The organism is Streptomyces aurantiacus, assembly GCF_027107535.1.
Lineage (GTDB): Bacteria > Actinomycetota > Actinomycetes > Streptomycetales > Streptomycetaceae > Streptomyces.
The window spans coordinates 1429908-1487578 of the sequence record NZ_CP114283.1 but is presented as its reverse complement, the minus strand read 5'-3'; the positions used below and the strand labels follow the sequence as shown (position 1 = coordinate 1487578).

The following is a 57671-nucleotide window of genomic DNA, read 5'->3' as shown; positions in this document are numbered from 1 at the left end:
CGGCGAGAGACGAGTACACGGCCCCCACGCCCTCGTGGTCGGAGAGGAAAGCGACCCTCTCCCCCACCCACAGCGGGTACTCCAGGTTCCCGTCCAGGTCCGCGTGGAGCCGTACGAACTCCCCGTCGCCCTCGTGGTCGATCCACAGCTTTCCGGCCGTGCCGCCCCGGTAGCGCTTCCACCAGGCGGCCTCGCGTCCCATGGGCGCGGACAGCAGTACGGTCGCGGGTCCGAAGGCCACATCGCCGACGGGCCCGTACGGAAGGGTGGTCGCGGGGCCGCCGTCGAGCGGGACGGCCCGGGCCCAGCTGCGGCGCAGGCTGGCCTCGCCGTGCGTGCTGAGCGCGAGCACCTGCCCCTGCGGGGTCCAGCCCCGCACCTGGGTCTTCCAACTGCCCCAGTGCGTGAGGCGCTTGGCGGGTCCGCCGTCCACGGAGGCGACATGCACCTCGGGGGCGCCGTCGCGGGTCGACGTCCAGGCGACGGCCGTCCCGTCCGGGGAGATCCGTGGATGGTTCACCGGGACGTTGTCGGCACTGACCCGCCAGGCACGGCCGCCGTCGAGGGGCGCGACCCAGACGTCGTCCTCGGCGGTGAAGGCGATCAAGTCGCCGTGCAGGTGCGGGTACCGGAGATACGCGGAAGATGCGGCGGATGCAGGCTGTGTCACCCGATCACCCTATGCAGCCGTCTCTCCCGCGACCAGAGCTTTCGATCACTTCGCCGGGTTGGTCACGTTCCCCGGGCCGTTCGTCCGCGGGCCGGTCACTTCCCCTGGAAGCAGGAGCACGAGGGGTGCGGGTACTCGGTCACGGTCCTGGTGACGGTGACGGTCGCCCCCGGCTTCCGGGGCGGCGCAGTCGTCCGCTGGCCGGCGGGCGGCGTGCCGGCCCTGCAGTTGCCGAGCACGTCCGCGCGGAACCACTCCTTGCCGCCGACCTCGGCGGTGAGATCACCCCGCACGCAGGTGCCGTTGACCTCCTGGGTCACCTTGCCCTTGATGGTGATGTCCCGCCCGTCCCCGGTCTCGCCCAGGCAGTCGACGACCGCGACGCTCCGCACGCTCGGCGAGGCACCCACCGTCGCGCCCTTCTCCCCGTACGAGGCCGTGCAGGTGAGCCACTGCACGTCGACGCCCTGTCTCTCCAGCTCCCGGGTGCCCGCCTGGTCGGTGGTGATCGCCACGGCGGCGGTGCTCATGCCGTTTCCCGGTTCACACGCGACCAGCGCGAACACGGCCGCCGTCGCGGCCGCGGCCATCACCGGTCCGCGGTGCCCTACACGCCTGCGCCTCATTGCCCCCATGGACGGCAGCGTGCCACCGGTCGCCGACCGGCGATAGACCGCATGCGGCCACGCTCAGCCGCGCAGCAGCAGCCACTCCTGCAGTTCCACCAGGTTCCCCTCGGGATCCTTGAGGTACGCCACACGCATACGGTCGGTCAGCTGGGCGGGCTCCCGCTGGAGGACCGCTCCGCGCGCGAGCACCGCCGCGCAGTACGCGTCGAGGTCGTCGACCCGCAGGACCACCAGAGAGCGGTGCCCCGTCGCCGAGTCCCCCAGCTCTCCCAGGACTTCGGCCATCGCCGCCCGGTCCTGGAGGGCGATGCCCGCCGCCCCCGTCGCGGGACTGAACTTCTCGTACGGGCCGTCCGCCGCCCCCGACTGGGCCTTGAGCCCCAGCACTTCGGCGTAGAAGCGGTAACACGCGCGGAAGTCCGATACGAGCAGCCGTACTTGTGCGAGTTCCATGGCATCCCCTCAGGTTCAGGACCAGCGGCCCGTGCGGCCCAGCAGCAGTGCCACCGCCGCCGTCCCCGCGGTCGATGTGCGCAGCACGCTGCGGCCCAGCCGGCAGGTCCGCGCCCCGGCCGCCGCGAACATCTCCAACTCCTCGGGGGACACGCCGCCTTCGGGGCCGACGACGAGCACGATCTCGCCGGTGGAGGGGAGTTCGACCGTCGCGAGCGGCTCGCCCGGGTACTCCCTGTCCTCGTGCAGCACCGCCGCGAAGTCCGCTGTGGCGAGAAACGCGGCAACCTGTCCGGTCGTCATCGCGTCCGCGACCCGCGGGAAACGCACGCGCCGTGACTGCTTGCCGGCCTCGCGGGCGGTGGCCCGCCACTTCCCGAGCGCCTTCAGGCCCCGCTCGCCCCTCCACTGCGTGATGCAGCGGGACGCCGACCAGGGGACGATCCCGTCGACGCCGGTCTCCGTCATGGTCTCGACGGCGAGTTCGCCGCGGTCGCCCTTGGGCAGGGCCTGCACGACGGTGATACGGGGCGCCGGGACGGGCTCCGCGTGCACCCGGAGGTCCGTCACGACGAGCCGGTCCTTGCCCTCGGCCGCCTTGACGACGCCCTCCGCCCAGTGGCCGTCCCCGTCGGTGAGCACCACGTCCTCGCCGGACCGCAGCCGCTTCACGGACACGGCGTGCCGTCCCTCGGGGCCGTCGAGCACGAACTCGGGCCCGCCGGGCACCACGTCGACCACGAACACCGGGGCGGTCATCGGGCCACACCCCCGCCCGGCCGGGAAGACAACGCTGTCTTGGCGGCGGCGAGTTCGGCCGCCAGCACCTCCACCAGCTGCCCCGCGGGCAGCTCGCGGGCCAGCCGGTGCCCCTGCCCGGCCCACAGCGCCATCCCCTGCGCGTCCCCCGCCTTGGCCGCCGCCTTGCGCAGCTCGGAGGTGAGGTGGTGGATCTCGGGATAGGCGGCGGGCGCGTACGGCCCGTGCTCGCGCATGAAACGGTTCATCAGCCCCCGCGCCGGCCGGCCGGAGAACGCGCGCGTCAGCTGCGTGCGTACGAAGAGGGGGTTGGTCAGTGCCTGCTTGTGCACGGCGTGGGCGCCGGACTCGGGTGTGGCGAGGAAGGCGGTGCCCAGCTGGGCGAGGTTCGCGCCGGCGGCGAGCGCGGCGGCGATCTGGCTGCCGCGCATGATGCCGCCGGCGGCGACGATCGGGATCTGCACGGTCTCGCGGACCTGCGCGACGAGCGAGAGCAGTCCGATGCCGGAGCCGTCGGTCTCCGCGTTGTCGCGGTGGGTGCCCTGGTGGCCCCCGGCCTCGACGCCCTGCACGATCACCGCGTCGGCGCCCGCCCACTGCACGGCCTGCGCCTCCTCGGCGGTGGTCGCCGTGACCAGGGTCAGCGTGCCGGCCCGGCTCAGGGAGTCCAGGACGTCGCGCGTGGGGCAGCCGAAGTGGAAGGAGACGACCGGCACCGGGTTGTCGAGGAGGACGGCGAGCTTGGCGTCGTAGCCGTCGTCGCGTCCGCTGTCGGGGTCGCCCAGCTCGGTCTGGTACCAGGAGGCCTCACCGGCGAGCTGGTGGGCGTACACCTCGACGGCGGCCGGGTCGGCATACTCGGGCTGCGGCATGAACAGGTTCACGCCGAACGGGCGGCTCGTGATGCCCCGCAGCTGCTTGATGTCCTGGTACATGCCATCGGCCGTCTTGTACCCGGCGGCGAGAAAACCGAGCCCCCCGGCCTCGGACACCGCCGCGGCGAGGTGCGGCACGGAGACGCCGCCCGCCATGGGGGCCTGCACGATCGGGTGAGGGAAAAGACCGGTCAGCGCGGAGGACATGACGGCATGTTGTCACGTCCTCCGTACAAGTCCGAATCCGGCCTTCCGCCGGGCATAAGCCACAGGAATCATCCCGCGGCGAGCCCGGCGGTCACCGCTCAGGTACGGCCGTTGAAGGCGTCCTTCAGCCGGGAGAACAATCCCTGCTGCCCCGGCTGGAACTGCCCCGTGGGCCGCTCCTCGCCCCGCAGGATGGCCAGCTCCCGCAGGACGCGCTCCTGCTCGGGGTCGAGCTTCGTCGGCGTCATGACCTCGACGTGGACGATGAGGTCGCCCCGCCCGCCGCCGCGCAGGTGCGTGACCCCGCGCCCGTGCAGGGGGATCGACTGCCCGGACTGGGTTCCCGGACGGATGTCGACCTCTTCGAGCCCGTCGAGCGTCTCCAGCGGGACCTTCGTCCCCAGCGCCGCCGCGGTCATCGGGATGGTGACCGTGCAGTGCAGGTCGTCGCCGCGCCGCTGGAACATGTTGTGCGGCAGCTCGTGGATCTCCACGTACAGGTCACCGGCGGGGCCGCCACCGGGGCCGACCTCGCCCTCGCCCGCGAGCTGGATCCGGGTGCCGTTGTCGACACCCGCGGGGATCTTCACGGTCAGGGTCCGGCGCGAGCGGACGCGCCCGTCGCCCGCGCACTCGGGGCACGGCGTCGGGACGACCGTCCCGAACCCCTGGCACTGCGGACACGGCCGGGACGTCATGACCTGGCCCAGGAAGGACCGCGTGACCTGGGACACCTCGCCGCGACCGCGGCACATGTCACAGGTCTGCGCGGACGTGCCGGGAGCCGCGCCCTCACCACTGCAGGTGGTGCAGACGACGGCCGTGTCGACCTGGATGTCCTTCGTCGTGCCGAAGGCCGCCTCGTCGAGCTCGACCTCCAGCCGGATCATCGCGTCCTGGCCGCGCCGCGTGCGCGACCGCGGGCCCCGCTGCGACGCCGTACCGAAGAACGCGTCCATGATGTCCGAGAAGTTCCCGAAGCCGCCGGCGCCGAAGCCGCCCGCGCCTTGGCCGCCCGCCTGGGACAGCGGGTCGCCGCCGAGGTCGTAGACCTGCTTCTTCTGCGGGTCCGACAACACCTCGTACGCGGCGTTGATCTCCTTGAAGCGCTCCTGCGTCTTCGGATCGGGGTTGACGTCCGGGTGCAGCTCGCGTGCGAGCCGCCGGAATGCCTTCTTGATCTCGTCCTGGGACGCGTCGCGGCGCACGCCGAGTACGGCGTAGTAGTCCGTGGCCACTTACGACTCCGCCAGGATCTGTCCTACGTACCGTGCCACCGCTCGTACCGCTCCCATCGTTCCGGGGTAATCCATGCGCGTCGGTCCGACCACGCCGAGTTTTGCCACTGCTTCGCCGCCCGAACCGTAGCCGACGGAGACCACCGAAGTGGAGTTGAGTCCCTCATGGGCGTTCTCGTGACCGATCCGTACGGCCATGCCCGAATCATTGACCTCACCCAGGAGTTTGAGGAGCACGACCTGCTCCTCCAACGCCTCCAGCACCGGACGGATGGTGAGGGGAAAATCATGTCCGAAGCGGGTCAGATTGGCGGTGCCGCCGATCATCAGCCGCTCCTCGGTCTCCTCGACGAGTGTCTCCAGGAGAGTGGAGAGCACCGTCGCGACCGTACCCCGGTCCTCCGCCTCGAAAGCATCGGGGAGATCCTGCACCAGTTGCGGGACGTCCGCGAAACGGCGGCCCGCGACCCGGCTGTTGAGCCGCGCGCGCAGGTCCGCCAGAGAGGCCTCCCCGAAGGGGGCCGGGCAGTCCACCATGCGCTGCTCGACGCGGCCGGTGTCCGTGATCAGTACGAGCATGACGCGGGCCGGGGCCAGCGACAGCAGCTCCACATGACGCACGGTCGAGCGCGTGAGCGAGGGGTACTGGACGACGGCGACCTGCCGGGTGAGCTGCGCGAGGAGCCGCACGGTCCGCCCCACGACGTCGTCGAGGTCGACGGCGCCGTCCAGGAAGTGGTGGATCGCCCGCCGCTCCGGCGCGGTCATCGGCTTGACGCCCGCGAGCTTGTCGACGAAGAGCCGGTAGCCCTTGTCCGTGGGGATGCGGCCGGCGCTGGTGTGCGGCTGGGCGATGTAGCCCTCGTCCTCCAGGACCGCCATGTCGTTGCGGACGGTCGCCGGTGAGACACCCAGCCGGTGACGCTCCGTGAGCGCCTTGGAGCCGACCGGCTCCTCCGTGCCCACGTAGTCCTGGACGATGGCGCGCAGCACTTCGAGCCTGCGTTCACTGAGCATCGCGCACACCTCCAGCTGATTTCCCCGCGGTCGTCGACCGGCCTTCGATCGCCTTCGCCTGGCACTCAGCGCGCGCGAGTGCCAGCATCCCCGGCCAAGTGTACGGCCGGTTGGTGCGACCCGGGCAAGGGCGGGCCTGCGATGTCGCGACGACGGGCGCTGCGGGCGCGGCGACGTGTACGGGGCTGTCCCGCTCTGTCGGGAACATGGGGTTAGCGTCGGCGCATGACGGTGACTTGGGAAGAGGCCGGGCGGGAAGAGTCCGGATGGGAAGAGCTGTCCGCCTACGCGGGCCGGTGCCGGCTGCCGGTCTGGGACTGCACGGTCGGGCTCGTGGTGGGCGAGGACGCGGCGCTCATGATCGACGCGGGATCGAGTGTGCGGGAGGGTGCGCGGCTGCGGGCGCGGGCGCGACGGCTGCTCGGCGGCGGACGGATCACGCATCTCGCGCTCACGCACCCGCACTTCGACCATGTCTTCGGGGCGTCGGCGTTCGCGGGGGTCGAGGTGTTCGGGGCGGTGGGTCTCGAGCGGGTGCTCGCCGACGGCCGGGACGAGTTGTACGCGGACGCGGTGCGCAACGGCGCCGATCCGGACGAGGCGGCCGGGGCGGCGGACCTCCTCGTCCGGCCGAGGCACCTCGTCTCCGGCGAGTGGACGCTCGACCTGGGCGGGGGCCGGCAGGTGCTGCTGGCGAACGTCGGTCCGGGGCACACGGCCCATGACCTGGTCGTACTGGTGTCCGCGGGGCCCGGCACGGACTCCCCCGAGATCGTCTTCTGCGGTGACCTGGTCGAGGAGTCGGGCGAGCCCCAGGCCGGCCCCGACGCGGTGCCTTCGCACTGGCCCGCGGCCCTGGACCGGCTGCTCGACCTCGGGGGCGAGGACGCGGTGTACGTGCCCGGGCACGGGGCGGTGGTGGACGCGGCGTTCGTCCGGGCCCAACGGGACGCGCTGGCACGGCGTTTCGGCGTGTCGTAGGCGACCTTCCGGCGTGTCGCGAGGGGGGTCGGCGCACCTGGCCGGGGCCTTCTCCTATCGTCATCCGAATGCGCCAGTACTCACCGGACCTGACCCCTCCGTGGAAGAAGCCCAAGCCCGTGCCCGAGGTCGCGGCCGAGCCGGGACTCGTGGTCGAGGAGCCCGGGACCGGGTTCTGCGGTGCCGTGATCCGCTGCGAGGCGGGCACGGTCACACTGGAGGACCGCTTCGGCAAGCACCGGGTGTTCCCGCTGGAGCCGCGAGGGTTCCTGCTGGAGGGGCGTGTGGTGACGCTCGTACGCCCGTCCGCCGGGCCGGTACGCCCCACGCGTACGGCATCGGGGTCCGTCGCCGTGCCGGGGGCGCGGGCCCGGGTGGCCCGGGCGGGGCGCATCTACGTCGAGGGCCGCCACGACGCCGAGCTGGTGGAGCGGGTGTGGGGTGACGACCTGCGCATCGAGGGGGTCGTCGTGGAGTATCTGGAGGGCATCGACGACCTGCCCGCCATCGTCGAGGAGTTCGGTCCGGGGCCGGACGCGCGGCTGGGGGTCCTCGTGGACCACCTGGTCCCCGGCTCGAAGGAGTCGCGGATCGCGGAGGCCGTGACGAGCGAGCACGCGCTGGTCGTGGGCCATCCGTACATCGACGTCTGGGAGGCCGTGAAGCCCGCGTCAGTGGGCATCCCCGGGTGGCCCCGGGTGCCGCGCGGGCAGGACTGGAAGACGGGCGTCTGCCGGGCTCTGCGCTGGCCGGAGAACACGGGTGCGGCGTGGGAGCGGATCCTCGGGTCCGTCCGTTCCTACCGAGACCTGGAGCCGGAACTCCTGGGCCGGGTGGAGGAGTTGATCGACTTCGTGACGGCTCCGGAGTAGTTCGTGACCGCCCCGGGGCACGCTGTCGCGAGGGGCTGAATCCAGCCCGTCCGGCGTTCACGGACGAGGCCGTTCAGGCCGACGAGGGGGACTGGGGTGCAGTCCCCAAGGGTCCGGGAGGGCAGGAGCGGCGGAGGCGGGGGCAGCCCTTCAGTCCACCAGGTCCCGCACCACCGCGTCCGCGAGCAGCCGCCCCCGCAGGGTGAGCACCGCGCTCCCGGCCGCGTACGGCTCCGGCTGGAGCAGGCCGTCGGACAGCGCCCGCCGCGAAGCCGCGAGACCGTCCGCGTGGAGCAGCGACAGCGGAGCCCCTTCACGGAGCCGGAGCTCCAGCAGGATGCGCTCCACCCGCCGGTCCTCGTCCGACAGGAGTTCCCGCCCGGCCCCGGGCGAGCGTCCCGCCGCGAGGGCCGCCGCGTACGCCCCCGGATGCTTGACGTTCCACCACCGCACTCCGCCCACATGGCTGTGGGCGCCGGGTCCGGCCCCCCACCAGTCGGCCCCGCGCCAGTACAGCTCGTTGTGGAGGCAGCGGCCGCTCTGCGACGTGGCCCAGTTGGAGACCTCGTACCAGGAGAAACCCGCCGCGGAGAGGCGGTCCTCCGCGATCAGGTACCGGTCCGCGTGGACGTCGTCGTCCGTCATCGGAACCTCGCCGCGCCGGATGCGGCGCGCGAGCTGCGTGCCCTCCTCGACGATCAGCGCGTACGCCGAGACATGGTCGGGCCCGGCACCGATCGCCGCGTCGAGCGAGGCCCGCCAGTCGTCGTCGCTCTCCCCGGGGGTGCCGTAGATGAGGTCGAGGTTGACGTGGTCGAAGCCTGCCGCGCGGGCCTCGGCGACGCAGGCCTCGGGCCGGCCGGGGGTGTGGGTGCGGTCCAGCACCTTCAGCACGTGCTGCCGCGCGCTCTGCATGCCGAAGGAGATCCGGTTGAAGCCGCCGGCCCTCAGGGTGGCCAGGTAGGCCGGGTCCACGGACTCGGGGTTCGCCTCGGTCGTGATCTCCGCGTCGTCCGCGAGCCCGAACTCGTCCCGGATCGCCCCCAGCATCCGTACGAGATCGTCGGCGGCCAGCAGCGTGGGTGTACCGCCGCCGACGAAGACCGTGCGGACGGGCCGCGGATCGTCGCCGAGGGTCTTGCGGGCCAGCCGGACCTCGTCGGTCAGCATCGAGGCGTAGTTGTCGCGGGAGGCCAGCACGCCCCCCGAGCTCCGCAGCTCCGTCGCCGTGTACGTGTTGAAATCGCAGTAGCCGCAGCGGGTCGCGCAGTACGGGACGTGGAGGTAGAACCCGAGCGGACGGTCGGCCGCGCCGGCCAGGGCGTGCGCGGGCAGCGCCCCGTCGTCGGGGACGGGCTCGCCGTCGGGAAGTGCGGAAGGCATGTCTTCCATTGTCCCGTACGGACGGCTGTGCCTACTCCGCCTGCAGCACCAGCAGGGCCAGGTCGTCCTCGGGCGGCTTCCCGCCGAACTCGTGGACCAGCCGTCGGATGCGCTCGGCGATCAGCTCGGCGCTCAGGCCCGCGCATCCGGCGAGGGCGGCCGCGAGTCCCTCGTCGTCGTCGAACTGCCGGTGTCCGTTGCGCCGCTCCGTCACGCCGTCCGTGACGCAGAGGAGGCTGTCGCCCCGCCGCAGCTCGAAGGTCCCGCAGCGGTAGCCGGCGTCCTCGAAGACGCCGAGGAGCGTCTGCGGCTGGGCCATCTCGGCGACCTTCCCGCAGGGCTCCAGGAGCAGGGGCAGCGGGTGCCCCGCGGAGGCCACCGTGCACAGCACCCCGCCGCCCTCGACGGGTACGAGCTCGCCGTAGAGGAGGGAGAGGAAGCGGGTCTGCGGTCCCTCGCCCGCAAGCCCCCGGCCGCCCGCCGCGACCAGGGCGCGGGCCGCCGCGTCCGCGGTCTCGGTGGCGTCGTCGAGGAGGAGCTGGTTGAGCCGGTCGAGGACCTCGGGCACCTCGTAGCCCTCGCGGGCCAGCAGCCGCAGCCAGGGCCGGGCGAGGCCGATGACGACGGCCGCCTCGGGCCCCTTGCCCTGTACGTCGCCGAGGGCGAAGCACCAGCGTCCGTCACCGGCGGGGAAGAGGTCGTAGAAGTCCCCGCTCGGTCCGCCCTTGTCGCACGGCTCGTAGACGAGGGCGCTGCGCACACCGGGGATCTCGGCGACCGCGCCGGGCAGCAGCCCGCGCTGCAGTACGCGGCTGATGGTGGCCTGGCGCGCGTACTGCCGGGCCGCTCCGATGGCGAGCGCGACACGGCGGCTGAGGTCCTCGACGAGCCCCGTGATCTCGTCGGGGAAGCGGACCAGGCCCGCCCGCCCGATGACGAGGGTGCCCAGCGGTCTGCCGCCCGCGACCAGCCGGTAGGCGAGGGCCGATCCGTCGTCCGCCCCCACGCCCAGCGCCTCGGCGGGCCACGGCACGGGTACGGGCCCGGAGCTCGCCGATTCGGGCAGCTCGGGCGGGTCCTTCTCCAGGAACCGGCGCAGTTCCTCCATGCGGTTCTCGCTGCCGTGCCAGACACGGGCGAGCCGCGGCGCTCCGGCGGCGCCCCCGTCGGAGCGGCCCGGCGTCTCGTCCTCCAGCCACACCGCGCACCAGTCGGCGAGCCGCGGCACGAGCAGCTGCCCGGTGAGCGCGGCGACCAGGTCCTCGTCGAGCTGCCCGCCGAGCAGGTCGGAGGCCTCGGCGAGGAAGGACAGGGCGCCGCGGTTGAGCCACTCCTGGTCCTGCACGCTGCGCCGGGGCGCGGGGGCGAGGATCTCGGAGGCCCGCTGCCCGCGCCGCAGGGCGTGCTCGCCCGCGTAGGCCTCCGCCTCCTCGGCGGCCGCGACCCCCTCGACGGACAGCCGCGCCCACACCGTCTTGACGCCGGTGCGGTAGGTGATGCCCCAGGCGTCGGCGAGCGCGGAGACGAGGCGCAGGCCGCGACCGTACTCGACGGTGTCGTGCGGCTGCTCGGCGCCGTCGTCGCGGACGACGCGTGCGGGGTGGTGGTCGGATACCTCTATGACGAGGGCGCCCGCGCCGGGCCCGCCCTCGGAAACCGGCATGTGCCGGGGGCCTGCGGGGTGTGTGGGACCGGCCCCGTTCGCGGTGCCCCTCCCGTTCGCGGTGCCCGTACCGTCCGCGCCGCCTGCTCCGTTGCGGGAGGCTGCCGTTCGGGCCGCCGGGACGGCCGCCGGTCCCGGAGAGGCGGGGGCCGTGCCTCCCGGGACAGCCACCGGGCAGCCCTCCGTGCAGTTGTCGAGCCGGCACAGCAGCTCCACGTCCGTGCCGGCGTGCACGACGGCGTTCGTCACGAGTTCACTGACGACCACCATGGCGTCACCGACGAGCCGATCGGTGAGCAACTCAGCGCCAGGCAGAGCCAGTTCGGTCCAGTCCGCGAGCGCGGCGCGGACGAACCTGCGGGCCGCGCCCGGCGCGAGAGGATTGCCCGGTAACGACGTGCGCGCCGCCGTGTGCGGGCGCATCGCGGCTCCAGGAGCACGGGGCAGGAACTCCCGTTGCGTCGGTATGGCGCCCACTGTGCGGCTCCCTGAGCAGTTCGGACGATTACGCCTCAGGCGATGCGGACAGAGTGACAGACTGGCCGCGCCCATAAGCACCGAGTTACCGAAGTGGGCCACCATGAGTGAGAACAGTGCTACGCATGTGCCCGGAGACGGACGGATCCGGGCATCGGATCTGCGTCAGCTGCTCGCCGCCATGACCGCCGCCCGGGACGGTGACTTCAGCAAGGTGCCCGAGACGGGGCACGGCATGGTGGCCGAGCTGAGCACGGTGTTCAACCAGATCCTGGACCGGAGTCTGCACTTCAACGCGGAGGCCCAGCGGGTCCGCCGGGAGATCGTGCGCCACGGCCGGCTGGACGAGCGGCTCTCCGCGAGCCCGGGCCAGGGCCACTGGACGACCCGGATCAACGACGTGAACCAGCTGCTCGACGCGCTGGTGGCGCCCGCCGCCAACGCGACGCGCGTTCTGGACGCGGTGGCGGGCGGCGACCTGACGCAGCGGGTCGACCTGCACGACGGGAACCGTCAACTCCGGGGTGATCTGCGCCGGTTGGGCCGGGCCGTCAACAAGATGGTCGACCAGCTGTCCCTGTTCACGGGCGAGGTGACCCGGGTGGCGCGCGAGGTCGGCACGGAGGGCCGCCTCGGCGGCCGTGCCAAGGTGACGGGCCTGTCGGGAAGCTGGCGGGACGTGACCGAGGCGGTCAACACGATGGCGTCCCGGCTGACCGCCCAGGTCCGTGACATCGCCCTGGTCACCACGGCGGTGGCGCGCGGCGACCTGACCCGCACGGTGACGGTCGAGGCGACCGGCGAGCTGCTCGAACTGAAGCTGACCGTGAACACGATGGTCGACCAGCTCTCCGCCTTCGCCGACGAGGTGACGCGGGTGGCCCGCGAGGTCGGCACCGAGGGCCGCCTCGGCGGCCGGGCCCAGGTGCGTGGCGTGTCCGGGGTCTGGAAGGACCTCACCGACAACGTCAACTTCATGGCGTCGAACCTGACCTCGCAGGTCCGCAACATCGCCCAGGTGACGACGGCCGTCGCGAACGGCGACCTGAGCCAGAAGATCACCGTCGACGCCCAGGGTGAGATCCTGGAGCTGAAGTCGACGATCAACACCATGGTCGACCAGCTCTCCGCCTTCGCCGACGAGGTCACCCGCGTGGCCCGCGAGGTCGGCACCGAGGGAAACCTCGGCGGCCGGGCCCAGGTCCGCGGCGTCTCCGGCGTCTGGAAGGACCTCACCGACAACGTCAACTTCATGGCGGACAACCTGACTTCACAGGTCCGCAACATCGCTCTGGTCTCCACCGCCGTGGCCCAGGGCGACCTCGGCAAGAAGATCACCGTGGAGGCGAAGGGGGAGATCCTGGAGCTGAAGTCGACGATCAACACCATGGTCGACCAGCTCTCCGCCTTCGCCGACGAGGTCACCCGCGTGGCCCGCGAGGTCGGCACCGAGGGAAACCTCGGCGGTCAGGCCCAGGTCCGCGGCGTCTCCGGCGTCTGGAAGGACCTCATCGACAACGTCAACTTCATGGCCCTGAACCTGACCTCGCAGGTGCGCAACATCGCCCAGGTGACGACGGCCGTCGCCAACGGCAACCTCTCCAAGAAGATCACCGTCGACGCGCGCGGCGAGATCCTGGAACTGAAGGACACCGTCAACACCATGGTGGAGCAGCTGCGCGCCTTCGCCGACGAGGTGACACGGGTGGCCCGCGAGGTCGGCACGGACGGCCGCCTCGGCGGCCGGGCCCAGGTGCTGGGTGTCTCCGGGGTGTGGCGGGATCTCACCGACAACGTCAACTACATGGCGGACAACCTGACTTCACAGGTCCGCAACATCGCACAGGTCGCCACCGCGGTGGCCCAGGGCGACCTGTCGAAGAAGATCGACGTGGACGCGCGCGGCGAGATCCTGGAGTTGAAGACCACCATCAACACCATGGTGGACACCCTGTCGTCCTTCTCGTCCGAGGTCACCCGGGTGGCCCGTGAGGTGGGTTCCGAAGGCCAACTGGGCGGCCAGGCGCAGGTCGAGGGCGTGTACGGCACCTGGAAGCGCCTGACGACGAACGTCAACGAGCTGGCGTCCAACCTCACCACCCAGGTCCGCGCGATCGCCGAGGTGGCATCCGCGGTGGCCCAGGGCGACATGTCCCGCTCCATCACGGTGGAGACCCAGGGTGAGGTCGACGAGCTCAAGGACAACATCAACCTGATGGTGGCCAACCTCCGCGAGACCACCCGCGCCAAGGACTGGCTGGAGTCGAACCTCGCCCGCCTCGCGGCCCTCATGCAGGGCCACCGGGACCTGATGGAGGTCGCGGACCTGATCCTGCGCGAGCTGACCCCGCTGGTGAACGCGCAGTACGGCGCCTTCTTCCTCGCCGACCCGGAAATGGACAAGGCCACTCTGCAAACAGCCCTTCCCATCAGGGGACTCGCCTTCATCGCCGGGTACGGTTCGGCACAGAGCGCGACGGTCGACACGGTCAGCATGCCGGTGCACGGGCTCGTACGGCAGGCCGCGCGCGAGAAGAAGCGGATCCTGGTGGAGGAGGCCCCGCCGGACTACATCAAGATCAACAGCGGTCTGGGCGAGGCGGCTCCCGCGAGCGTCGTCATCATCCCGATCCTTTTCGAGGACAAGCTGCTCGGGGTGATCGAGCTCGCCTCGTTCTCCCGCTTCTCCGACGTCCACCTGGCGTTCTTCGACCAGTTCGTGAACACCATCGGCGTCGCGATCAACACCATCATCGCCAACTCCCGTACGGAGTCCCTGCTCGGCGAGTCCCAGCGGCTGGCCATCCAGCTCCAGGACCGCTCCGACGAACTCCAGTCGCAGCAGGCGGAGTTGCAGCGCTCGAACGCCGAACTGGAGGAGAAAGCAGCACTGCTGGCGACCTCGTCGCAGTACAAGTCGGAGTTCCTGGCGAACATGTCGCACGAGCTGCGCACACCGCTCAACTCGCTGCTGATCCTCGCCCGGCTGCTCTCCGACAACCCGGACGGCCATCTGTCGGACCAGGAGGTGCAGTTCGCGTCGACGATCCACCGGTCGGGGTCGGACCTCCTCCAGCTCATCAACGACATCCTCGACCTGTCGAAGATCGAGGCCGGCCGGATGGACGTACGCCCCAAGAAGCTGCCGCTGATCAAGCTGCTCGACTACGTGCACGCCACGTTCCGGCCGCTCACCATCGACCGGGGGCTGGCCTTCGAGGTGACGGTCGGCGAGGACGTACCGCGCGAGATGTACTCGGACGAGCAGCGGCTCCAGCAGATCCTGCGCAACCTGCTCTCCAACGCGATCAAGTTCACCGCGTCGGGCCGGGTGGAGCTGCGCGTCAACCGGGTCAGGGATCCCGGGTCCCGGTTCACGCCGGAGCTCGGCGACGACGTGATCGCCTTCGCGGTCTCCGACACCGGCATCGGCATCGCCCCGGAGAAGCTCCCGGTGATCTTCGAGGCGTTCCAGCAGGCCGACGGCACGACGAACCGCAAGTACGGCGGCACGGGCCTCGGCCTGTCCATCAGCCGGGAGATCGCGGGCCTGCTGGGCGGCCGGATCATCGCCGAGAGCGTGCCGGGCCAGGGTTCCGCCTTCACGCTGTACGTGCCTGTCGTCAGCCCCGGGCACTCGCCGACCGCACCGGGCGCCGAGGACCGGTCCCTGTCCGTGCCCGGACAGTTGTCCACCGAGCCGTTCACCGTCCACGACCAGGACGACAGCTGGCCCGCGCCCACCAAACTGGAGGCGTGGACGTCGGGTCGTGCGGGCCAGGTCCTGCCCGGGCGGCGGGTGCTGATCGTGGACGACGACATCCGTAACGTCTTCGCGCTCACCCACGTGCTGGGCCGGGTCGGGATGCCCGTCCTGTACGCGGAGAACGGCCGCGAGGGCATCGAGACCCTGGAGCGCAATCCGGACGTCGAGCTCGTCCTGATGGACATCATGATGCCGGAGATGGATGGTTACGAGACCATCTCCGCCATCCGCCGCACCCCGCGCTGGACCGGACTTCCCATCGTCGCCCTCACCGCCAAGGCGATGCCGGGCGACCGTGAGAAGTCCATCGCGCGCGGTGCGAACGACTACGTACCCAAGCCGGTGGACGTCGACCAGCTGCTGACCGTCGTCTGCGCACTCCTGGACCCCGGGCGCGCGGACGGCACGGAGCGGGAGGATTCCGCCGGATCCGTCATCGCGGGGGCCGGCCCCTCGGAGGAGCCGGCTCCCGCCGACGAACGAATGAGGCAGGCAAGCGATCACCATGAGCACTGAGGCATCGACCGACGAGCGCGCCAGCATCCTCCTCGTGGACGACATGGAGGACAACCTGATCGCGCTGGAGGCCGTCCTGGGGTCCCTCAACGAGCCGCTCGTACGGGCCCGTTCCGGCGAGGAGGCGATGAAGGCCCTGCTGCGGCAGCGGTTCGCGGTCGTCCTGCTCGACATCCGGATGCCGGGCATGGACGGTTTCGAAACCGCCGCGAACATCAAGCGGCTCGACCAGACCAAGGACGTACCGATCATCTTCCTGACCGGCACGGACTCCGACGCCGGGTACGCGTTCCGCGGGTACGCCACCGGAGCCGCCGACTATCTCACCAAGCCGTTCGACCCCTGGGTGCTGCGCGCCAAGGTGAGCGTCTTCCTCGATCTGCACCGCAAGAACCGGCAGTTGGAGCGGATGCTCGCCCACGAGCAGGCGCAGTTCGACGAACTCGCCGACCGTCTGCACGCGATGGAGACCCACATATCGGCCGACGGCCTCGACGACACCCTCGAACTGCGCCACCACATACGTCACATGGAGGACCAGCTGCGCGACATGCGGAGGGGGCGAGGTCTGTGACCCCGCCCCCGTTCACGCCGCCGCGGGAGCGCCCCGCGGATACGGCTACGCCTCGCGCGAACCCGCGTACATCTCGTCGATCAGGTACTTGTACTCCCGCTCCACGACCGGGCGCTTCAGCTTGAGGCTCGGGGTGAGCTCGCCGTGCTCGATGTCGAGGTCACGCGGGAGCAGCTTGAACTTCTTGATGGTCTGCCAGCGCTGGAGACCCTCGTTGAGCGTTTTGACGTGACCGTCGATCAGCTCGACCGTCGCGGGGGCGGCGACGACCTCGGCGTACGACCTGCCCGACAGGCCGTTGTCCGCGGCCCAGCCGAGGATGGACGGCTCGTCGAGGGCGATGAGCGCGGTGCAGAAGTTCCGGTCGGCGCCGTGCACGAGGATGTTGGAGACGTACGGGCAGACGGCCTTGAACTGGCCCTCGACCTCGGCGGGCGAGATGTACTTGCCGCCCGACGTCTTGATCAGGTCCTTCTTGCGGTCGGTGATGCGCAGGTAGCCGTCCGGGGACAGCTCACCGATGTCGCCGGTGTGGAACCAGCCGTCGGACTCCAGGACCTCCGCGGTCTTCTCGGGCAGACCGTGGTAGCCCTCCATGATCCCGGGACCGCGCAGCAGGATCTCGCCGTCGTCCGCGATACGCACCTCGGTGCCGGGCACCGGCTTGCCGACCGTGCCCGTGCGGTACGCCTCACCCGGGTTCACGAAGGAGGCCGCGGACGACTCCGTGAGTCCGTACCCCTCCAGGATGTGGATGCCGGCGCCCGCGAAGAAGTAGCCGATGTCGGGCGCGAGCGCGGCGCTGCCGGAGACACAGGCGCGGAGGTTGCCGCCGAAGGCCTCGCGGATCTTGGAGAAGACGAGCGCGTCCGCGACCTTGTGCTTGGCGGAGAGACCGAAGGGCGCCGAGGCGACACCGGTACGGCGGAAGTTGTCCTGCGTGGTCTTCGCGTACTCGCGGGAGACCCCGGCCGCCCACTGGAAGATCTTGTACTTGGCGCCGCCGGCGGCGCGGGCCTTGGCCGCGACCCCGTTGTAGACCTTCTCGAAGATGCGCGGCACCGCGGCCATGTACGTCGGCTGCACGACCGGCAGGTTCTCGATGATCTTGTCCACGCGGCCGTCGACTGCGGTGACGTGCCCGACCTCGATCTGGCCGGACGTGAGGACCTTGCCGAAGACGTGGGCGAGCGGCAGCCAGAGGTACTGGACGTCCTCCTTGCCGACCAGGCCGGTCGCGGCGATGGCCTTCGCCATGTACGACCAGTTGTCGTGCGGCAGCCGGACGCCCTTGGGGCGGCCCGTGGTGCCGGAGGTGTAGATGAGGGTCGCGAGCTGGTCCCTGGTGATCGCCCCGACCTTCTCCTTGACCAGGTCGGGGTTCTTCTCCAGGTACGCGGCACCCCGCTGCTCCAGCTCGGCGAGGCTGAGCACCCAGTCGCCCTCGTCGTCGCGGGTCTCGACACCTGTGGAGTCGATGACCACGACGTGGGTGAGCTCGGGGAGCTCGGCACGCCTCTCACGCGCCTTGGCGAGCTGATCCGCGTCCTCCGCGATCAGCACCCTGCTCTCGGAGTCGGAGAGGATGAAGGCCGACTCGTCCGCCTTGGTCTGCGGATACACGGTCGTCGTCGCGGCACCGGCGCACATGATGCCGAGGTCGGCGAGGATCCACTCGACGCGGGTGGAGGAGGCGAGCGCGACGCGCTGCTCCGGCCGCACGCCCAGCTCGATCAGGCCGGCCGCGATCGCGTACACCCGGTCGGCCGCCTGCGCCCAGCTCAGCGACTTCCAGTCGTCCGGCCCCTCGCCCGAGGTGGCGGGCACCGGGTAGCGGTACGCCTCCGCGTCCGGCGTGGCCGCGACGCGCTCCAGGAAGAGGGCCGCCACGGACGGCGGACGGTTGTCGATCAGGGTCTGTGTGTCGCTCACAACATCCTCCGGGGCCCGCGACAGTGTGTGGCCGTCTCAGTGCGGTTGGCTCAGTGCGGTCGTTGTTTAACTCGTGAGTAACCAGCGAGTGGTGATCAGAGTAAAGCCCGGTCGCCCGGTGCGTAAGAGGCGGCGGCCTGTCACTTCCTACAGAGCGTGGGCGGAACGAGGCGGTCCGTGGACACGGTGGGCCCGCCGCGCGAAAGCACGACGGGCCCATGGTTTCGGGCCTCGCCCGATGGTTGCCGGTGGCTACTTCTTTCCCTTGGCCGCGCCGCCGCTGTCGTCGCTGGACAGCACGGCGATGAAGGCTTCTTGCGGAACTTCCACAGAGCCCACCATCTTCATCCGCTTCTTGCCCTCCTTCTGCTTCTCCAGCAGCTTCCGCTTACGGGAGATGTCACCGCCGTAGCACTTGGCGAGGACGTCCTTGCGGATGGCACGGATGGTCTCGCGGGCGATGACCCGGGAGCCGATGGCCGCCTGGATGGGGATCTCGAAGGCCTGGCGCGGGATCAGCTCGCGCAGCTTGGCGACGAGCCTCACCCCGTAGGCGTAGGCCGCGTCCTTGTGCGTGACGGCGGAGAAGGCGTCGACGCGGTCGCCGTGGAGCAGGATGTCCACCTTCACCAGCGAGGCGTCCTGCTCGCCGGTGGGCTCGTAGTCCAGGGAGGCGTAGCCGCGGGTCTTGGACTTCAGGTTGTCGAAGAAGTCGAAGACGATCTCGGCGAGGGGAAGCGTGTAGCGGATCTCGACACGGTCCTCGGAGAGGTAGTCCATGCCCAGGAGGGTGCCGCGGCGGGTCTGGCAGAGCTCCATGATCGAGCCGATGAACTCGCTCGGAGCGAGGATCGTGGCCCTGACGACCGGCTCGAAGACCTTGTCGATCTTGCCCTCGGGGAACTCGCTCGGGTTGGTGACCGTGTGCTCCTTCCCGTCCTCCATGATCACGCGGTAGACCACGTTCGGCGCGGTGGCGATGAGTTCGAGGTTGAACTCGCGCTCCAGGCGCTCACGGATGACGTCTAGGTGCAACAGGCCGAGGAAACCGACACGGAAGCCGAAGCCGAGGGCCGCGGAGGTCTCCGGCTCGTAGACCAGGGCGGCGTCGTTGAGCTGGAGCTTGTCCAGCGCCTCGCGAAGGTCGGGGTACTCCGAGCCGTCCAGCGGATAGAGGCCGGAGAAGACCATCGGCTTGGGGTCCTTGTACCCGCCGAGTGCCTCGGTGGCGCCCTTGTCCTTGCTGGTGATGGTGTCACCGACCTTGGACTGACGGACGTCCTTCACGCCGGTGATGATGTAGCCCACCTCGCCGACGCCGATGCCGTCGGAAGGCGTCATCTCGGGGGACGAGACGCCGATCTCCAGCAGCTCGTGGGTGGCGCCGGTCGACATCATCTTGATGCGCTCGCGCTTGTTGAGCTGGCCGTCGATCACACGGACGTAGGTGACCACGCCCCGGTACGAGTCGTAGACCGAGTCGAAGATCATCGCGCGGGCGGGGGCGTCCTTGACGCCGACCGGGGCCGGGACGTCACGGACGACCCGGTCCAGGAGCGCGTCCACGCCGATGCCGGTCTTCGCCGAGACCTTGAGCACGTCCTCGGGCTGGCAGCCGATGAGGTTGGCGAGCTCCTCGGAGAACTTCTCGGGCTGGGCGGCCGGCAGGTCGATCTTGTTCAGCACCGGGACGATGGTGAGCTCGTTCTCCATCGCCAGGTAGAGATTGGCGAGGGTCTGGGCCTCGATGCCCTGAGCCGCGTCGACGAGCAGGACCGTGCCCTCACAGGCCGCGAGGGACCGCGACACCTCATACGTGAAGTCGACGTGCCCGGGGGTGTCGATCATGTTGAGGACGTGGGTGTTGCCCGGGTCGTCGGTGGGCGCCCAGGGCAGTCGCACCGCCTGGGACTTGATCGTGATGCCGCGCTCGCGCTCGATGTCCATGCGGTCGAGGTACTGAGCGCGCATCTGCCGCTGATCGACCACGCCGGTCAGCTGGAGCATCCGGTCGGCGAGGGTGGACTTGCCGTGGTCGATGTGCGCGATGATGCAGAAGTTGCGGATCAGAGCCGGGGCGGTGCGGCTGGGCTCGGGCACATTGTTAGGGATCGCGGGCACGCAGGGTCCTGTCTCTTGAGGCGCCTGTCGCCTCGGGTCGGATCGATACGTAGGCTCCATGGTCCCACGGGCGGGGGCATGCGACCGGTTTGGGCCGTCCGGAGGGCGACTGCTAATCTGGGCAGCTGTGTCTCATGCCCTCTCTGCACGGGACACGCAGGAAATTAGAAGAGAAATCACCGGTGCGCGAGACGTTCAGTCTCGTGTGCCTGAACCTGAGAAGGCTCATTCGTGGCGAACATCAAGTCCCAGATCAAGCGGATCAAGACCAACGAGAAGGCTCGGCTGCGCAACAAGGCCGTCAAGTCTTCGCTGAAGACCGCGATCCGCAAGGCCCGCGAGGCCGCTGCCGCGGGTGACGTCGAGAAGGCCACGGTTGCCGCGCGCGAGGCGTCGCGGAAGCTGGACAAGGCCGTCTCCAAGGGCGTCATCCACAAGAACCAGGCCGCCAACAAGAAGTCGGCGCTTGCTTCCAAGGTCGCCACCCTCAAGGGCTGAACCTCTGCCGAGTGCCGGGCCACGGCCCCGCACTCACTTGATTCGAATGCCGGAAGGACCTGAGCGGGCCCTCTCTCATCCGCTCCCGACCGGCGACCCGACTCGTACGCGACCTGCGTTCGCCACGCGGGTACGAGTCCCCAGCTTGAACCGAGCCCCGGCCCACCACCCCTTCGGGGGCGGGTGACCGGGGCTTTCGGCATCCGGCATTCGGCACCGTCGACGACCGGCGGCGCACATCGCCGACCGGTGGCTGCTACCCGCGGCGCGAGCGGGCCGCGCGAGCGATCGTGACGACGGCCTTCTCCAGCGCGTACTCGGGATCGTCGCCACCGCCCTTCACACCCGCGTCGGCCTCCGCGACCGCCTGCAGCGCGACAGCGACCGCGTCGGGAGTCCACCCCCGCATCTGCTGCCGCACCCGGTCGATCTTCCAGGGCGGCATACCCAGCTCCCGGGCCAGGTCGGCCGGACGCCCGCCGCGAGCCGATGACAGCTTCCCGATGGCCCGCACGCCCTGCGCCAGCGCGCTCGTGATCAGGACGGGGGCGACCCCGGTCGACAGGGACCACCGCAGGGCCTCCAGCGCCTCCGCCGCCCGTCCCTCGACCGCCCGGTCCGCCACCGTGAAGCTGGAGGCCTCCGCGCGGCCCGTGTAGTACCGCCCGACGACAGCCTCGTCGATCGTCCCCTCGACGTCCGCGACGAGCTGGGTCACCGCGGACGCCAGCTCCCGCAGTTCGCTCCCGATCGAGTCGACGAGCGCCTGGCACGCCTCCGGTGTCGCCGCCCGCCCCAGCGCACGGAACTCACTGCGCACGAAGGCCAGGCGGTCCGCCGGTTTCGTCATCTTGGGGCAGGCGATCTCCCGTGCTCCCACCTTGCGCGCGGCATCGAGCAGGCCCTTGCCCTTGGCGGCCCCGGCATGCAGCAGCACGAGCGTGATCTCCTCGGCCGGAGCGCTCAGGTACGCCTTCACGTCCTTGATCGTGTCGGCCGACAGATCCTGCGCGTTGCGCACCACGACGACCTTGCGCTCGGCGAAGAGCGACGGACTCGTCAGCTCCGCGAGCGTGCCCGGCTGCAACTGGTCCGGCGTGAGGTCCCGTACGTCGGTGTCCGCGTCGGCGGCACGCGCGGCGACCACCACCTCCCGTACGGCGCGGTCGAGCAGGAGGTCCTCCTGTCCCACTGCGAGCGTGACGGGGGCGAGCGGATTGTCGTGTGCAGAGTTCCTGGCCATCGCGCCCAAGCATCCCACGCACCTCTGACAACCGGCCCACGACTACGACTCCGCGTCACCGGCACCGGCACCGGCTACCGGCACCGGCTGGTTGACGGGATCCAGCACCCGGCAGCCGAGCACCCCGGCACCGGCACGACGGTCACGGCTCCTCGCGCCAGCCGTCCCACTCCTCCACGAACTCGTCCAGCTCCCGGGCGTCGAGCCGCCCGTCCTCGTCCCGCAGCACGAGCAGCCACTGCGCGTCCTCGGCGTCGTCCTCACCGGCCAGGGCGTCCCGAACGAGCTGCGGCTCCTCGTCGAGCCGGAACCGCTCCCCCAGCGCCTGCGCCGCTTCCTCGGCGGCACCGCGGTCGGGCAGCACCAGTACATGTCTCACATCGCTCACACGGCCATTTTCCGGCACCGGCGCAGCGCCCTGCACCGGGGCCCGCAGACAGCGGAAACCCGGTCAGCCCTTGGGGACGATCTGCACGTCCAGGTCGACCCTGATGCTCGGTCCGACCACGGCGATACCCCGCGCGAGCATCGTCTGCCAGCTCACCGTGAAGTCGTCGCGGCGCAACTCCGTGGTGGCCCGGCAGGCTGCCCGCATCTCGCCCTCCATACCGTTGCCGACGCCGAGATACTCCGCGTCGAGCGTGACCGTCCGGGTCACGCCGTGCAGGGACAGCCCCCCGGTGATCGCCCACCGGCTGCCACCCCGGTGCGTGAACCGGTCGCTGTAGAACTCCAGCGTCGGAAACCGGTCCACGTCCAGGAAGTCCGCGGACTTCAGATGGTCGTCCCGCATCTTCACGTTGGTGTCGATCGACGCCGCGTCGATCACCACGTGCATGGCCGACCTCTCCACGTTCTCGGCCATCCGCACGATTCCCGCGAAGGTGTTGAACCGGCCCCGCACCCGCGCCAGCCCGATGTGCCGTGCGGTGAAGCCGATCGAGGAATGGGTCGGCTCGATCGCCCAGTCCCCGAAACCCGGCAGCGCGGGCGGCCGGGCGGGACGCAGGGTCACCTCACCGAGCGCGGCCACCGCGTTCTCCGCCACCGTGGCGTTCGCCCGGTACGGGGCGTATCCCTCGGCCGAGACCGCGAGGCGGTACTCCCCGGCGGGGAGCGTCACCAGGAAGGACCCGAACGGATCCAGCCCTCCGGCGACCACTTGGCGACCCGCGGTGTCCGTGACCACGAACTCCGCCTCCGGCACCGGCTGGTTGACGGGATCCAGCACCCGGCAGCCGAGCACCCCGGCACCGGCCGGCATCGGCACCGCGGCGAGGTTTCCCGCCGCCTGCGCCCGGTTCGTACGGTTCCCCAGCCAGCTGCCGACCATCTGCGACCCGCCCTCGCGTCAACACACGCTGTGAAATCAGCCGTTGTTGAGGAGGTATTCGACCACTGATGCGACTTTCGAGGCAAGACACGACTACATCGCAGGAAACCAGCACATGTGCTGGGATCACATCCTGGTGGTCCGAATTGGCCGCTCCGCTTGTGTTCTTCCCTCAGACACCTCCGTTCCGGACCACAGGGACGCGATCCAGCACCACCCCGAACCGCTCCCGGTACGCCTCCAGCACCTCCTCGTCCGTGCCCAGTTCCGTCTTCTCCTTGCCACCGCCGGGGCCCGTGACCGTGAGGGTGCGCCCGCTGAGCGTGGTCCGCCCGCCGTCCTCGGTGACCCGAGAGCAGACCAGCGACCGGGTGAAGTGCGACTCCGGCGAGGTGCTGTGCCACCAGGCGCCGGCCGCGAAGTCCCCGAGCACCCGCGGACGCGTCTCCAGCCGGTACTGCGACTTCCCGTCCCGCACCACTTCCAGATCCCCGAATTTTCCGGCGGTCCCCCGGACCCCGGCCGGATCCGCTCCGGCCACGATCACCCGGAACGTGCCGGCCGGGTCCGTCTGCTCACCCCGCTCCCCGAAGGCCAGCGGATAGTGGCTGTGCGCCCCGAACCCGACGTCGGCCAGCCAGTCGCCCCCGTCCACCGTCCGGACCCGCAGCGCCAGATGGTCGTACGGAATCCCGAGCCGCTCCTTCTCCCCGTACACGCGCCCCGCGAGCAGCGTCACGTCGAAGCCCAGCGCCTTGAGCAACGCGCCGAACGCGCCGTTCAGTTCGTAGCAGAAGCCGCCCCTGCGGGCGCCCACCAACTTGTCCAGGAGCCGCTTCTCCTCCAGCACGATCTCCTCACCGAGGTGGATCGACAGGTTCTCGAACGGCACGGTCAGCAGGTGCCGCAACTGGAGCTCGCGCAGTACGTCGGCGGTGGGCCAGGCGGGGTGGGTGACGCCGATACGGCGGAGGTAGGCATCGACCTTTGCGGGTTTCATACCCTCAGTCTCGCGTCACCAGCAGGTGATCGTCTCCACCTCCCACCGCGACCGCCCCGTCCACGTCCGTCCGCAGCACCTGAGCGCCCCCTGCCTCCAGCGCAGCCACCGTGCTCGGGGCCGGGTGCCCGTACGGATTGTCGGCGCCGCAGGAGATCAACGCGAGGCGCGGCGCCGCCCTGCGTATGAGGTCGGGGTCCTGGTAGGCCGACCCGTGGTGGGCGACCTTGAGCACGTCCACGGCTTCCAGAGCGGCGCCGGCCGGCGATCTCAACAACGCCTGCTGGGCGGGTGGTTCGAGATCCCCGAGCATGAGCATCGTCAGACCGGCCGAACGGACGAGCAGAGTGACACTCGCGTCGTTGGGGCCCTCCGGTCCCGGAGCCGGACTCGGTGGCGGCCACAGCACCTGCCAGTCGAGACCCCCCGTACGACGCTGCTCCCCCGCCACCGCCCGCGTCACCGGGATGCGTCGGGCCGCCGCCTGCCGGTGGACGGACTCGGCCTGGTCCAGTGGCTCTTCGAACCCGGTCGTCTCGATCGCCCCCACCGAACGCCCGCGCAGCACTCCCGGCAGCCCCGCCACATGGTCCGCGTGGAAGTGGGTCAGCACGACGAGTGGGACACGGGTGATGCCGAGCGCACGCAGGCACCGGTCGACCAGCATGGGGTCCGGTCCCGCGTCGACCACCACACCGCTGCCGTCGCCCGCCGCGAGCACCGTCGCGTCGCCCTGACCGACGTCACACATCGCGAACCGCCAAGCGGTCGGCGGCCACCCCGTGATCACCCGTGTGAGAGGCGGCGGCTGCACCAGCACGAGCAGCAACAGCACTCCGCAGACACCGCACAGCCAAGGGTGCCGCAGCAGCCTCCGGCCGACGAGCACGGCGACGGTGATCGCGCAGGCGAGCAGCGACGCGCCGGTCCAGCTCCCCGGCCAGTCCACGCCTCCGCCCGGCAGGGCCGCCCCGGCGCGGGCGATGTCCGCGATCCACCCTGCGGGCCAACTCGCGTACCATGCCATCGCCTTCGCGACCGGCATCGCCCACGGAGCCGTGGCCAGCGCCGCGAAACCCAGCACCGTGGCCGGCGCGACCGCGAACTCCACCAGCAGATTGCACGGCACCGCCACCAGACTGACCCGCGCGGAGAGGACGGCGACGACCGGCGCGCACACCGCCTGCGCGGCACCCGCGGCCGCCAACGCCTCGGCCAACCTCCCCGGCATCCCACGCCTTTGGAGTGCGGCACTCCACCGCGGGGCCAGTGTGAGCAGAGCCCCGGTGGCGAGCACCGAGAGCAGGAAGCCGTAGCTCCGGGCCAGCCAGGGGTCGTACAGCACCAGCACGAGCACAGCTGTGGCCAGCGCCGGGATCAGTGATCTGCGGCGCCCGGTGGCGATGGCCAGCAGGGCGATCGCTCCGCAGGCCGCGGCTCGCAGCACACTCGGGTCCGGTCGGCACACGATCACGAAGCCGAGCGTGAGCGCGCCCCCGCACAGAGCGGTTGCCCGCAGCGGCAGCCCGAGCCGGGGTGCCAGCCCGCGGCGCTCGACCCGCTGGGCTCGGCCCGGCGGCCCGATGAGCAGGGCGAGCACGATCGTGAAGTTGGCCCCGCTGACCGCCAGGAGATGCGTGAGATCGGTCGCCTTGAACGCCTCGTCCAGCTCCGGAGTGATCCGAGAGGTGTCCCCGACCACCAGGCCCGGCAGCAGCGCCCGCGCGTCCGGCTCCAACCCGTCGGTCGCCGCTCGCAGTTCGCCCCGGAGCTCTCCGGCGAACCGCTGCGTGCCGGACGGTTGCCCGACCACCTTCGGTGCCCCGCTGCCGCGCACGCGCAGCACCGCCGCGATCCGGTCTCCGCCTCCGAGCGCGGGCACGACCCGTGCCGTCACCCGAAGCCGGGTGGACGGCAGGAGGGAGAGCCAGGGCGAACCCTCCCGCTCACGGGCCACCCGCTGACCTGCGTCCACGATCAGCAGCACCGGCGTCCGGGTCCGTGCCACCGTCCGGTCCGGCTTCTCGACATGCCGGACCTCGGCGTTGAGCAGGATCGCGGTCGGTGCGGCGTGGTTCCCCCTGATCCGGGGCCGGGTGAGCCGTGGGTCCGAGGTGACCTCCACCTCGGCGGTCACCTGGGCGTACTGTCGCGCCAACTCCGGAATCGGGCCACGGCGAAGATCGGCACCGTGCAGCCCTCCGGAGGCAGCCGCAGCCGCGACACAGAGCAGCACGGCCGCTACGGAGATCTTCGGCCAGGAAGACCGGCGCCCCCACCTCCGCCCCTGGACCCGCCTGGAACCGGCAGGCCGACGCCCACTCCCCCTCCCATCCCCGCTCCCTCTCCCACTCCCGCTCCCACCAACGTCACCGTCACCGTCCCCCTCCCGGTCCTCGTCACCGTCCCCCTCCCGGTCCTCGTCCCCGTCTCCCTCTCCGTCCGGTCGGGGCAGCTGCGCGCCTTCGCCCTGACCGCGGCCCCCGCCGCGTCCTGTGGCCAGCAGCCAACCGGCCACGGCCACGCAGACAGCCACCACGCCCGCGACCCACCCGGGGGGTGCGTCCAGCGTCACCGCCGCCGTCGCCCACGCCGCCAGCGCCGGGGGCACCAACCGCAGGTCCGTCGGCCCTTCTTGACGAGGGTGCGCGGCACCGAGCGGACTGCCGGAGCCGGAGTGCACGGCCGACCGGGAGTCCCGGGACACGGTTCGACCGCGCGCCGCCGGGGCCGCGGCAGTCTGCCGTCTCCCAGGCCCCGCAGGAGCCTGCCAGCGCCTCGCCCCCGGCCCCGGCTCTGGCCCTGATCCCGGTCCCGGCCCTGATCCCGGTCCCGGTCCCGGTCCCGGTCCCGGTCCCGGTCCCGGTCCTAGCCTTGATCCCGGCCTTGACCCTGGCCCTGATCCCGAAGAGGCCCGCCCCGCCCCTGTCACGCCACGCATCACGGGGCCCCTCATGGCCGCACGAGATTTTGTAGGTCGGCGAATCGGCGGTCGCCGATCCCGTTCACCTCACGGAGCTCGTCCACCGAACGGAAGCCGCCGTGCTGGGTGCGGTAGTCGACGATGTGCTGCGCGAGTACGGGGCCTACGCCGGGCAGTGTGTCCAGCTGCTCCAGGGTGGCCGTGTTGAGGGCGACCGGAGCGGACGCGGCTCCCCCGGCTGCCGTGCCACCCGTGCCACCCGCGGTTCCCGCCGCGCCGGGCCCCGCCACCGTCGCCGGAGCTCCGACCACCACCTGCTCTCCGTCCACGAGGAACCGCGCGCGGTTGAGGCCCTCGGTGTCGGTACCAGGACGCACTCCGCCCGCGGCCTTCAGGGCGTCCTCGACCCGGGAACCGGCCGGCAGCCGATGGATCCCGGGCTCACGCACCTTGCCGCTGACGTCCACCACGATCGCGGTGCCGACCGCGCCCGCGGGGGCTGGGCCCTGTGCGGCGGCCGAGGCTCCGGACGCATTCCTGTGGCTGTTCTCGCCCTCTTCCCCGTACGGAACGGCGGCCCGTACGACCTCCGGCGCCCGCACGGGCTGGGTCCGCCCCGACCAGAAGTGCTGCCCGGCGAAGACGGCCGCGACGACCAGCACCACAGCGAGCGCGGCCACGCTCCTCCGCTCAAGCCCACACCTGGACTGCAGCCACAGCGGCATCCGCTCTCGGACTGCAAGCCCGGCCCGCTCCCGCCAGGCGGCCCCGGCCGGATCCTCGTCGCCACGTCCGCCCGGGCCTGTGACCACCTCAGCATCCGTGACCACACCGGCCCGGACCCGAGCGCTGACACCGACACCAGCACCAGCGGGGGCATCCCCTTCGTCCCCGAATCCGCCCCCAGGGTCAGCGCCACCCGCCCGAGCCCACCGCGGCACGTGCGGCACGCGCGGCTCCCGCGGCTCGCCCTGCACAATCGGCTCGTCCCGCGCGGTCGCCGGTGGCCCGTGCCGCAACTCGCCGCGCACTCTCGTCCGTTCGGCGAACAGCGTCTCCGCGCGCAGGCGCAGCGCCTCCGCCGAGGCCTGTCGGCGCCGGGACCCGCCGCGGCAGGGCCGACGGCGGTGTCGCGTACGACCGTCGGACACCGGGCCGCGGCCCGGTCCACTGGTAGCTGCCGTGATCCGTGAAGGTGATCGAAGTGCCATGCGACGAGAATCGGGCACGAGACCCCATCCCCGATGATCTTGCTTAATTCCCGGGGATTACCGCCCAGTTGTGGACAACTCCGCCACTCGTACGGGTCAGATCATGCGCTGGAGCCGACCGTGCACACGAGCTGCGATCCCTCATCCGCGCGCCGCAAGCCTGCCTGCCTGCCTGCCTGCCTGAACCATGCCCTGCTCGGTCGGCCGCGCTCCGCCTCACCGCGACTCACCTCACCTCACCGAGGAGAGACGACAGCCCCCAGCAGCCCGGGCCCGGTATGCGCCCCGATCACCGCTCCGACCTCGCTCACGTGAAGATCGGCCAGCCCCGGCACCCGTACCCGCAACCGCTCCGCGAGCGCCGAGGCGCGTTCGGGCGCGGCGAGGTGATGGACGGCGATGTCCACCTGGGCGCTCCCGGCCCGGTCGGCCACGATCTCCTCCAGGCGGGCGATCGCCCTGGTGGCCGTCCGCACCTTCTCCAGCAGCTCGATACGCCCGCCGTCCAGTTGCAGCAACGGTTTGACGGCCAGCGCGGAGCCCAGCAGCGCCTGCGCCGCCCCGATCCGGCCGCCCCTGCGCAGATAGTCGAGCGTGTCGACGTAGAAGTACGCGTACGTGCCCGCGGCCCGTTTCTCCGCCGCCGTGACCGCGTCGTCGACCGTGCCGCCCGCCTCCGCGGACTCGGCGGCCGCCAGCGCGCAGAAGCCGAGGGCCATCGCGACCATTCCGGTGTCCACCACCCGCACGGGCACCGGGGCCTCACGCGCCGCAAGAACCGCCGCGTCGTACGTGCCCGAGAACTCGGCGGACAGATGCAGGGAGACGATGCCCGTGGCGCCGGTCTCGGCGACGCGGCGGTAGGTCTCGGCGAAGACCTCCGGGCTGGGCCGGGAGGTCGTCACGGACCGCCGCTTCTGCAGGGCCTGGGCCAGGGAACGGGCCGAGATCTCGGTGCCCTCTTCGAGCGCCTGGTCGCCGAGGACCACGGTCAGGGGTACCGCGGTGATGCCGTGACGCTCCATCGTCCGGGGCGGCAGGTAGGCCGTTGAATCGGTGACGATCGCGACATGGCGGGACATGAGCTGGAGGTTACCTGCCGGGGGACGTGGGCGGCAGCCCGGCCCCTCCCGCCCGTGGCCGGGCCGACGGGATCAAGTCGTGCTCTCCGGGCGGGGCTTCTTCTCCCAAGGATAGGCGGGCCGCTGCACGGGCGCGTCGATCGCGGGCCGGGTGGGCTCCTCGGCCCTCCGCGACTCGGGGCGCTCCGGCCAGGTCTGCTGGTCGGCGGCGGCGCTCGGTGCCTCCGGCCACGGCGGCGGGGAAGGAGTCGCAGCCGCCTCCGCGGACCGCACGCGAGAGGGCTCGGGCGCGGACTCCGTCGTCGACGTGGGCGACGGCTCCGTGGTCCAGTGCCGCAGCGCGCCGGCCTCCATGTCGATCTGCGTGCTCAACGAGTCCAGGTCGTCGCCCCCGAAACGCTGGGCACGGTCGCGTGCCGCCCAGCGCAGTGCGTCAGCCGACTTCGTGATCTGCTCGGTGCGCTCCCGCAGGGCGGGCAGCCGCTCGGTGAGGCGCGCCCTGTCCGGTTCGCGCTCCAGTCGCTTCAGCTCGCCGTCCAGTTCGTGGCCGTGCGCGCTGAGGCGGTCGAAGAGGGCCAGGGACTCCTTCAGCGACTCGTCCTCGGTCACGCCCGCCTGCAGTGCGTCCTGTGTGGCCCTCATCGACGTACGCAAGGAGAGGCGCAGTTGGGCGAGCTCGCCCTGGGGGCCCGGCTGGGCGAAGGTCTTCGCCCTGAGCGTGGAGTCCTCCACCGAGCGGCGGGCCTGTGCGACGGTGCGGTCCACGCCTCGCTTGGCGGCGCCCACCACTTTCACCGTGGCGTACACGCCCAGCACCAGAAACAGCGCGAAGATCAGCGCCACGACGGCGACGACGGCTTCCATGACGGTCCTCTCGGGTGCTGCTTCCAGTGCCTGTCGGCTCTTTCACGGTAAACGGAAAAGGCAGGCCGAGGGTTCCAGCGGAACCCCCAACCTGCCCGTAGGGGACTACCCCGAGCCGGACCGGCCACACCGGCCGGCCCGGGCGTCGCCTAGGCCGGAACGATGTTCACCAGCTTCGGCGCCCGCACGATCACCTTGCGGATTCCCGCTCCGCCCAGGGCGGCGACCACCTTGTCGTCGGCCAGGGCCACCTTCTCCAGCTCCTCGTCCGAGATCGACGGGGAGACCTCCAGGCGGGCCTTGACCTTGCCCTTGATCTGCACGACACAGGTCACGGTCTCGTCCACGACGTACGCCGGGTCGGCCACCGGGAAGTCCCGGTGGACGACCGAGTCCGTGTGGCCCAGCTTGCGCCACAGCTCCTCGGCGATGTGCGGGGCCAGCGGCGCGACCAGCAGCACCAGCGACTCGGCCACCGTCCGCGAGATGGGGCCGCCGGTCTTGGTCAGGTGGTTGTTCAGTTCGGTGACCTTGGCGATGGCGGTGTTGAAGCGCAGGCCCTCCAGGTCCTGGCGCACGCCGTCGATCGCCTTGTGCAGGGCGCGCAGCGCTTCCTCGTCCGGCTCGGTGTCGACGACGGTGACCTCGCCGGTCGCCTCGTCGACGACGTTGCGCCACAGCCGCTGCAGCAGCCTGAACTGGCCCACGACCGCGCGCGTGTCCCACGGCCGCGACACGTCCAGGGGGCCCATCGCCATCTCGTACAGGCGCAGTGTGTCCGCCCCGTACTCGGCGCAGATCTCGTCCGGAGTGACCGCGTTCTTCAGGGACTTGCCCATCTTGCCCAGCAGCCGGGAGACCTTCTCGCCCTCGAAGTAGTAGGCGCCGTCGCGCTCCTCCACCTCGGCGGCCGGTACGGCGATGCCGCGGCTGTCGCGGTACACGTAGGCCTGGATCATGCCCTGGTTGAACAGCTTGTGGAACGGCTCCGCCGAGGAGACGTGGCCCAGGTCGAACAGCACCTTCGACCAGAAGCGCGCGTACAGCAGGTGCAGCACGGCGTGTTCGGCGCCGCCGACGTACAGGTCGACGCCGCCGTGCGGCTGGCCCTCGCGCGGTCCCATCCAGTACTGCTCGACCTCCGGGTCGACCAGCTTCTCGGAGTTGTGCGGGTCCAGGTAGCGCAGCTCGTACCAGCAGGAACCGGCCCAGTTGGGCATCGTGTTGGTCTCACGGCGGTACTTGCGCGGGCCGCGGCCGTCGCCCAGGTCCAGCGTGACGTCGACCCAGTCCTCGTTGCGGGACAGCGGGGTCTCCGGCGAGGTGTTCGCGTCGTCCGGGTCGAAGGTGCGCGGCGAGTAGTCCTCGACCTCCGGCAGCTCCAGGGGCAGCATCGACTCGGGCAGCGGGTGGGCGATGCCGTCCTCGTCGTAGACGATCGGGAAGGGCTCGCCCCAGTAGCGCTGGCGGCTGAACAGCCAGTCGCGCAGCCGGAAATTGACGGTCCCGCGGCCGACGTCCTTGCGCTCCAGCCATTCGGTGACGCGCGCCTTGGCCTCGACGACCCCCAGGCCGTCCAGCGAGATGTCGTCGTGGGAGGAGTTGATGATCTTCGCGTCGTACGAGCCGAAGGCGTCCTCCCAGGTGGAGGTGTCGGTGCCGCGGCCGTCGGTGGGCTCGACGATGCAGTGGATCGGCAGCTCGAAGGCCCGCGCGAACTCGAAGTCGCGCTGGTCGCCCGCCGGGACGGCCATGATCGCGCCGGTGCCGTATCCCATCAGGACGTAGTCGGCGACGAAGACGGGGACCTGTTCGCCGTTGACCGGGTTGGTCGCGTACGCGCCGATGAAGACGCCGGTCTTGTCCTTGGCCTCGGCCTGCCGCTCGACGTCCGACTTGGAGGCGGCCTGCGCGCGGTAGGCGGCGACGGCCTCGGACGGGGTGGCGTGACCGCCCGTCCAGACGTCGTGGGTGCCCTCGGGCCAGGCGGCCGGGGTGAACTTCTCGACCAGCGGGTGCTCGGGGGCCAGCACCATGTAGGTCGCGCCGAACAGGGTGTCCGGGCGGGTGGTGAAGACCGTGATGGCCTCGCCGTCGATCGGGAAGTCGACGCGGGCCCCTTCGGAGCGGCCGATCCAGTTGCGCTGCTGCAGCTTGATGGCCTCGGGCCAGTCGAGCGCGTCCAGGTCGTCCAGCAGCCGGTCGGCGTACGCGGTGATCCGCATGTTCCACTGGCGCAGTTTGGCCTTGAAGACGGGGAAGTTGCCGCGCTCGGAGCGGCCGTCGGCGGTGACCTCCTCGTTGGCCAGGACGGTGCCCAGCCCGGGGCACCAGTTGACGGGCGCGTCCGAGGCGTAGGCCAGGCGGTACTCGCCCAGGATGTCCGCGCGCTCGGCGTCGGTCAGCCCACTCCAGGTACGTCCGCCCGGTACCGCGCGTTCACCGGTCTCGAACCGGGCGACCAGTTCGGCGATCGGGCGGGCCCTGCCGGCCTCGTCGTCGTACCAGGAGTTGAAGATCTGCAGGAAGATCCACTGGGTCCACTTGTAGTAGTCCGGGTCGATGGTCTCGACCGACCGGCGCTTGTCGTGGCCCAGGCCCAGGCGGCGCAGCTGGACCTTCATGTTCTCGATGTTGGCCTCGGTGGACACCCGCGGGTGTGTGCCGGTCTGCACGGCGTACTGCTCGGCGGGCAGGCCGAAGGCGTCGAATCCCAGGGTGTGCAGGACGTTGTGGCCGGTCATGCGCTGGTACCGGGCGTACACGTCGGTGGCGATGTAGCCCAGCGGGTGGCCGACGTGCAGGCCCGCACCGGAGGGGTACGGGAACATGTCCATGATGAACTTCTTGGGCCTGGCGACCAGCTCGGGGTTCCCGGCCAGGTCACCCTTCGGGTTGGGTGCCGCGTAGGTGTCCTCGGCGTCCCAGAAGTCCTGCCAGCGTGCCTCGATCTGCTCGGCCATGGCGGCCGTGTAGCGGTGCGGCGCTGCCACCTCGGAGGCGGCAGCGGTGTTCGTCTCGCTCATGATCCTCAAAGCTCCATCGATCGTCTCTGCCAGCGGCTCAGGAAATGAAAAAACCCCTCGCACAGGAGGGGCGCCGCGCCGATGCCGGTCGTGGTTGTCCGACGACCGGGATTGATCAGCGCGGCTCACTAAGCAGAAGGCGTACGGCACGCATGACGCCAGGGTACCGCAGCGGCCGAGAGGGCCGCGACGAGCTTTCGGCTACGCTCCGGCACTGAGTGCCTCTCCCGCACCAGGTCGGCACAAGCCGAGCAGAGGTCAAAGGTTACTTCGCGTAAGGGCCCCTAAGGGACATCACAACTCCACCACTGCCCTTAGATAACAACGCAATAACTCAAACCTCGTACTCCTCGGTATGGACTCGACCTAGAGTGCGGCAGCGGGACCGCTTTCCCGAACTGTTCGGAGTTGCCCCCATGAACTCTCGCCGCAACAACAGCACGCTCTCCCAGCCGAGCCGCTCGGTCCGGGGCGGAGTGGCTGCTGCCGTTTTGCTGCTCATACCCCTTGTCGTCGTGGTCGGAGGTGACGGATTCCGCGAGTTCCTCAACTTCGGTGCGGGTGTTCTGTCGCTCGTCTCCCTCACCCTCTCGGTGCTCTGGGGCCTCGTCGCCACCGACCGGGTCTTCCTCAACACGCGCCAGCGCCTGATCGCACAGGCCGTGCACAGGACGACAGCGGTGAGCTCGGTCGGCTTCCTGATCCTGCACGTCTCGGTCAAGCTCGCGCTCGACCACACGTCGGCGATCGCGGCCGTCATCCCCTTCGGTCTCGGCGTCACCGGCTCCAACGGGCTCATCGGGTTCGGCACCCTGGCCGGGCTCCTGATGGTGCTCACGGCCCTCACCGGCGCGCTGCGCAGCGCGTTCGCGTCCCCCGTGCAGGTCGCAGGCCGCTGGCGCGCGCTGCACATGCTGGCCTACCCCGCCTGGTGCTCGGCCCTGATCCACGGCCTCTTCGCGGGCCGCGAGGCGCAGCCGATCTTCGTGATCCTCTACAGCCTCGCCCTGGTCGCCGTCATGGCCGCGCTGCTCCTGCGGTCGGCCCCCCTGCCGTTCAAGCGGAAGGTCGCCAGGCGCGTCCTGTCCATGCTCGACAACGGCAACCCCAGGTCGTTCCGTGACGAGCCCCAGGGACGCCGTGAGGCCGCGCTGCCCGGCGGCCGGCCCGGCTTCCCCGACCCGGCGCCCCAGCAGCGTTCCGGGTCCCTGTACGAGCCCTCGCAACGCTCCGCCCTCCAGGACACCGGGTCCTTCACGGACACCGGGTCGCTGACCGACACGGGCGGTTTCGCGGCCGCCTACCGTGCCGTTTCGAGCACTCCGCGCGCGCAGGACCCGCTGATGGCCGACCCGACCCAGCGCATGCAGGTGCCGCTGGACATGCAGGCCACGGAGGCGATGCCGCGTACCGACGGCAACACCGGAGCCCGCTGGCCCACCCCGTCTCCGCCGCTCTACGAGGCCCCGCCGCGCGCCGCCGGAACACCGACCTACGACACCGGCACCATCCCCACGTACGACGCGAACGCCGCGTACGACACCGGCACCGTCCCCGCGTACGGCGGAAGTGATGTGTACGACACCGGTGAGACGAACGACCCCCTCGGTACGTACAACCCGAACGACACGTACAACAGCGGTCCCGCCACTGAAACGCTGCCCGGTTCCTTCGAAGCACCGAGCAACGGCGAACCCTGGAACGCGCCTTCCGGAGGCTATTAGTGAACGAGGCCCTTCCCGACGTCCCCGAAGTCCGAGTGGTGGGCCTTCCCCAGCTCACCTCCGGTTTCGACCTCGTCGAGAGACTCGACCTGCCCATGCACCTGAAGGTGCACGGGCCGCTCGAGCCCATGGGCGGTGAGCAGCTCGCGCAGCTCTCCGAACGGATCAACCTGAAGGGCCGCGGCGGCGCGGGTTTCCCGTTCCACAAGAAGCTGAGGTCGGTCGCCGAGGCGGCGATCCGCCGCGGTGTGCGTCCTGTGGTCGTCGTCAACGGCAGCGAGGACGAGCCCGCCTGCCGCAAGGACACGGTGATGATCAACCGTGCCCCGCACCTGATCCTGGACGGCGCCCTGCTGGTCGCGGAGGCCCTGGGTGCCCGCACCCTGGTCATCGGCGTGACCCGCGAATCCACGCAGCGGTCGATGGAGGCGGCGCTCTCCGAGCGCGGACTGACCAACCGGCGCGGAGCGACCATCCGCGCGCGCGTGCAGCGCAATCCGGTGCGCATGGTGACCGGAGCGGCGGCCTCGCTGGTCCGCTCCATCGACGGCGGTCCGGCGATCCCACCGGGCCGCAAGACCAGCGCCTCGCAGAACGGTGTCGGCGGCGCGCCGACCCTGCTGTCGAACGCCGAGACGTTCGCCCAGCTGGCGATCGCCGCCCGCATCGGCGCCGAGCGCTACGGCAACACCGGCCTGTACGACGAGCCCGGCACCGTCATGCTCACCGTCTCCGGAGCGGTCGCCCGCCCGATGGTGATCGAAGCCCCGACCGGCGTACCGCTGCGCTACATCCTGCAGTTGGCCGGCGCCCCGCCGGTCCCGCAGGGCGTGCTGACCGGCGGCTACCACGGCAAGTGGCTGGACTCGGCGACGGTCAACGAGGCGATCGTCTCGCGCAACTCCCTGGACGCGGTGGGCGGTGCGCTCGGTGCGGGCGCGATCCTGCCGATCAGCATGAACACCTGCCCCCTGGGCGAGTCGCTGCGAGTGGCCCAGTGGCTGGCCGAGGAGAGCGCCGGCCAGTGCGGCCCCTGCTACCTCGGGCTGCCGGCCGCGGCGCGCGGCATGGAGGACATCCTCAACGGCGGCGGCCCGGCCGCCCTGGAGGCGCTCAAGCAGGTCGCCAACGCCGTGAAACGCCGCGGTGCGTGCTCGCACCCGGACGGCTCCGCGATGTTCCTGGAGTCGACCATCAAGGCGTTCACGGACGACCTGGCCGCGCATGTGCTCGGCAACGGCTGCGGAAGGCCCGTGGAGGGCGTTCTGCCGCTCTTCGAGGGCGGCCAGCAGCCCACCGGCATCCCGGGCGGCGCTCCCGAGCAGGAGCAGGGCCCCAGCCGTCAGAAGATCTACGTCGACTGGACGCTGTGCCGCGGGCACGGCCTGTGCGCGGACATCCTTCCGGAGGTCTTCCAGCTGGGCGCGGACGGCTTCCCGACCGTCGCCCAGGCCCAGGTGCCCCGGTACGCGGAGGCGAAGGCGCTGCGCGCCGTACGCCGCTGCCCGGCGCTGGCCCTGCGCCTGGAGGAGGACACCCGCGGAGCGGCCCCCCGGCAGAACCTGCCGGCCGTACGCGAGGGCGGCGGGGGCGGCCGTCGCGCGCTGGGCCGCGGACGCTGATTCACGGGCGGCCCGGAAGCCCGGGCCGCCGCACCGCACACCCGGCACACCCCACAACGAAGAGCGGGCCATCCTGATCGGATGGCCCGCTCTCATGTGCTGTGGAGCTAAGGAGATTTGAACTCCTGACCCCCTGCATGCCATGCAGGTGCTCTACCAACTGAGCTATAGCCCCTTGCGGTGTTCCACCGGATTTCCCCGGCGGCGACGCCAACATTACCGGTCCTTGCGGTGCACCACCAAATCGTTTCCTGCCCCCATGAGCAATCAGCCCAAGTCGACCCAAGTCGACATAATTTGGGCGTTCGAGGTGGTGGGCGCCGAGTTGACGTCGTCCGCCCTCCACGGAGGAGACGCTTCGGCGTTCCGGACCGTCGCCGGAGGCCGCGTCGCGGCGGAACCCCGGCCGTTCGTTCGTCGCGGGCGGGGTCCGGCCGGACTCAGGCAGTGGCGAACGAGTAGAAGCGTTTGAGCGTGCAGTGCTCGTCGAGGAGCCGGCCGTAGATCGGCTCGCCCTCCAGCTCGCGGTACGTCTCGATCGGGTCGCCTTTTATGATCAGCGCCCTCGCGCATTCCTCGCACCAGTACTGGTAGTCGTGGTTGACCGGTTCCATGTCGCGGACGATCGGCGTACCACTGCCGCACCAGTCGCATTTTCGCCTGTGCGCACCCATCGATCAGCTCCAGCTGTGGCCGCAGGCCGTGCACACGTAGGAAACTCCTCCGTTGTCGCCGAGGACTTGGGCGACGTGGGCCGAACCGCAGGAAGGGCAGCCGAGGCGGGTGATCCGGTCCCGTGTCGCATCGGATCCGGAAAGGTCGTCGACCTCCCCGAGGATGCTCGCAGGCATCGCAACTCCCTCCCGTCGGGCCGCGCTCCCTTCCGGCCGTTTGATTCTGCCACGGCCGGAGCAATACGGTCAGCGACGCCTTCGTACCAGTCCGGACACGGCACCCGTCGCAGCGGTCGCGGCCAGCGCGAACGTGCGGACGAGTAGCGCGTCCGTAGAGATATACGCCCCCGGAGCCCAAGTGACTCAAACCGATCCGGGAAGAGTGCGCGGGCCGCGCGGCTGCGGGGCCTTCGACGCCCGCGCGGGCGGAGGGCAACGAAAAATCCCGCCCCCTGAGGGGGGCGGGATCTTCGATCTGTGGAGCTAAGGAGAATTGAACTCCTGACCTCCTGCATGCCATGCAGGCGCTCTACCAACTGAGCTATAGCCCCGTGCCGTGTCCCGGTCGCTTTTCTCGGCGGCGGAACAAGAAGAACTTTAGCCTGCGACCAGCCGGAAAGTGAAATCCGGTGCTGAGGGGGGCGGAGGTCCCCGGCGGAGCGTCACCGGAGCGACGCCGTTCGTGCGTGTGCGACAGGCTTCGGCCTCTCGCCGGGCGGCGCCGGGCCGCCCGCCACGGACCGGATTCCCGCTCCACGGCGGTCCGGGCGACGGGCCGAGGGACCCGGGGGCCGGACAGAGGTCCTCCGGCCGGTGCGCACCCGCTCCCCGAGCGTTCCCGCTCTCCCGCCAAAGGACCTAGTCGTCGTCGCCCAGCACCGGTTCCGGCAGCGTCCCCGCGTTGTGCTCCAGCAGCCGCCACCCGCGGGCGCCCTCACCGAGGACGGACCAGCAGCAGTTGGAGAGGCCGCCGAGGCTCTCCCAGTGCTGGGACTCCAGGCCGAGGAGACGGCCGATGGTGGTGCGGATGGTGCCGCCGTGGCTGACGACCACCAGCGTGCCGTCATCGGGGAGTTTCTCGGCATGCCGGAGCACCACGGGGGCCGCGCGGTCGGCGACCTCGCTCTCCAGCTCTCCGCCGCCCCGGCGGACGGGCTCGCCGCGCTTCCACGCCGCGTACTGGTCGCCGTGCCGCTCGATGATCTCCTCGTGCGTCAGGCCCTGCCAGACGCCCGCGTACGTCTCGCGCAGGCCCTCGTCGTGCGTCACGTCGAGACCGGTGAGCGCGGACAGCTCACCCGCGGTGTTCGCCGCCCTCTTCAGGTCCGAGGCGACGATCGCGTCGGGCCTGAGGGACGCGAGCAGCCGGGCGGCGCGGCGGGCCTGGCCCACACCGGTCTCGGTGAGCTCGACGTCCGTGGTGCCCTGGAAGCGACGCTCCACGTTCCACAGTGTCTGGCCGTGGCGCCACAGGATGACGCGGCGCCCCCGGCCGGCCTTTTTGCCGGCCTCGGACAGCGGCCCGGTGTCCACCGCGGGGTGCCCCCCGCCGGCGGTCATCGAAGGTCTCCGCGCAGCTCGGCGGCGTCCTCCGCGTCCTGGAGCTCGGCGTGCTCGGCGGCCTTGCCTCGCGTGGCCTTGGCGTCGGCGGGCAGGTCCAGCTCGGGGCAGTCCTTCCACAGGCGCTCCAGCGCGTAGAACACGCGCTCCTCGCTGTGCTGGACGTGCACCACGATGTCGACGTAGTCGAGCAGGATCCAGCGGGCGTCGCGGTCGCCCTCGCGGCGCACCGGCTTGGCGCCGAGTTCCTTGCTCAGCCGCTCCTCGATCTCGTCGACGATCGACTTGACCTGGCGGTCGTTGGGCGCGGAGGCCAGCAGGAAGGCGTCCGTGATCGACAGCACGTCGCTGACGTCGTACGCGATGATGTCGTGCGCGAGCTTGTCGGCGGCCGCCTGCGCGGCGGCGGTGATGAGCTCGGTGGAGCGGTCAGTGGCGGTCACTACAAGGCTTTCCGTAGGTGGTCAGGAACCCCGAGGGGTTACCCCAAGGGTCTCACGGACCGCCGACGCCACCCCACGGGACGAACGGATCACTCCACGGGCCGGGCCCGTGGCCCCGCCCGGGCACCGCGGCTCCGGTCCGCCGGCCCCCGGCCATGGCGTACGCCCCTGCGAGCGCCGCGGAATCACCGGCTCGCCCGCATGCCCCGGCGGCCTGCCCGCCCACTGTCGAGCGGGCGGTCGCCCACCTGCGGAGCGGGCGCTAGTCGCTCAGCTTGTAGTCCTGGCCCAGCACCACCGACACGTCCGCGTTCGGGGCGGCCTTGCCCTTCTTCACGGAACTCGTCGGCAGGCCCAGCGTCTTGGCGACCTCCGCCGCGTCCTCCTTCTTCGCGGCGTCGGCGTAGGTGATCTGGGACACCGCCTGCGCGACATCGGCCGTACCGCCGTCGACGAAGGTGTAGCCGCCGTTGAGCAGCACGACCCGGGCCTTCTCGGTGGCGTCCTTGTCGGCGGTGGCGTTGCGGATGCCGACCTCGACGGCGGCGCCCTTCTCGGGGCTCCTGGCAGCGCCGCCGAGCACGTCCTTGACCACGCTGTCACTGGCCTGCGTGCTGAGCCGGCCGTCCGTCTGCACCGGCAGCAGCGCCGTCCTGAACTCGCCCTCCTTGGCCCGGTCGGCGAGCTTGGCGAGGAACGCTCCCAGGTCCTTGTCGGTCAGCGAGGGGTCGAGGATCTGCGCGAGCGTCTGCACGGTGGTCGTCGCGGCCTGCGTGTCGGACGACAGCTTGCGCAGCACGCCCTGCATGACCTGCCCGAACCGCTGCAGCTGCGCGTTCTGCGACTCGCCGGAGGCGCGGTAGGTGGCGTACGCGACGGCCATCTTGCCGCTGAGGGTCTGCTCCTCGCCCTTCGTGACGAGAGGGGCCTCGCCCTTCCTCTTCGCCTCGGGGTCGGGCACGTCGGCGTTGGTGTCGATGTCGATGCTGCCGACGAGCTCGACCAGGTTGTTCAGGTACGGGGTGTCGAGGCGCCAGGTGCCCTCGATGTCCGTCCCGAGGACGGTGTCGAGTTCGTCGCGGGTACCCGAGGAGCCGTCGTCGTCGACCGACTTGGCGAGTGTGGTCGCCGTGCCGTTCTCGTCCGTCAGGGCGAGGGAGTTGGGGAGCAGGACGGTGGTGCCCTGCTTGGTGGTGGTGTTGTTGACGAGCAGGGCCGTCGCCGTGCCGCTGCCCTTGGTGTTGTGCAGGTGGACGACGATCACGTCCCGCTTCTGCGCGCCGGCCGCGGTGGTCGTACCGGCCGTGGAGTCCGACGAGGACCCGGGCAGCTTCCCGTCGTACCAGAGGTAGCCGACCCCGCCGACCGCGACCAGCGCGAGCACGACGACCAGGGCGACGACCCGGCCGCGCGCCCGGCGCTTGGCCTCCTCGCGCCGCTCGGTGCGGTTCTCGGTGAACTTCAGCCAGTCGATGACGTCTTCGGAGTCCTCGGGCTGCTCCTCGACGAAGGCGAACTGTTCGGTGCGGTAGTCGGGTTCGCCCTGCGGTTCGGCCTCCGGCGGCGCCGACGACGGTGCGGGGCCTGCCTGCTGCGGGATGTAGGCGGTCTGCTCGGCCGTCCGGGGCTGCTGCCGACCGGTGTCGTAGGACGACACCGGCTGCTGCTGACCGGTGTCGTACGACACCACGGGCGACGCCTGCTGCCCTGTCGCGTACGGGTCGTAGCCGTATCCCTGCCCGTATCCCTGCCCGTAGCCCTGTCCGTACTCCTGGCCGTACTCCTGCTGGTACCCCTCGGTGTGCGCCTGTCCCTGGGCCTGTGCCTGGCCGTGGGCCTGTGCCTGGCCGTGGGCCTGCGCCTGGCCGTGGGCCTGCGCCTGGCCGGGCTGCCCGCCGTAGGGATCGTACGAGCCGTACTCGTCCTGTTGCGGAGAGTGCTGGGGAGACTGCCCCGGCGGCGGCACCTGCCGGTACACAGGCTGCCCGAACTCGTCGTAGCCGACGAGTTCGTACGGGGCGCCCCCGTACCCAGCGTCGTATCGGTCGTTCACCGGTGCCCCTCTCGGCTCACTCGCCGCGGTACAGGTCTCGCTTGTCGATGTAGCGCACCACACCGTCCGGCACCAGATACCAGACCGGGTCGCCCTTGGCGACCCTGGCCCGGCAGTCCGTGGACGAGATGGCGAGTGCGGGAACCTCGACCAGCGAGACACCGCCCTCCGGCAGACCGGGGTCGGTCAGTACGTGACCGGGCCGCGTGACCCCGATGAAGTGCGCGAGGGAGAACAGTTCCTCGGCGTCGCGCCAGGTGAGGATCTGGCCGAGCGCGTCGGCGCCGGTGATGAAGAAGAGGTCCGTGTCGGGGTTGAGCACGCGCAGGTCGCGCAGCGTGTCCGTGGTGTAGGTCGGACCACCGCGGTCGATGTCGATGCGGCTCACGGAGAACTGCGGGTTCTCGGCGGTCGAGATGACCGTCATCAGATAGCGGTCCTCGGCCGGGGTGACCTTGCGGTCGCTCTTCTGCCACGGCTGGCCGGTCGGCACGAACACCACCTCGTCGAGGTGGAACTGGGCGGCGACCTCGCTGGCGGCGACGAGGTGTCCGTGGTGGATCGGGTCGAACGTTCCGCCCATGACGCCGAGGCGGCGCTTGCCCGGGCTCGACGGGCCGTTTCCCGTGCCACGCCGTACGCCGGGCGCCGTGACGCCCGGCGGACCGGTAGGCATGTCCTGCTCTCCCATGCGTGCAGACCCTACCGGCCCGGACGGCGGGCTCGGTCGCGCGGGCGTCAGCGGTCCCGGTTGAAGCGGGTGGTGATCCACAGCAGCAGCATGAGGGCGAAGAAGGCTCCGCCGCCGATCAGGAGGGGGCTGAGGCTCTCGTGGTTGCCGCCGTGCTTCTCGCCCTCGGCGGCAAGTGTGACCAACTGGGCAGCGGTGCTGTGGAAGCTCATCTTCGGCAGGACCTATCCGATGGTGGTCCCCCCGCTCGAACGGGGTCGAGAGTGGGGGAGGGCGGGATAAAGACTTCCGCACATCGTATGCGGGGGCCGTCTCCCCCAACACTTCGACTCCACCGTTGGAATCGTCCGGCGTCTGCGGCCCGTCGGCGTCAGCGGGGAGAACTGCGCACCGCTCTCAACCATCCGGGACCTTCCGGCGGTCTGAGGAGTCGGCAGTGCAGGACGGGCGGTCGGGAACCTTCCGCCCCGTCTCAGTCGTCCCGTTTGTAGCCGCGCAGCAGGAACCAGGCAACCAGCACACAGCCGACGACCATCACGATCAGCACGACGCGGAGGAGGTTGCCCGCCCCTTGCTGCTGGGCGGCGCCCGCGGCCTCGGTGAGCCAGGACTCGGGGAGATGCTCCATGACGTACGACTCCTTCGCTGTACTGCCCGTCCACGGTATCTCCGCCTAGGCTGGGCCCCGCCTCGGGGGCACAGAAGGCAATCAAACGCATGGGGGACCACATGCCAGAAGAAAGCCACGAGAACGTACCGAGCAGGCAGCGCAGGCGCTTCGAGGGGATCTCCTCCCGTGCGTACGAGCACCCCGCGGACCGCTCGGCCCTGGTCGCCCTGCGCAAGCTCACCGGCTTCGACACGGTCTTCAAGGCGCTCAGCGGCCTGCTCCCGGAGCGGAGCCTGAGGCTGCTGTTCCTGTCGGACTCGGTGCGGGTCTCCGACGCCCAGTTCGCGCACCTGAACGTGATGCTGCGCGACGCCTGTTACATCCTGGACCTGGAGAAGGTCCCGCCGATGTACGTCAACCAGGACCCGCAGCCGAACGCGATGTGCATCGGCCTGGACGAGCCGATCATCGTCGTGACCACCGGCCTCGTGGAGCTGCTCGACGAGGAGGAGATGCGGGCGGTCGTCGGCCACGAGGTGGGGCACGCGCTGTCCGGCCACTCCGTCTACCGCACCATCCTCCTCTTCCTCACCAGCCTCGCCCTGCGGGTGGCGTGGATCCCCCTCGGCAACCTCGCGATCATGGCGATCGTGACCGCCCTGCGCGAGTGGTTCCGCAAGTCCGAGCTGTCCGCGGACCGGGCCGGCCTCCTGGTCGGCCAGGACCTGAAGGCCTCGATGCGCGGCCTGATGAAGATCGCGGGCGGCAACCACCTGCACGAGATGAACGTGGACGCGTTCCTCGCGCAGGCCGAGGAGTACGAGGCCGGCGGCGACCTCCGCGACTCCGTGCTCAAGATCCTGAACGTGATGCCCCGCTCCCACCCCTTCACGACGGTCCGGGCGGCCGAGCTGAAGAAGTGGGCGGAGTCCCGCGACCACCAGCGGATCATGGACGGTCACTACCCTCGCCGCGACGAGGACGGGGGCACGTCGGTCACGGACTCGTTCCGCCAGTCGGCGGCCAGCTACGCCACCGACATGAAGAACAGCAAGGACCCGCTGATGAAGCTGGTCAGCGACATCGCGGGCGGAGCGGGCGACCTCGGCGGCCGGGTGCGACGCGGCTTCGGCGGCTTCGCGAGCGGCAGCGCGGGCGGCGGCTCCGACAGCTCCCCCACGGACCAGCCGCCCACCGACCGCCCGGACGGCGGCAGCCCCAACGGAAGCGCCTGATCGACCGCGGCTAGATCTTGGGCTGGGCACTGGCCGCCAGCGACCCGCACAGCGCCGTGGCACTGCCCGTGGCGAACGGGTCGGTGCCGGCCGGGCCGCCCGCCTTGGCCGTCTCGCCCGCGAGGAGCGGACGCAGGTGGTTGCTCGCGTCCTCCGCACAGGTCAGCGGCCCGGCCTGGACGTACGACACGACCAGCTCGGCCTGGTGCATGCGCAGATCGTCGCGGTCGAACCGGAAGTGCAGTTCGCGCCGCACGGTGAACAGCGAGGCCTCGGCCTTCTCGTCCGAGCCGGCCGGCCGCAGCGCGTAGACGAAGGTGTGGTCGGCGCTGACCTCCAGGGTGTCGGAGTCCGTCTCGGCGGCGGTCAGTGTGCCCTGCACCCGGATCTTGGAGTCGGCCAGCTCGGTGCGTGCCGGGTCGAAGCGGACCAGCCAGCCGGTGGGCGCGTGCCGCCCGTCCGCGGTGGGGCTCCGGAAACTCTGGTCGAACTGGTCGAGCTGCTGGGGGTCGAGCAGTATCCGTACGGACCGGCTGATGCCGCCGGTGAGCACGTCCGGGTCGAGCGAGGACTCCACGAGGTAGTCCTTCGCCGTGGTCAGCGCGGTGACGACCTGGCTGTCGGAGAAGTGCGCGGTGCGCCGGGAGGCGGGCAGCGTGATGCCCTCGGCGCCGATGCGGAACTGGTCGGCCGGGCTGTGCGCGTACAGGGCGGCCACGTCGGCCGAGCCGGGCACGCGGCTCTGCGGCGCGAGCGGGATCACGGTCATCCGCAGCGGCTCGGGGTGTTGCGCGACGGGGGTCTGGTACGGATGACGTACGCCCATGTAGATCGCCGTACCGAACGCGACGGCGATCAGGACGACGAGGATCAGCGCCTGCCGGGACAGACCGCGGCGCATCGGGGGGCGGCGGCGGACGGCCGGGGTGTGGTCGCCGATCCGCTCCTGCGCGGAGAACTCCTGGAGGCGGGCAGCGCGGACGAACGATTCGTCGAAGACGACGGATCGGTACTCCTCCTCGCCACCGCCGGGGACACCCTCGGGCGTCCCCTCAGGTGGGTCTCCAGGCCCTCCCATACTTTCAGAGTAGGTCTCCTGGACCTCAGGTAAACGCCCTGGTACACGACAAGTTCTGACAGGTTCTCACCAGGTTCGCCACAGGCTCCCGGAGCGGCCCCGCAGGCTGCGGCAGCGGCGTTTCAAACCTGTTCCGGCCCTGATCTCCCGTGGCTCCTCACGGAGTGCGGGGCACCGCCGAGACAGCCGGCTGGGAGTAGTCGGCGGAGGCCGAGGGGCCCACCCCGGCATCCAGTTCGAGGCCGGTGGAGGCGGGCGGCGGGACCTGGTCCCGGCTGCTCGAGGAGGCGCCCCGGTAGACCGCGGCGAAGGCCAGCGCGACCATGCCGATGCCCATCACGAGGGCGAGCATCCAGGCGACGGGCCGGTGCCAGCGGGTCGGCCTGCCGTACGTGCCCGCATCGCCGTAAAGGACGTCTCTGCCGTCCGGATCGTCCAGCTCCGGCTCATGGCCGAAATCGCCCCGTCCGTCGGGACCGAACCCGTCCTCGTAGAGGTCGTCGTCCCCTCGTGGGCCGCGGGTGCGCGCCCGGCGGGCCTCGGCCTCGGAGGCCTCCGCTCTCGCCTGCGCGGCGGCCAGGAGGCGCTCGACGGCGGTCGGCTCATGCACTCTCGCCGCCCGTACGAAGGCCTCGTCGAAGACCACGGAGGCGAACTCTTCGTCCGCACCCCCGCGGTCGCGGTCGTCGTCGGGCTCCCAGCCGTCAGGGAACGGCGTGCCCCCCACGTCCTCCGGCACGGATCCAGAGTAGACCGGGGTGGTCATTTTGGGCAGACGGTATGGAAATTCATCCGCCTGGCGAGACGCTTTCCGAGGGGCTCCGCCAAACACCGCGTGGGGAGATTTCTGGGTGAGTTCTGCCGCACGCCCCCTGGCGTGACGGAGGGGCTCCCCTGACGCGCCGGGGGCAGGGGCGGTCAGCGCCGGATGTGCCCGTCGCCCGTGACGATGTACTTGGTGCTCGTCAGCTCGGGCAGCCCCATCGGTCCCCGCGCGTGCAGCTTCTGCGTGGAGATGCCGATCTCGGCACCGAAGCCGAACTGACCGCCGTCGGTGAAACGCGTGGACGCGTTCACGGCGACCGTCGTGGAGTCCACCAACTGGGTGAAACGGCGGGCCGCCTGCTGCGAGGTGGTGACGATCGCCTCGGTGTGCCCGGAGGTCCACAGCCGGATGTGCTCGACGGCCCGGTCCAGGGAGTCGACGACGGCCGCCGCGATGTCGTACGAGAGGTACTCGGTCTCCCAGTCCTCGGTCGTCGCCTCGACGACGGTGGCCTCGGAGTCCTTGGCGTAGGCGAGGACACGCTCGTCGGCGTGCACGGTGACTCCGGCCTCCGCGAGGGCGTTGAGGGCCCGCGGCAGGAACTCGGCGGCGATGTCCTGGTGCACCAGGAGGGTCTCCGCGGCGTTGCACACGCTCACACGCTGTGCCTTGGAGTTGATCAGGATGTCGATGGCCATGTCGAGGTCGGCCTGCGCGTCGACGTACACGTGGCAGTTCCCGGTGCCGGTCTCGATGACCGGGACGACGGACTCCTGGACGACCGTGCGGATCAGCGAGGCGCCGCCGCGCGGGATGAGCACGTCGACGAGCCCCCGGGCACGCATCAGCTCCCGGACGGACTCGCGGCTTTCGCCCGGCACGAGCTGGATGGCGTCGGCGGGCAGGCCCGAGCCGCCGACGGCGTCGCGCAGGACGCGGACGAGGGCGGTGTTGGACTCGAAGGCGGAGGAGGAGCCGCGCAGCAGCACCGCGTTGCCGGACTTCAGGCACAGGGCGGCGGCGTCGACGGTGACGTTCGGGCGGGCCTCGTAGATGATGCCGACGACGCCGAGGGGGACCCGGACCTGACGCAGGTCGATGCCGTTCGGAAGGGTCGAGCCGCGGACGACCTCGCCGACCGGGTCGGGCAGTGCCACCACGTCACGCACGTCGGAGGCGATCGCGCGGATCCGCTCGGGAGTGAGCGTGAGCCGGTCGATGACGGACTCGCTGGTGCCGGCCTCGCGGGCACGCTCGATGTCCCTGGCGTTGGCCTCGACGATGTCGCTCGTACGGACCTCCAGCGCGTCCGCGATCGCGAGCAGCGCGTCGTCCTTGTCGGCCCGCGGCAGCGGAGCGAGGTCGGCGGCGGCCGCCTTGGCACGGTAGGCGGCCTGGGTGACCGGAGACATCGAGTCGTACGGCGAGAGCGTGGTCATATACCGCAGGGTAGTGCGCCCGCGAGAGGTGTTCAGCCGTTGTCCCACACCGCGAGACAGGTCCTGAAATGGCCGTAGAAAGCGTGTGCCCCGAGGGACGCCAGGGCTAGAACGGGTGTACGCCCACAGGGGTGGCCGGCAGCGGCCCGTACCCCTCCGCGATCCGCTGGTGGTAGGTCTCGCGGTCGATGACCTCCAGGCCGACGATCTCCCACGGCGGCAGCTTCGCGGTCTGGCGGTGCTCGCCCCACAGCCGCAGCGCGACCGCGGCCGCGTCGTGCAGGTCGCGGGCCTCCTCCCAGTAGCGGATCTCCGCATGGTCGTTGGCATACCGGCTGGTCAGCAGAAAGGGGTGGTCGTGCGCGAGCTGCTCCAGGCCCCGCCTGACCTCTTTGAGCGGGGCCTCGCCGCCCGAGACGCTCAGCGTGACGTGCCACAGCCGCGGCAGGTCCCGCGGCTCCTCGACCTCGTACGTGTCACCGGCGGCGACGCTGGTGAGCGTCCGCTCCTCGCCGGCCGCGCGGGAGCCGGCAACACCTCGGGACGCCGCCGCCCCAGGGCGCACTCGTCTCACGACGGCCTCCTTTACGCAATGGGTCCGCTCGGACTCAGGGGGTCTCCCTGAGTCAAAGTTGAGCAGGTGGGAAGGCTCCGCGTGGCGCTTTTACCGAAGGTCCACCTCCGGGCAGGGGCTTTGTCGGGCGTTCCCCACTGTTTTCGGCCGGGAGCCCGGTCCACGGACGCGGCCGCTGACCGGACAGGCCGCTCCCGGCGGGCACCGCAGCGGGCGCTCCTGGCCGGAGGCCGCCCTCCGGCCGTTCACGGGCTCAGCAGCACCAGATCGTCCCGGTGCACGACCTCGCGCTCGTACGCGGGCCCCAGCTCGCGGGCCAGCTCGTGCGTGGAGCGCCCGATCAGCTGCGGGATCTCCTTGGCGTCGAAGTTGACGAGCCCCCGGGCGACCGCCCGTCCGGCGCTGTCGCGCAGCTCCACGGGGTCGCCCGCGCTGAAGTCGCCCTCGACCGCCGCGATGCCCGCGGGCAGCAGGGACGTACGCCGCTCGACGACCGCGCGCACCGCCCCGTCGTCGAGGGTGAGGGCGCCCTGCGGGGTCGACGCGTGCTGGAGCCACAGCAGGCGGTCGGCGGAGCGGCGGCCGGTGGCGTGGAAGTACGTGCCGGTGTCCCGCCCCGCGAGGGCGTCCGCCGCGTGGACCGCGCTCGTCAGCACCACGGGGATGCCGGCCGCGGCCGCGATCCGGGCCGCCTCCACCTTGGTGACCATGCCGCCGGTGCCGACGCCCGCCTTGCCCGCGCTGCCGATGTCGACGTGCGCGAGGTCCGCCGGAGTGCGTACTTCCGCTATCCGCGAGGTGCCGGACCTGCTGGGGTCGCCGTCGTAGACGCCGTCCACGTCGGAGAGGAGGACCAGCAGGTCGGCGCGTACGAGATGGGCGACGAGCGCGGCGAGGCGGTCGTTGTCGCCGAAGCGGATCTCGTCCGTGGCCACGGTGTCGTTCTCGTTGACGACCGGCAGCGCGCCCATCGCGAGGAGCTTGTCGAGGGTGCGGGAGGCGTTGCGGTGGTGGGCGCGGCGGCTCATGTCGTCGGAGGTGAGCAGCACCTGGCCGACCCGGACGCCGTAGCGGGCGCAGGAGGCGGTGTAGCGGGCGACCAGGAGGCCCTGTCCGACGCTGGCGGCGGCCTGCTGGCGGGCCAGGTCCTTGGGGCGGCGGCGCAGGCCCAGCGGAGCGAGGCCCGCGGCGATGGCGCCGGACGAGACGAGGACGATCTCCCTCTCCCCGCCGCTGCGGCTCGTGGCGAGCACGTCGACGAGGGCGTCCACGCGGTCGGCGTCGAGGCCCCCGGACGCGGTGGTCAGTGACGAGGAGCCCACCTTGACGACGACCCTGCGGGCCTCCGCCACACCGGCCCGTCCGCCGCCACCGCCTTCGGCCGGAACCCTTCGGGCCGCCCCCTCGTCCTGCCCCGCTGCCGCCTGCCTTGCCGCTGACACGCTGTACCCCAATGCTCCCGACCAGCCCGGTCCGTGCAATCTACGTGACGGTGGGTGGCGGCCGCCCCCGCGTTTCGAGTGGCGGACGCCGGGGCGCGGCTCACGGCAGGCGGGAGAGGCACCTCACAGCTTCCCGTCGTTTTAAACCGATATCCGGTGATAGTCCTCACGCAAGATTGCTAGGCGGCCCGCAGAGGTCATACGGTCAGGGATCGGCCTCTCCCGTACGAGCTCCAGGGAGGTACGGCGAGGCCCGACCTCCACGCTTCCCCCCCATCCGCCGCCCCCCCTCGCAGGAGCCCATTCCGTGCCCTCCGCCGGACTCGCCCCCCGCCGCATCGTGCAGCTGTTCGCGCTGTTCTCGATGTTCGCGCTCTTCACGGCTCAGATCGTCTCCGCTCTGCTGCCGAACGTCCCGGTGTTCATCGCCGCGAGCGCTGCGGGCCTAGCCCTCGACGTGTTCCTGCAGTACCGGGATCCCGGACTGCTCTCACTGCTCGGCAAGGTCCGCTTCGACGTAACGGTCCGGCAGTTGCTCCGCGACATGCTGATCCTGGTGGGACTCCTGCGGATCGACGGCATCAACCCGATGCGCGAGCAGGCACCGCTGCTGATCGCCCTGTGCGTCTTCTACGCCCTGCACTTCGCCTGCCAGGCCATCGCGATCATGGTGCGCCGCACCCGTACGCTGCCGATCGTCACCCGCAACATCGACGCGTCCGCGCTGCGCCTGACCGCGGCGCCGCCCCGTGTCCTGGCCCGCCGCCCGGGCCACCGCCTGCTCACCTTCTCCGTCCCGGCCACGGCCGGGCTGATGGTCACCGCGGCCACCACGGACGCCTACTGGGGCGGCATCGGCCTCGGTGTCTCCCTCGCCCTGATCGGCGGCGGCACGGTCTACCTCGCCACCTGGCTGCTGCCGAAGAAGCGCGCCAGGAGCGAGCAGAAGGTCATGGAGTGGCTGGACAAGTGGCTGGCCGACTACCGGCCGACCGTGGCCATGTACTTCTCCGGCGGTACGACCTCCGCGTACCAGGCGAACATGTGGCTCTCCACGCTCTCCTCGGTCGACGCCAAGCCGCTGATCGTGCTGCGTGAGCGGTTCATGGTGCAGAAGATCGACGCCACCGACGTGCCGGTCATCTGCTTCCCGAAGGTCTCGACGATGTTCTCGCTGGAGAACTCGACGCTGAAGATGATGCTGCACCCGGCCAACGCCGCGAAGACCTCGCAGGTCCTGCGCATCCCCACGGTCAAGCACGCCTTCATCAACCACGGCGAGAGCGACAAGCTCTCCTCCTGCAACCCCTACGCGAAGGCGTACGACGAGGTGTGGGTGGCCGGTCCCGCGGCCCGCGAGCGGTACGCGCTGGCCGAGGTCGGCGTCGAGGACAAGGACATCGTGGAGGTCGGCCGCCCGCAGCTCGCGCCGATCCGCCCGTACTCGGGAGCGCCGACGGGCACGTTCACGACCGTTCTGTACGCCCCCACGTGGGAGGGCTGGGACGGCAATCCCGGCAACACCTCGGTGGTGCTGGCCGGCGAGAACATCGTGCGGCGGCTGCTGGCCGACGACGGCGTACGGCTCCTCTACAAGCCGCACCCGATGACCGGTTCCGTCGAGCCGCGCGCGGGCGCCGCGAACGAGCGCATCATGGCGATGATCCGCGAGGCCAACACCAAGCGGTCGGGCGCCCGTCCCGACGCCGGTGCGGCCGCCGAACTGGCGCGCCGGACGGCCGAGTTGGACAAGCTGACCTCCACCGACTTCCGGGTGAGCGCCGACGAGATGGAGCGGATGCTGCTCCAGGGCGCACCCCGGGGTGACCGCGAGGCCGCCATCACCGAGGCCACGCTGGCCTGGGAGAAGGCGTACTGGGCGTCCTTCCCGGAGTGGGAGCACCAGATCGTCACGGACGCGCGACCGGCCATCTTCGCCTGCTTCAACGAGGCGGATCTGCTGATCAGCGATGTCTCGTCGGTCGTCTCCGACTGGCTGTCGAGCGAGAAGCCGTACGCGGTGGCCAACACCTCGGGGATGTCCGAGGCCGCGTTCCGCACGGGCTTCCCGACGGTGTCCGCGGGTGTCGTCCTCGCGCCCGGTGCCGAGGGTGTGCCGGCGCTCCTGGAGTCGGTCCGCCGGCCCGAGAAGGACACCTTCGTGGCGGCCCGTGCCGCGCTGAAGGAGCACCTGCTCGGCCCGTCCGACCCGCCGTCGCTGGCCCGCTTCAACGGGGCGATCGACGACCTGTGCACGAAGGCCGACGCGCGGCGCGTACGGATGGAGTCGCGGCTCGCCGCGGAGATCCCCTCGCCGCGGTCGGCGAAGGAGGATGCGGCCGAGGAGGCCGCGCAGGACCCGAACGAGGCGGAGGATTCCGTCAGCGCGTAGCGCTGCCGCGTACGCGGACGAAAGCGGGGCCCGGAGATTCTCCGGGCCCCGCTTTCGTCCGCGTACGGGTACGGCTACGAGTTCGGCTGCGGGAGCGCGGGGGCTGGTCGCGCGGTTCCCCGCGCCCCTCAAGAGGGGCCGAACTCGGATTCCGGGAGTCGCCCCCGCCAGGGGCGCGGGGAAACACGTCCACCCCAGCCCTCCCCCTCAGGGGCGCGAGGAACGGCGCGACAAGCCGCCATCGGCCCGCGGCGAACACACCCACCCCCAACCCCTCAGGGGCGCGGGGAACTGCGCACCAGGCCCCCTCCGGGCAGGCGGTGAACACATCCACCCGCCCGGAGGGCACCGCGCCCGGTCAGAACGGGTTGAAGTCGTCGAACTCCTGGTCCGCCTCGTCCCGCTCCGCCTGCTTGTCGCGCCGCCGCTGCGCAGCCGGCCGCGGCTCCTCGAGGCGGTGGTCCTCGCCACGGCGCCCGAGCATCTCGGCGCCGGCCATGACCGTGGGCTCCCAGTCGAAGACGACGGCGTTCTCCTCGGGGCCGATGGCGACGCCGTCGCCCGAGCGGGCGCCCGCCTTCATCAGCTTTTCCTCGACGCCGAGACGGGCGAGACGGTCGGCGAGGTAGCCGACGGCCTCGTCGTTGCTGAAGTCGGTCTGGCGGACCCAGCGCTCCGGCTTCTCGCCGCGGACGCGGTAGAGGCCGTCCTCCTCCTGGACCACCGTGAAGCCGGCGTCGTCGACCGCCTTCGGACGGATGACGATCCGCGTGGCCTCTTCCTTGGGCTTCGCCGCACGGGCCTTGGAGACCAGGTCGGCGAGGGCGAAGGAGAGCTCCTTGAGGCCCGTGTGGGCCACCGCCGAGATCGCGAAGACCTGGTAGCCGCGGGCCTCCAGGTCGGGGCGGACCATGTCGGCCAGATCCCTGCCGTCCGGCACGTCGATCTTGTTCAGAACGACGAGGCGCGGCCGACGGTCGAGGCCGCCGCCGTACTGCTTCAGCTCCTCCTCGATCATGTCGAGGTCGGAGACGGGGTCACGGTCCGATTCGAGGGTCGCCGTGTCGAGGACGTGGACGAGCACCTCACAGCGCTCCACGTGCCGCAGGAACTCCAGCCCCAGGCCCTTGCCCTGGCTGGCCCCCGGGATCAGTCCCGGCACGTCGGCGATCGTGTAGACGGTCGAACCGGCCGTCACGACACCGAGGTTGGGGACGAGCGTGGTGAACGGGTAGTCGGCGATCTTCGGCTTCGCGGCCGACAGGACCGAGATCAGCGAGGACTTGCCCGCGCTCGGGTAGCCGACCAGCGCCACGTCCGCGACGGTCTTCAGCTCGAGGACGATGTCCTGCATACCGCCGGGTACGCCCAGCAGGGCGAAGCCGGGCGCCTTGCGGCGGGCCGAGGACAGCGCGGCGTTGCCGAGGCCGCCCCGGCCGCCCTCCGCGGCCACGTACGTCGTGCCCTGGCCCACCAGGTCGGCGAGTACGTTCCCGGCCTTGTCCTGGATGACCGTGCCGTCCGGCACGGGCAGGACCAGGTCCTGGCCGTCCTTGCCGGACCGGTTGCCGCCCTCGCCGGGCCGGCCGCTGGTGGCCTTGCGGTGCGGGGAGTGGTGGTAGTCGAGCAGCGTGGTGACGGACTGGTCGACGACCAGGATCACGTCACCGCCACGGCCGCCGTTGCCGCCGTCCGGGCCGCCGAGCGGCTTGAACTTCTCCCGGTGAACGGAGGCACAGCCGTGACCTCCGCTACCCGCGGCGACATGCAGCTCGACGCGGTCCACGAAGGTGGTCATGGAATGTGCCTCCAGTTACGTACGGAAAATCTCTCATCGATGATCACCGATCGTCGCCGCCCGGTGATCACTACTCTGTTGAAACACGCGAAAGGCGGACCCGCTTCCCGTACGGGAAGTGAGGTCCGCCTCGCGAAAGAACCGGTCAGGCGACCGGAACGATGTTCACGACCTTGCGGCCACGGTGCGTACCGAACTCGACCGCACCGGCGGCCAGCGCGAACAGCGTGTCGTCCTTGCCACGGCCGACCTTCACGCCGGGGTGGAAGTGGGTGCCACGCTGGCGGACCAGGATCTCACCCGCGTTGACGACCTGACCGCCGAAGCGCTTCACGCCGAGCCGCTGGGCATTGGAGTCGCGACCGTTCCGGGTGGACGATGCGCCCTTCTTGTGTGCCATCTCTCCTCAGTCCCTTACTTCGCAGCCGCGGGGATCTCAGTGACCTTGATCGCCGTGTACTGCTGGCGGTGGCCCTGACGACGGCGGTAGCCGGTCTTGTTCTTGTAGCGAAGGATGTCGATCTTCACACCCTTGTGGTGATCCACGATCTCGGCCTGGACCTTGATGCCGGCCAGCACCCACGGGTCGCTGGTCACAGCGTCGCCGTCGACAACGAGCAGGGTCGAGAGCTCGACCGTGTCGCCAACCTTGGCAGTGGAAATCTTGTCAACCTCAACGATGTCGCCGACAGCAACCTTGTGCTGGCGACCACCGCTGCGCACGATGGCGTACACGCGGATCTCTCTCTCGCTCGAAATCGGAATCCCCGCAGTCCAGCCGTCGATGAAGACAGACGGCCTCTCCCGGGGTGTGAGCCACCGGGAGGAAGAGGTTTACGGGAATGCGGTGCATCAGTGAACACACCGAGGGTCAAGGTTACGGGGCCCCGACCTGGGGGTCAAACCGGGTCCGGACCGCCCCCCAGGCCGGACCACGCCCAGGGACGCCCGGGGACAACGACGGGCCCGGAGCGGGTCTGCTCCGGGCCCGGTCGCACGTCCTACGTCGCCTACACCGTCGGCTTCTCGCCGTCCGCCGGCAGCGGCTTCACGCCCTTGCACAGGTCCGTGGCGTCCGCGGTGCCCGGGTAGGCGACCTTGGTCACGCGGTCGAAGTGGACCTTGTACATGTCGTGCACGGCGTCGTCGTCGACCTTCACGATCGACTCGTCGTTCTCGCGCAGCGCGGGACCCGTGTAGTTCCCGGAGCCGGTGAAGCTGACCTTGTTCTTCACGCCGTCGTACATGCCGTCGATGAGGATGTACTTGGAGTGGATGATGTACGGCGTCGCCAGCTTCTGGCCGGGGTTCAGCGGGTCCCGGTCGTCGTTGTAGCACCGCACGGTCGGGCCACCGGTGGTGTGCATCTTCTCCCAGGTACCCTTGGTGCCGCCGGTGCTCTTGGCGCTGTCGGACTCCGCGTAGACGATGCTCACGGAGCAGCCCGCCTTCTTCAGCGAGACCAGCTTCTCCGCGATGGCCAACCGCGTGATCTTGAAGATCGCCACCCGGACCTTGGTCGACTGGGTGACGCCCGCGGTGTCCTTGTACGTGCAGGTGACGTTGTTGAGGATCGAGTACACCGTGTCGGTGGCCCGGGTGTTGCCCGCCCGCGGGAAGAAGTACGCCTTGTAGAGGCCGTTGCTCACCGTGCGGTAGTTCCAGGACTCCCAGTCCTGCGCGACCATCGTGTCGAAGTAGTCCGCGTACGCGTCGTACATCGTCGGGTTGTTCGGCAGCATCAGCGCGTCGTTGAAGAAACGCGTGTGCGCGGACGGCGTGGAGTTCGAGGTGGTCTCGACGACCACGTTCGTGGCGCCCTGGACCGCCGAGAACAGCCAGAACTTGTTGTGCATGATCGACTGCCCGAACTTCGGGTCGCCCAGGCACGACTTGCTCTCCGGGCAGGTCGCGACGTACGAGCCCTGCGTACGGTCCGTGCCGAGGCCCGAAGCGAGCGTGCCGTACGCGGTGTTGGTCGGGCGGTCGCTGATGCTGGACTCGTCGAGCAGCACCTGGACGTCCACACCGCGGTTCTTGGCGGCGACGAGCGCGTTGACGACGCCGGCCTCCCACACATGGTAGACCGCGACCTTGATCGTGGAGCCGGGCAGCGCGGAGTTCGTCAGCTCGATCAGCCGCGTACGGATCGCGGCCTGCTGGTCGGTGGTGCCGAGCGGATCGTTGAAGATCGGCCCCTCGGTCCAGGTCGGGTTGTCGACGGCCTCCGCCGTACCGGCCGACGTGGCGGCCTGGACGCCCGCCGCGGACAGCACGGTGGCCAGCGCGACGACCTGACGGCCTCCCTTGACCGGCTTCGCAGCACGGTGTCGCCCAGTGCCCTTCAGGCGCACGCGCGCCATTTGATCCCCTCCCCCTGACACGTGTGAGCGTTCTCCCCAACGCGCACCCGCGTATGTGTCATGACTGCTCAATTTTTACAGGTAAGTGATCGCGTTCCAAGGGGCGGGGGGTAAGTGTGATATCCATGATGCCCCTGAAAGGGTGTCAGGTCGCGCCAAATCGGGCGCACTGAAAGGCAGTTCGGGGAACGTCACAGGGCGTCCGGGTCACGTCGCCCCCTCCGCCGGGTACAGCGGCGCCCTCCGGACACGCCGACGCCCCCCGACCGGCTCGGTGTCCGCCGGTCGGGGGGCGTCGTGCTTCAGGGCTCGCGCCCCGGGTGTTCGGCCTGCCCTCGTCAGTCCTCGTCGGTGGAGGCCGTGACGGTGGACGGCGTCTGCTGCTCCGCCGCCGCGGTCTTCTTCGACGTCGACTTCGCGGCCGTCTTGGCGGTCTTCGTCGCCTTCTTGGCCGTGGTCTTCTTCGCCGCCGTCTTCTTGGCCGCCGTCGTCGTCTTCTTCGCGGCGGCCTTCTTCGCGGTCGCCTTCTTGGCCGTCTTGCGGGCCGTCTTCGTGGCCGGAGCCTCGTCGCCCGCTCCGGACGCGTCCGCGGGGGCCTCGGCAGGCGCCTCGGCGGCCTGCGCCGGGGCTTCGGCGGGCGAGGACGGGACGACCACGACGGCGGACTCCGCGGACGAGGCGGGCGCGGTGGCCTTACGGACCGCACGGCGCCTCGGCCGCGCCGGGGCGGCACTGTCGACGGCGGGCTGCTCCGCCGTGGGGGCGGCCTCCGCGGCCTGTTCCACCTTGGGCTCGGCGGGCGCGGCGACCGGCTCGGTGACGGTCACCACGGCCTCCTCCGCCGCCTTGGGCGAACCGGCCGGCGCGGAGACCTTGCGGGTCGCCCGACGGCGCGTACGCCCCTTGGGAGCGGCGTCGTCGACAGCGGGGGCTGCCTCGGCGGCCGCCTCGACCACCGGGTCCTCGGCGGCGACGGGCGCGGCCTGCGCGACCGCGGCCGGCTCCTGCTGCACGGGACGCGCGATCTCGTCCTCGGTCGTCACGGACTGCGCGGTCGGAACCTCGCTCCTGCGCTCGGACCTGCGGGACTCGGACCTCGGCGCACCCGCCGGGGCCGACGCCCGCCGACTCGTGCGGCGACGCGAACGGCCACGCGTGGCAGCGGCCTCCGCCTCGGCGGCGCTGCTGTAGAGGTCCTCGTCCGGTACGAACTCGGGCTCGAGCAGCGCGACCGGCTCGGCAACCTCCGCGGCGACCTCGGCGGCCGTCTCGACCGGCTCGGGCACGTCGGCCGTCTCCGGCTCGTGCGTGTGCTCGTGCTCATGGGTCTGCTCGGCTCCGCCGCGACCGCGCTTCTTGCGCTTGCCGCCGCCTCCGGCGGAGGTCGGCTGCTCCATGTGCACGATCACGCCGCGGCCGTTGCAGTGGACGCAGGTCTCCGAGAAGGACTCCAGCAGGCCCTGACCGACCCGCTTGCGGGTCATCTGGACGAGGCCCAGCGAGGTGACCTCGGCCACCTGGTGCTTCGTACGGTCGCGGCCCAGGCACTCCAGGAGGCGCCGCAGCACCAGGTCCCGGTTGGACTCCAGGACCATGTCGATGAAGTCGATGACGACGATGCCGCCGAGGTCGCGCAGCCGCAGCTGGCGCACGATCTCCTCGGCCGCCTCCAGGTTGTTCCTGGTGACCGTCTCCTCGAGGTTGCCGCCCTGACCGGTGAACTTGCCGGTGTTGACGTCGATCACGATCATCGCTTCGGTCTTGTCGATGACCAGCGAACCGCCGCTCGGCAGCCACACCTTGCGGTCCAGCGCCTTGGCGAGCTGCTCGTCGATCCGGTACGACGCGAAGACGTCGACCTCGGAGGTCCACCTCGACAGGCGGTCGGCCAGGT

General features: G+C 70.8%; 47 protein-coding genes and 2 tRNA genes (2 of these 49 cut by a window edge). 9 read left to right on the top strand and 40 right to left on the bottom strand.

The features are described from left to right. From O1Q96_RS08255 to hrcA, 7 genes are all read right to left on the bottom strand, one after another. Positions 1–670, bottom strand: the 5' end (the start) of a protein-coding gene (locus O1Q96_RS08255; RefSeq protein ID WP_269247524.1) for a S41 family peptidase. The gene continues 2558 nt to the left of window position 1, outside the view; only the first 670 of its 3228 coding nucleotides appear in the window; its start codon is at positions 668–670; its stop codon lies off the left edge, out of view. 95 nt (positions 671–765) lie between these two features. Further along, positions 766–1200, bottom strand: a complete 435-nt coding sequence (locus O1Q96_RS08250) for a hypothetical protein (RefSeq protein ID WP_419586526.1) — start codon at positions 1198–1200, stop codon at positions 766–768. A 159-nt stretch (positions 1201–1359) separates the two neighbouring features. Continuing rightward, positions 1360–1752: a VOC family protein gene (locus O1Q96_RS08245; protein WP_269247523.1), complete on the bottom strand. Its 393-nt coding sequence runs from the start codon at positions 1750–1752 to the stop codon at positions 1360–1362. Positions 1753–1767: 15 nt separating this feature from the next. Next, on the bottom strand, positions 1768–2511 hold the full coding sequence (locus O1Q96_RS08240) for a 16S rRNA (uracil(1498)-N(3))-methyltransferase (RefSeq protein WP_269247522.1): 744 nt from the start codon (positions 2509–2511) through the stop codon (positions 1768–1770). Beyond that, positions 2508–3593, bottom strand: coding sequence for a nitronate monooxygenase (locus O1Q96_RS08235; protein WP_269247521.1), 1086 nt, complete (start codon positions 3591–3593; stop codon positions 2508–2510). Before O1Q96_RS08235 ends, O1Q96_RS08240 begins: the two co-directional genes overlap by 4 nt. 98 nt (positions 3594–3691) lie before the next feature. Further along, a complete protein-coding gene (gene dnaJ, locus O1Q96_RS08230; protein WP_269247520.1) occupies positions 3692–4831 on the bottom strand; it encodes a molecular chaperone DnaJ in 1140 nt (379 codons plus the stop codon). Beyond that, entirely contained in the window at positions 4832–5848 is a 1017-nt protein-coding gene (gene hrcA, locus O1Q96_RS08225) for a heat-inducible transcriptional repressor HrcA (protein WP_217454499.1), read from the bottom strand. A 225-nt stretch (positions 5849–6073) separates the two neighbouring features. On the opposite strand from hrcA, the gene O1Q96_RS08220 reads away from it, so the two are divergent. Both O1Q96_RS08220 and O1Q96_RS08215 read left to right on the top strand, forming a co-directional pair. Further along, complete coding sequence (locus tag O1Q96_RS08220; protein ID WP_269247519.1) at positions 6074–6829, top strand: MBL fold metallo-hydrolase; 756 nt, start codon at positions 6074–6076, stop codon at positions 6827–6829. Positions 6830–6897: 68 nt separating this feature from the next. Continuing rightward, positions 6898–7701, top strand: a complete 804-nt coding sequence (locus tag O1Q96_RS08215) for a DUF3097 domain-containing protein (RefSeq protein ID WP_269247518.1) — start codon at positions 6898–6900, stop codon at positions 7699–7701. Positions 7702–7851: 150 nt separating this feature from the next. Here the strand turns inward: O1Q96_RS08215 and hemW are convergent, their stop codons facing one another. Together hemW and O1Q96_RS08205 are read right to left on the bottom strand one after the other, a co-directional pair. Further along, entirely contained in the window at positions 7852–9084 is a 1233-nt protein-coding gene (gene hemW, locus O1Q96_RS08210) for a radical SAM family heme chaperone HemW (protein WP_269247517.1), read from the bottom strand. 31 nt (positions 9085–9115) lie between these two features. Then, positions 9116–11170: an ATP-binding SpoIIE family protein phosphatase gene (locus tag O1Q96_RS08205; RefSeq protein ID WP_269253529.1), complete on the bottom strand. Its 2055-nt coding sequence runs from the start codon at positions 11168–11170 to the stop codon at positions 9116–9118. Between the two features lie 157 nt (positions 11171–11327). Here O1Q96_RS08205 and O1Q96_RS08200 point away from each other — a divergent pair, with 157 nt between their 5' ends. Both O1Q96_RS08200 and O1Q96_RS08195 read left to right on the top strand, forming a co-directional pair. Continuing rightward, complete coding sequence (locus O1Q96_RS08200; RefSeq protein ID WP_269247516.1) at positions 11328–15506, top strand: HAMP domain-containing protein; 4179 nt, start codon at positions 11328–11330, stop codon at positions 15504–15506. Continuing rightward, positions 15496–16080, top strand: coding sequence for a response regulator (locus tag O1Q96_RS08195; RefSeq protein ID WP_269247515.1), 585 nt, complete (start codon positions 15496–15498; stop codon positions 16078–16080). The genes O1Q96_RS08200 and O1Q96_RS08195 overlap by 11 nt, the downstream gene beginning before the upstream one ends. Positions 16081–16125: 45 nt before the next feature. Here the strand turns inward: O1Q96_RS08195 and O1Q96_RS08190 are convergent, their stop codons facing one another. Beyond that, positions 16126–18012, bottom strand: coding sequence for an AMP-dependent synthetase/ligase (locus O1Q96_RS08190; RefSeq protein ID WP_269247514.1), 1887 nt, complete (start codon positions 18010–18012; stop codon positions 16126–16128). Between the two features lie 252 nt (positions 18013–18264). Continuing rightward, on the bottom strand, positions 18265–20133 hold the full coding sequence (lepA, locus tag O1Q96_RS08185) for a translation elongation factor 4 (protein WP_269247513.1): 1869 nt from the start codon (positions 20131–20133) through the stop codon (positions 18265–18267). 231 nt (positions 20134–20364) lie between these two features. Between lepA and rpsT the strand changes: the two genes are divergently transcribed. After that, the gene (gene rpsT / locus O1Q96_RS08180; protein WP_217458317.1) at positions 20365–20631 is read left to right on the top strand and encodes a 30S ribosomal protein S20; all 267 of its coding nucleotides are present in this window, start codon (positions 20365–20367) and stop codon (positions 20629–20631) included. A gap of 256 nt (positions 20632–20887) precedes the next feature. Here the strand turns inward: rpsT and holA are convergent, their stop codons facing one another. The 9 genes from holA to leuS form a co-directional block, all read right to left on the bottom strand. Next, positions 20888–21874, bottom strand: a complete 987-nt coding sequence (gene holA / locus O1Q96_RS08175) for a DNA polymerase III subunit delta (RefSeq protein WP_269247512.1) — start codon at positions 21872–21874, stop codon at positions 20888–20890. Positions 21875–22016: 142 nt separating this feature from the next. Continuing rightward, positions 22017–22262 (bottom strand): hypothetical protein, encoded by a 246-nt coding sequence (locus O1Q96_RS08170; protein ID WP_269247511.1) that lies wholly within the window; start codon positions 22260–22262, stop codon positions 22017–22019. A 63-nt stretch (positions 22263–22325) separates the two neighbouring features. Next, entirely contained in the window at positions 22326–23207 is an 882-nt protein-coding gene (locus O1Q96_RS08165) for a YceI family protein (protein WP_269247510.1), read from the bottom strand. A gap of 172 nt (positions 23208–23379) precedes the next feature. Then, positions 23380–24207: an arylamine N-acetyltransferase family protein gene (locus tag O1Q96_RS08160; protein ID WP_269247509.1), complete on the bottom strand. Its 828-nt coding sequence runs from the start codon at positions 24205–24207 to the stop codon at positions 23380–23382. Positions 24208–24211: 4 nt separating this feature from the next. After that, a complete protein-coding gene (locus O1Q96_RS08155; RefSeq protein ID WP_269253528.1) occupies positions 24212–26890 on the bottom strand; it encodes a ComEC/Rec2 family competence protein in 2679 nt (892 codons plus the stop codon). A gap of 269 nt (positions 26891–27159) precedes the next feature. Beyond that, complete coding sequence (locus O1Q96_RS08150) at positions 27160–28341, bottom strand: ComEA family DNA-binding protein (RefSeq protein WP_269247508.1); 1182 nt, start codon at positions 28339–28341, stop codon at positions 27160–27162. Between the two features lie 236 nt (positions 28342–28577). Continuing rightward, a complete protein-coding gene (locus O1Q96_RS08145) occupies positions 28578–29423 on the bottom strand; it encodes a DegV family protein (protein WP_217458324.1) in 846 nt (281 codons plus the stop codon). 72 nt (positions 29424–29495) lie between these two features. Then, positions 29496–30287 (bottom strand): hypothetical protein, encoded by a 792-nt coding sequence (locus O1Q96_RS08140; RefSeq protein WP_269247507.1) that lies wholly within the window; start codon positions 30285–30287, stop codon positions 29496–29498. 149 nt (positions 30288–30436) lie between these two features. Next, positions 30437–33313, bottom strand: coding sequence for a leucine--tRNA ligase (gene leuS, locus O1Q96_RS08135; protein WP_269247506.1), 2877 nt, complete (start codon positions 33311–33313; stop codon positions 30437–30439). Between the two features lie 416 nt (positions 33314–33729). Between leuS and O1Q96_RS08130 the strand changes: the two genes are divergently transcribed. Together O1Q96_RS08130 and O1Q96_RS08125 are read left to right on the top strand one after the other, a co-directional pair. Then, positions 33730–35037 (top strand): ferric reductase-like transmembrane domain-containing protein, encoded by a 1308-nt coding sequence (locus tag O1Q96_RS08130; protein ID WP_269247505.1) that lies wholly within the window; start codon positions 33730–33732, stop codon positions 35035–35037. After that, on the top strand, positions 35037–36659 hold the full coding sequence (locus tag O1Q96_RS08125) for an NADH-quinone oxidoreductase subunit NuoF family protein (protein ID WP_269247504.1): 1623 nt from the start codon (positions 35037–35039) through the stop codon (positions 36657–36659). Before O1Q96_RS08130 ends, O1Q96_RS08125 begins: the two co-directional genes overlap by 1 nt. A gap of 102 nt (positions 36660–36761) precedes the next feature. On the opposite strand, the gene O1Q96_RS08120 is transcribed toward O1Q96_RS08125, so the two are convergent. The 10 genes from O1Q96_RS08120 to O1Q96_RS08075 all read right to left on the bottom strand — a co-directional run bounded on the left by O1Q96_RS08120 (position 36762) and on the right by O1Q96_RS08075 (position 42708). Further along, positions 36762–36834: transfer RNA gene (locus tag O1Q96_RS08120), tRNA-Ala, on the bottom strand. Between the two features lie 265 nt (positions 36835–37099). Then, the gene (locus tag O1Q96_RS08115; RefSeq protein WP_010986886.1) at positions 37100–37333 is read right to left on the bottom strand and encodes a hypothetical protein; all 234 of its coding nucleotides are present in this window, start codon (positions 37331–37333) and stop codon (positions 37100–37102) included. 3 nt (positions 37334–37336) lie between these two features. Beyond that, the gene (locus O1Q96_RS08110) at positions 37337–37510 is read right to left on the bottom strand and encodes a hypothetical protein (protein WP_217458329.1); all 174 of its coding nucleotides are present in this window, start codon (positions 37508–37510) and stop codon (positions 37337–37339) included. Between the two features lie 301 nt (positions 37511–37811). After that, a tRNA-Ala gene (locus tag O1Q96_RS08105) sits at positions 37812–37884 on the bottom strand. Between the two features lie 307 nt (positions 37885–38191). After that, positions 38192–38893 carry a histidine phosphatase family protein gene (locus O1Q96_RS08100; protein WP_269247503.1) on the bottom strand — a complete coding sequence of 234 codons (702 nt, stop codon included), beginning with the start codon at positions 38891–38893 and terminating at the stop codon, positions 38192–38194. Then, positions 38890–39336 (bottom strand): ribosome silencing factor, encoded by a 447-nt coding sequence (gene rsfS, locus O1Q96_RS08095; protein WP_217458330.1) that lies wholly within the window; start codon positions 39334–39336, stop codon positions 38890–38892. The genes O1Q96_RS08100 and rsfS overlap by 4 nt, the downstream gene beginning before the upstream one ends. 262 nt (positions 39337–39598) lie before the next feature. After that, on the bottom strand, positions 39599–41389 hold the full coding sequence (locus O1Q96_RS08090) for an LCP family protein (protein WP_269247502.1): 1791 nt from the start codon (positions 41387–41389) through the stop codon (positions 39599–39601). 16 nt (positions 41390–41405) lie between these two features. Further along, entirely contained in the window at positions 41406–42080 is a 675-nt protein-coding gene (gene nadD, locus O1Q96_RS08085; protein ID WP_269247501.1) for a nicotinate-nucleotide adenylyltransferase, read from the bottom strand. Between the two features lie 47 nt (positions 42081–42127). Next, positions 42128–42292 carry a hypothetical protein gene (locus O1Q96_RS08080; protein WP_217458333.1) on the bottom strand — a complete coding sequence of 55 codons (165 nt, stop codon included), beginning with the start codon at positions 42290–42292 and terminating at the stop codon, positions 42128–42130. A 260-nt stretch (positions 42293–42552) separates the two neighbouring features. Next, positions 42553–42708 (bottom strand): hypothetical protein, encoded by a 156-nt coding sequence (locus tag O1Q96_RS08075; protein ID WP_269247500.1) that lies wholly within the window; start codon positions 42706–42708, stop codon positions 42553–42555. 101 nt (positions 42709–42809) lie between these two features. On the opposite strand from O1Q96_RS08075, the gene O1Q96_RS08070 reads away from it, so the two are divergent. Continuing rightward, positions 42810–43925, top strand: coding sequence for a M48 family metallopeptidase (locus O1Q96_RS08070; protein WP_419586515.1), 1116 nt, complete (start codon positions 42810–42812; stop codon positions 43923–43925). A gap of 10 nt (positions 43926–43935) precedes the next feature. Here the strand turns inward: O1Q96_RS08070 and O1Q96_RS08065 are convergent, their stop codons facing one another. The 5 genes from O1Q96_RS08065 to proB all read right to left on the bottom strand — a co-directional run bounded on the left by O1Q96_RS08065 (position 43936) and on the right by proB (position 49134). Further along, positions 43936–45003 carry an SCO2583 family membrane protein gene (locus O1Q96_RS08065; protein ID WP_269247498.1) on the bottom strand — a complete coding sequence of 356 codons (1068 nt, stop codon included), beginning with the start codon at positions 45001–45003 and terminating at the stop codon, positions 43936–43938. A 157-nt stretch (positions 45004–45160) separates the two neighbouring features. Then, positions 45161–45742 carry an SCO2584 family spore wall biosynthesis protein gene (locus O1Q96_RS08060; protein ID WP_483409976.1) on the bottom strand — a complete coding sequence of 194 codons (582 nt, stop codon included), beginning with the start codon at positions 45740–45742 and terminating at the stop codon, positions 45161–45163. A 179-nt stretch (positions 45743–45921) separates the two neighbouring features. Beyond that, positions 45922–47208 (bottom strand): glutamate-5-semialdehyde dehydrogenase, encoded by a 1287-nt coding sequence (locus tag O1Q96_RS08055; RefSeq protein ID WP_269247496.1) that lies wholly within the window; start codon positions 47206–47208, stop codon positions 45922–45924. Positions 47209–47314: 106 nt separating this feature from the next. Then, a complete protein-coding gene (locus O1Q96_RS08050) occupies positions 47315–47773 on the bottom strand; it encodes a hypothetical protein (RefSeq protein ID WP_269253527.1) in 459 nt (152 codons plus the stop codon). A 254-nt stretch (positions 47774–48027) separates the two neighbouring features. After that, a complete protein-coding gene (proB, locus tag O1Q96_RS08045) occupies positions 48028–49134 on the bottom strand; it encodes a glutamate 5-kinase (RefSeq protein WP_269253526.1) in 1107 nt (368 codons plus the stop codon). Between the two features lie 397 nt (positions 49135–49531). On the opposite strand from proB, the gene O1Q96_RS08040 reads away from it, so the two are divergent. Continuing rightward, complete coding sequence (locus tag O1Q96_RS08040; protein ID WP_269247495.1) at positions 49532–51616, top strand: hypothetical protein; 2085 nt, start codon at positions 49532–49534, stop codon at positions 51614–51616. Positions 51617–51974: 358 nt separating this feature from the next. Here the strand turns inward: O1Q96_RS08040 and obgE are convergent, their stop codons facing one another. From obgE to O1Q96_RS08015, 5 genes are all read right to left on the bottom strand, one after another. Beyond that, complete coding sequence (gene obgE, locus O1Q96_RS08035) at positions 51975–53414, bottom strand: GTPase ObgE (RefSeq protein ID WP_269247494.1); 1440 nt, start codon at positions 53412–53414, stop codon at positions 51975–51977. A gap of 145 nt (positions 53415–53559) precedes the next feature. Further along, on the bottom strand, positions 53560–53814 hold the full coding sequence (gene rpmA / locus O1Q96_RS08030; protein ID WP_189775945.1) for a 50S ribosomal protein L27: 255 nt from the start codon (positions 53812–53814) through the stop codon (positions 53560–53562). Positions 53815–53828: 14 nt separating this feature from the next. Next, complete coding sequence (gene rplU, locus O1Q96_RS08025; protein WP_006374708.1) at positions 53829–54149, bottom strand: 50S ribosomal protein L21; 321 nt, start codon at positions 54147–54149, stop codon at positions 53829–53831. A gap of 275 nt (positions 54150–54424) precedes the next feature. Continuing rightward, on the bottom strand, positions 54425–55777 hold the full coding sequence (locus O1Q96_RS08020; RefSeq protein ID WP_269247493.1) for a phospholipase D-like domain-containing protein: 1353 nt from the start codon (positions 55775–55777) through the stop codon (positions 54425–54427). A 338-nt stretch (positions 55778–56115) separates the two neighbouring features. Beyond that, positions 56116–57671 carry the final stretch of an Rne/Rng family ribonuclease gene (locus O1Q96_RS08015; RefSeq protein WP_269247492.1) on the bottom strand. Its footprint extends 2695 nt past the window's final position, so the window shows 1556 of its 4251 coding nt (coding positions 2696–4251); the start codon falls outside the window, past its right edge; it ends in the stop codon at positions 56116–56118.

Excerpts from the sequence above, each read along its gene's own strand:
- O1Q96_RS08250 (WP_419586526.1), bottom strand. The coding sequence starts at position 1,200 with ATGAGCACCGCCGCCGTGGCGATCACCACCGACCAGGCGGGCACCCGG.
- O1Q96_RS08245 (WP_269247523.1), bottom strand. The coding sequence starts at position 1,752 with ATGGAACTCGCACAAGTACGGCTGCTCGTATCGGACTTCCGCGCGTGT.
- O1Q96_RS08240 (WP_269247522.1), bottom strand. The coding sequence starts at position 2,511 with ATGACCGCCCCGGTGTTCGTGGTCGACGTGGTGCCCGGCGGGCCCGAG.
- O1Q96_RS08235 (WP_269247521.1), bottom strand. The coding sequence starts at position 3,593 with ATGTCCTCCGCGCTGACCGGTCTTTTCCCTCACCCGATCGTGCAGGCC.
- hrcA (WP_217454499.1), bottom strand. The coding sequence starts at position 5,848 with ATGCTCAGTGAACGCAGGCTCGAAGTGCTGCGCGCCATCGTCCAGGAC.
- O1Q96_RS08220 (WP_269247519.1), top strand. The coding sequence starts at position 6,074 with ATGACGGTGACTTGGGAAGAGGCCGGGCGGGAAGAGTCCGGATGGGAA.
- O1Q96_RS08215 (WP_269247518.1), top strand. The coding sequence starts at position 6,898 with ATGCGCCAGTACTCACCGGACCTGACCCCTCCGTGGAAGAAGCCCAAG.
- hemW (WP_269247517.1), bottom strand. The coding sequence starts at position 9,084 with ATGCCTTCCGCACTTCCCGACGGCGAGCCCGTCCCCGACGACGGGGCG.
- O1Q96_RS08205 (WP_269253529.1), bottom strand. The coding sequence starts at position 11,170 with ATGCGCCCGCACACGGCGGCGCGCACGTCGTTACCGGGCAATCCTCTC.
- O1Q96_RS08200 (WP_269247516.1), top strand. The coding sequence starts at position 11,328 with ATGAGTGAGAACAGTGCTACGCATGTGCCCGGAGACGGACGGATCCGG.
- O1Q96_RS08195 (WP_269247515.1), top strand. The coding sequence starts at position 15,496 with ATGAGCACTGAGGCATCGACCGACGAGCGCGCCAGCATCCTCCTCGTG.
- holA (WP_269247512.1), bottom strand. The coding sequence starts at position 21,874 with ATGGCCAGGAACTCTGCACACGACAATCCGCTCGCCCCCGTCACGCTC.
- O1Q96_RS08165 (WP_269247510.1), bottom strand. The coding sequence starts at position 23,207 with ATGGTCGGCAGCTGGCTGGGGAACCGTACGAACCGGGCGCAGGCGGCG.
- O1Q96_RS08160 (WP_269247509.1), bottom strand. The coding sequence starts at position 24,207 with ATGAAACCCGCAAAGGTCGATGCCTACCTCCGCCGTATCGGCGTCACC.
- O1Q96_RS08150 (WP_269247508.1), bottom strand. The coding sequence starts at position 28,341 with ATGGCACTTCGATCACCTTCACGGATCACGGCAGCTACCAGTGGACCG.
- O1Q96_RS08145 (WP_217458324.1), bottom strand. The coding sequence starts at position 29,423 with ATGTCCCGCCATGTCGCGATCGTCACCGATTCAACGGCCTACCTGCCG.
- O1Q96_RS08140 (WP_269247507.1), bottom strand. The coding sequence starts at position 30,287 with ATGGAAGCCGTCGTCGCCGTCGTGGCGCTGATCTTCGCGCTGTTTCTG.
- leuS (WP_269247506.1), bottom strand. The coding sequence starts at position 33,313 with ATGAGCGAGACGAACACCGCTGCCGCCTCCGAGGTGGCAGCGCCGCAC.
- O1Q96_RS08130 (WP_269247505.1), top strand. The coding sequence starts at position 33,730 with ATGAACTCTCGCCGCAACAACAGCACGCTCTCCCAGCCGAGCCGCTCG.
- O1Q96_RS08115 (WP_010986886.1), bottom strand. The coding sequence starts at position 37,333 with ATGGGTGCGCACAGGCGAAAATGCGACTGGTGCGGCAGTGGTACGCCG.
- O1Q96_RS08110 (WP_217458329.1), bottom strand. The coding sequence starts at position 37,510 with ATGCCTGCGAGCATCCTCGGGGAGGTCGACGACCTTTCCGGATCCGAT.
- O1Q96_RS08100 (WP_269247503.1), bottom strand. The coding sequence starts at position 38,893 with ATGACCGCCGGCGGGGGGCACCCCGCGGTGGACACCGGGCCGCTGTCC.
- nadD (WP_269247501.1), bottom strand. The coding sequence starts at position 42,080 with ATGGGAGAGCAGGACATGCCTACCGGTCCGCCGGGCGTCACGGCGCCC.
- O1Q96_RS08080 (WP_217458333.1), bottom strand. The coding sequence starts at position 42,292 with ATGAGCTTCCACAGCACCGCTGCCCAGTTGGTCACACTTGCCGCCGAG.
- O1Q96_RS08075 (WP_269247500.1), bottom strand. The coding sequence starts at position 42,708 with ATGGAGCATCTCCCCGAGTCCTGGCTCACCGAGGCCGCGGGCGCCGCC.
- O1Q96_RS08070 (WP_419586515.1), top strand. The coding sequence starts at position 42,810 with ATGCCAGAAGAAAGCCACGAGAACGTACCGAGCAGGCAGCGCAGGCGC.
- O1Q96_RS08065 (WP_269247498.1), bottom strand. The coding sequence starts at position 45,003 with ATGGGAGGGCCTGGAGACCCACCTGAGGGGACGCCCGAGGGTGTCCCC.
- O1Q96_RS08055 (WP_269247496.1), bottom strand. The coding sequence starts at position 47,208 with ATGACCACGCTCTCGCCGTACGACTCGATGTCTCCGGTCACCCAGGCC.
- obgE (WP_269247494.1), bottom strand. The coding sequence starts at position 53,414 with ATGACCACCTTCGTGGACCGCGTCGAGCTGCATGTCGCCGCGGGTAGC.
- rpmA (WP_189775945.1), bottom strand. The coding sequence starts at position 53,814 with ATGGCACACAAGAAGGGCGCATCGTCCACCCGGAACGGTCGCGACTCC.
- O1Q96_RS08020 (WP_269247493.1), bottom strand. The coding sequence starts at position 55,777 with ATGGCGCGCGTGCGCCTGAAGGGCACTGGGCGACACCGTGCTGCGAAG.